The sequence below is a fragment of the Tamaricihabitans halophyticus genome, assembly GCF_004340875.1.
Taxonomy (GTDB): Bacteria; Actinomycetota; Actinomycetes; order Mycobacteriales; family Pseudonocardiaceae; genus Tamaricihabitans; species Tamaricihabitans halophyticus.
On record NZ_SLXQ01000010.1, the window covers coordinates 115,344 to 172,807 of the forward strand.

Genomic DNA, 57,464 nt, shown 5'->3' on the forward strand with positions numbered 1-57,464 from the left:
ACTGCCCTTCGAAGTTGGAGTCGATCACCCGAGACCGGTTCGCTGGATCCCGCTGCCGAGAATGGCGCCCAGCACCGGTCAGGACTGGCGGCCTCGGTGCCGTGGGCGCGGCGCAGGGTGCTGCTACTCAATGCGACGTTCGAACCACTCACCGCCTTGCCGATGCGCCGCGCGATCGTGCTCCTTGTCTGTGGCAAGGCCGAGATCGTGCATGGCGATCCGACCGGCATGGTGCTGCATTCGGCGAGGTCGAACGTGCTCGTGCCGTCGGTGATCAAGTTGAGCAGCTATGTGCGCGTGCCGTATCGCGGTCAGGCTCCGCTGACCCGCGCCGGGCTGATGCATCGCGACCGGTACCGTTGTGTGTACTGCGGGGCCCGCGCGGAAACCATCGATCACGTGGTGCCGCGTAGCCGGGGTGGCGCGCACAGCTGGCAGAACTGTGTTGCCTCCTGCGCCAAGTGCAACCACCGCAAGGCCGACAAACTGCTCACCGAACTCGGTTGGCGGTTGTGCACGACGCCCAGCGCCCCGCGCGGGATGCATTGGCGACTTCTCGCCGATGTACCGGACGCGGACCCGTTGTGGCGGCCGTATCTGGGTGCGCCGGCTGCCTGATCCGGACGTTTGCGCCGCGTCATCCGGACCCTCGACGCCGGACTGATGTTCAGGCGGCGGCGCTGGCGGTGATCCGCGTGCCTTCGGCATGACCGGTGATGCGGGTTCCGCTGGTCTTGCTGGTGATGCGGGTGCCTTCGGCGTGGTTGGTGATGCGGGTTCCGCTGGTGATGCGGGTTCCGCTGGTCTTGCTGGTGATGCGGGTGCCTTCGGCGTGGTTGGTGATGCGGGTGCCGCTGGCCTTGCTGGTGATCCGAGTGCCCTCGGTGCGGTTGGTGATGCGGGTGCCGCTGGCCTTGCTGGTGATCCGAGTGCCCTCGGTGCGGTTGGTGATACGCGTGCCACTGGTGATGCGGGTCCCACGAAGAGCCGAATCGAACGGGAGGGATTGGGTACCCGACGTGACCACTCGGTCGGCCGCGGCCGTGCTACCAACAGCAGAGCCAGAAGCGATCAGTAGCTCCTTGTTCATCTTTTGGGGGAGCGGGCTCGCCTGAATGGGTGGGAAGGTGATGTACATGGCGTATCCTCTCCGCGATGCTGACTGGTCAATCTGGGGGATTGGCCAGGTTGCAAGGTCCGTCTAGGTGAAAAGCTAGAAGTGTTCCGCGGTGTCGACAAGCGGCAAACGATGAGTGGGTCCGCCTGTACGGTGAGTTGCCAACCTTCGCGCGCCGATACTGCGCTTAACGACCGAGGTCAAGCGGCGACAGTCGGGGGAGAATGCGAGGTTTGTGACATGGTCCACCTGGATGTCACGTATTGCGTTCGCGTACGCGAGATTGTGTGTTCCTGGGCGCTTCTCGCGGCACCGGTGCGCTGGAAACCGCCGTTGTCCGCTACGGTACGAGCGTGAGCGTGATGGAGACGATCCTTGTCTTTGCGGTGGCTCCGCTCGCCATCTATGGCGTGCTCAGCCTCATGACGTTGCGGCGCAAGTCCGCAGGTGCGGGCCGTTATCGTCCTGGTCAGGAATGGGACTACCCGGCACAGTGGTGGACCGCGAATCCCGCGGGGATCAGCGCCGACCACCCCAGCCGGGTCGCGGCGGGCGCGGCGGACGAGGCCGCCCCGCAGATGGAAACCGGAGGTGCACGTGGCAGCTGGTAAATTGGCTACTGTCCCCGCCGATTATCAGCCGGCCCACGGCGAAGCGGTGACGGCGAGCGGCCGACTGTCGGCCGCGCAAAAGGTCGACCTCGATGAGCCAAGTGGACCATTCACCCCGGTCCAACTGACGCATATCGATGAAGCGTTGACATTGTCCAGTCGCACCACCGGGCTCGATTTCAGCGTTTATCTCGGTGACCTCGGTGAGGACTCCCGGCACAACGCCGAACTGCTGCTTCGGTCCACCGCGGATGGTGGCGCCGAGTCCGTACTCGTCGCGATCTCGCCGAACCAGCGCGTGCTGGAGATCGTGACCGGCCCCGAGGCGCGGCGCCGGCTGCCCGATCGCGGCTGCAAGCTCGCGGTGATGAGCATGGTCGCCTCCTTCAAGGAAGGCGATCTGGCCGGCGGGCTCGTCAGCGGGCTCCGGATGCTCACCGACGCGGCCGGAACCCCGCCCAACGACTAGGTCCCAACGACTCGCTCCCCAAGACCAGCGGGATGAGTGGACTGGTGCCCCGACCCACGGAGGATTCGGGGCACCAGAACACCGCACCTGAGCAGCCGGGCATGCTGGCCCTTCGTCAGGACTGGTCGAATTCACGTGCTGCCAGTGCCCGCACGATCCCTGCCCGCCCCTCGGAGACGAGCCTGCGCAGCGCCGGCGGATGATCGCCGGCCAGCCACTCGTCCGCCACGCGCACCGTCTGCTGGTCCACCGCCCAGGCGGGGAACAGCCCAAGGACGACCGGTTGCGCCCGCTCACTTGACCTGCGCGCCCACACCTCCGCCACCTCGGCGAAATAGTGCTCAACGTAGTCCGCGATCAGCTGCTTCTGCGCCGGATGCGCGAAGCCCGCGATGATCGACTCGTTCACCGCGTTCGGCAGTTCGTCGTCGTGCACCGCACGCCGCCATGCCTCGGCCTTCGCCGTCGCGGTCGGCCGCAGCGCCCGAGCCCGCTCCGCATGCCGCTGGCCGGTCGCGGTCGGATCACGGTCCAACTCGGCCGCGATCTCGGCTTCGCCGGCAGCGCCGTGCGCCACCAGCGCGAACAACAACCGCCAGCGCAGATCCGTGTCCACGACCAGCCCCTCGAGCGGGGCGCTGCCGTCCAGCCAGCCAGCGAGTACCGACACCTTGTCCGCCGTCAGTACCGAGGCGGTCAGGGCGTTCACGAAGGCGAGCTGGTGATCCGAGCCGGCTTCACCGGAGCGCGCGAGATCGAGCAAGCGATCGGTGAACCGCGCCCACCCTTCGGGAGCCCACCGCGGGTCGGCGTACGAGGACAGCGCGGCCTGCGTCTGCATCAGCAGCCGCTGCACCACGCCCACCTCGCTTTCCGCGTGCAGCCCTCGGCACACCAGCGTGACGAAATCGCGCGCTTTCAGCTCGGCTTCCCTGGTCATCTCCCAGGCCGCGGACCAACACAGCGTCCGGGGCAATGGATCGGTGATATCCGCGATCCGATCCACCAGCGTGGTCAGCGAATCCACGTCCAGCCGCATCGCGCAGTAGGTCAGGTCATCATCATTGACCAGCACCAGCTTGCCGCGATCCACGCCGACCAGCTCGGGCACCTCGGTGCGCTCGCCGGAGACATCGAGTTCAACGCGGTGCGTACGGACCAGCCGGCCGCTGCCGTCCTCGTCGTAGATCCCGATCGCGGTGCGGTGCGTACGCAGCTCGCCAGCACCGGGCTTGGCCCCAGTCTGCAGCACCGCGAACTCCTGGAAGGTGCCGTCGGTGGCCACGCTGAACTTCGGGCGCAGCGCGTTCAGCCCGGTCGTTTCCAGCCACTGCGCGCTCCACCAGGACAGGTCGCGGCCGGATGCCTCTTCAAGCGCCGCGAGTAGATCGGCAAGGGTGGCGTTCTGCCAGGCGTGCTTGCCGAAATACACCTTCAGCCCGGAAAGGAAGTTCTCCTGGCCGACGTAGGCAACCAGTTGCTTGAGCACGCTCGCGCCCTTGGCGTAGGTGATCCCGTCAAAGTTCACCTCAACGGCCTGCAGGTCCGGGATATCCGCGGCGACCGGATGGGTGGACGGCAGCTGATCCTGGCGGTACGCCCAGGACTTCTCGATATTCGCGAAACTCGTCCAGGCATGCCGGTATTCGGTTGCCTCGGACTGCGCGAGCACGCTAGCGAAGGTAGCGAACGACTCGTTCAACCACAGGTCGTTCCACCAGCGCATGGTGACGAGATCGCCGAACCACATATGCGCCATCTCGTGCAGCAGTGTCTCGCAGCGCCGCTCGTAGGCGTAGCGGGTAACCCGGCTGCGGAACACGTAATCCTCGAGAAAGGTGACGCAGCCGGCGTTTTCCATCGCGCCCGCGTTGAACTCGGGCACGAACAGCTGGTCGTACTTGCTGAACGGGTAGGTGACGCCGAAGTTCTTGTGGTAGAAGCCAAAGCCCTGCTTGGTTTCGGTAAACAGCCGCTCGGCGTCCATGTACTCGGCAAGGGAGGACCGGCAGTAGATGCCGAGCGGAATCGTGCCGTGCTCGTCGGTGAAGCTGTCCCGCCACTGCGCGTACGGCCCGGCGACAAGTGCGACCAGATAGGTCGAGATGCGCTCGGTGGTGGCGAATACGGTGCGCACGGCACCTTCGGGGGTGCGCTCGGTGGATTCGACCAGCGCGTTGGACACCACATGCCAATCGGCTGGGGCGAGCACCGTCAGCTGGTAGGTCGCCTTGAGATCCGGCTGATCGAAGCAGGCGAACATGCGCTTGGCGTCCGCCGTCTCGAACTGGGTGTAGAGGTACACCCCGCCGTCCACCGGGTCGACGAACCGGTGGAGTCCCTCGCCGGTGTTCATGTACTGGCAGTCGGCCCGCACGGTCAGCGTGTTCTGCGTGTTCAGCGCCGGCAACACGATCCCGGTGTCCTCGGCGTAGTCGCCGAGTTCGACCGGCGCACCGTTGAGCTCGGCCGCGTGCACGGTCGGGGCGATCAGGTCCACCCAGCTGTCAATGCCTTGGGTAGCGGTGAAGTTGATCGTGGTCACCGAAGAGAAGGTCTGCTCGCCCGGCCCGCCACGACCGTCGGTCAGATCGAGCTCGATGGTGTACGAGTCGACGTCCAGCGTTTCGGCACGCTGCTCGGCTTGTTGTCGGGTCAGATTGGGCGGGGCCACTGCGCTCCTCAGGTCACGTCGTTGCTGGTTTCCGCGGCAATCCAACCACGTGCGTCGAGTACTTCGCGCGGCATGGAAGAACTGCGGCGATCCGCGGGTTGACGGGGGTAGTGAACCCGCGTTTTGGCGGTTGCGCGGTTACCGCCATCCAGTCCGAGATATGGAGTGTTTGATGAGTCCTTCCCAGCAGGAGTCCACCCGGCCGACCAAGGTCGACTTCTACTTCGACCCGCTCTGCCCGTTCGCCTGGATCACCTCGCGCTGGATTCTGGAGGTGGAACAACACCGCGAGATCGACCTGCGGTTTCGGGTGATGAGCCTGTCCGTGCTCAATGAGGGTCGGGACGACCTGCCCGAGCAGTACCGGGAACTGATGACGGCCGGTTGGGGACCGGTGCGCGTCGCGATCGCCGCCGCGCAGCTCAAGGGCGAGGAGGTGCTGCGCGACCTGTACACGGCGATGGGTCGGCGCCTGCACAACGAGGGCGTCCAGGACTACCTGCGGGTCATCGACGAGGCACTTGCCGAGGTTGGTCTACCGGCCGAACTGGCCAACGCGGCGACATCGACCGAGTACGACGAAGCGCTGCGGAAGAGCCATCACGAGGGCATGGACCCGGTGGGAATGGATGTGGGTACGCCCACCATTCACGTGGACGGCGTGGCCTACTTCGGCCCGGTGCTCACCAAGATCCCCCGCGGCGAGGATGCCGTGCGGATCTTCGACGGCGCCCGGCTGCTTGCCGGCTACGAGCACTTCTTTGAGCTCAAGCGCACTCGCACCGGGGAACTCGACTTCAACTGAGTCGGTCGCGCGAGGTTCGGCGAGATTGTCCGTCGCGATGGGTATGGCAAGGTGACGGGTAGACGTGTGGCGCCTGATACGCCTACGACGCCGAACGAACCCAGACGATGCCTCGAGGAGGGATCCATGACGGCTCCGGTGACGACCCGCAATACGCATGTGATCGACGGCGAGCAACTTGCTGGCGGCAGCGAACGGATTGAGGTCGTCAACCCGGCGACCGAGGACGTGATCGCGAGTATCCCTGCCGGCTCGGCCGCCGAGGTGGATGCCGCGGTCACCGCGGCGCGTAAGGCCTTCCCATCCTGGGCCAGCACCCCGCTCGCCGAGCGCGCCGCGCTGGTTCGCCGTATCTCTGAAGGGCTCGCCGCCCGACACGCGGAAATCGCGGCGACGATCACCGCGGAAATGGGTTCACCGATCTCGTTCGCGCAGAAGGTACAGGCGAGTATCCCCGTCGCTACCTCGAAGGGGCTCGCCGACCTGCTGGAAGGTGGTTACTCCTTCAGCCAGGAGATCGGCAACTCACTGGTGCTGCGCGAGCCGATCGGCGTGGTGGGGTGCATCACGCCATGGAACTATCCGCTGCACCAGATCGTGAACAAGGTCGTGCCCGCGCTGGCAGCCGGCTGCACGGTCGTGCTCAAGCCGAGCGAGATCGCACCGCTCAACGCGGGCATCCTGATGGAAGTGCTTGCCGAGGCAGGCGTGCCGGCTGGCGTGGTGAACCTGGTGCACGGCACCGGTCCGGTGGTGGGTGAGGAGATCGCCGGCCACCCGGACATCGACATGGTGTCGTTCACCGGTTCGACACGGGCAGGGCGCCGCGTTTCCGCCGTCGCCGCGGATACCGTCAAGCGGGTAGCCCTCGAACTGGGCGGGAAATCGGCCAACATCGTGCTGGACGACGCCGACCTCACCAAGGCGGTCAAGCTTGGGCTGGCGAACACCTACATCAACGGTGGGCAGACCTGTACGGCCTGGACCCGGATGCTGGTTCCGGCGGACCAGCACGACGAGGTGGTCGAGCTGGCAGGAGCGGCCGCCGCGAAATACACCGTTGGCGACCCAACCGACGAGTCGACCAGGGTCGGGCCGATGTCGTCGGCGACGCAGCGGGAGCGCGTGCTCGGCTATATCGAACGAGGCGTGGCCGAAGGTGCCACGGTCGCCTTCGGTGGCGCCGATACCTCAGCGTTGCCGGCTACCGGGGCCTATGTGGCGCCGACCGTATTCGCCAATGTGCGGCCGGAGATGACCATCGCGCAGGAGGAGATCTTCGGGCCGGTGCTGTCCATCTTGCCGTACCGGGATGAGGACGAAGCGGTGGAGATCGCCAACTCGACGATCTACGGCCTGGCCGGTGCGGTGTTCTCGGCTGACGACGAGCGGGCCATGTCGGTGGCAAGGCGGATGCGGACCGGACAGGTCGACGTGAACGGCGGCGGCTTCAACCCGCTCGCCCCGTTCGGTGGGTACAAGCAGTCCGGCAACGGCAGGGAGCTAGGGCAGTTCGGACTCGAGGAGTTCACCGAACTCAAGTCGATCCAGCGCTGAGCGCCGCGGTGCGGGCGAGCGCCGTACGCGTGGTCTCCGCGGGATAGGGCGACCGCGCGATGGCGCTGTCCGCATCGCGCGTACCAGCCTGTACCTCGTGGCACAGCGCGGCAAGGATCGCGATATCGCCACGCTGCGCGGTGGCGAAGGCGGGGCTGGCCGGATCGCCGTGCCCTGGTTGCAGGACGGCGGGTTCCAGCGCCAGCATCGTGTCCAATGTGGTCGGCCACTCGTTCGGGTAGGCCTCGTCGAACTGTGGCGGTGCGCCGTGTTCGAGTAGATCCCCGGCGAACACGATCCGCTCCTGTGGCAGGTGTACCACGACATCGTGATCGGTGTGCCCTCGTCCCGGGTGTAGCAATTGGACAGTTCGGTCACCGAGATCCAGTTCGACGGAGACTTCCAGGAAAGTATCCGGCGGGACGAGGCGGGCGTGTGCGAGCGCGCCCGCGATATCCGGTCGGTTTTCCTCGCGGTAGCGCTCGACCCAGTGAGCTCGGCCTGCCTCGGCGTACTGGCGAAGCCAGTCCGCGCAGCGCCGGTGTGCCCATACCTTGGTCGGGGTGAGCGCGGCGGTGCCGAAGGTGTGGTCGAAATGACCGTGCGTGTAGACCACCGCATACGGCAGCGTCGTGATCTCGCTGATCGCGGTGGCCAGCTCCGCGCCCTGGGTCTCGTCCCCTCGGGTATCGACGACCAGTGCGGACCGTGTTCCGACGATCAGACCGATCGACAGATCCAGTTCCGGGTAGCGGCGGACCAGCACGCCATCGCTGAGCGTGAGCCATCGTCCATCAGTCATCGCTGAGCACCGGTTTTCCGTTGGTTGGGTTTCGCGCTACTGGGTTTGTACTGATGGGACCGTATCGCTTCAGCGGGCACCTGGATCAATCGAAGGGCATGCCTCCGCACGGCGGCCGATATCGCGTTTGGCAGACTTCCCGATGTGCGCGTCTACATTGGTTCCGATCATGCGGGCTTCGAACTGAAGTCCTACCTGGTTGCTCATCTGACCGAGGCAGGCCACGAGGTCGTCGACGTCGGCCCCGCCGAATACGACGCCCTCGACGACTACCCGCCGTTCTGCGTGGCGACCGCGCGTCGAGTGGTAGCCGACGAAGGCAGCCTCGGCGTGGTGCTCGGTGGCTCCGGCAACGGTGAACAGATCGCCGCGAACAAGGTGCCAGGCGCGCGCGCCGCGCTCGCCTGGAGTGCCGAGATCGCCCAGCTGGCGCGGGAGCACAACGACGCCCAGATCATCGGGGTGGGCGCGCGGATGCACTCGCCCGAGGAGGCGGCGCGGATCGTGGATACCTTCGTTGCCACCCCGTTCTCCGGTGATGAACGGCATATCCGGCGGATCGAGATGCTGCGCGACTACGAGCGCACCGGAGAGCCACCCGCGCTGCCGACCGCCTGACGGCATGCCGGAAGGGCATACGCTGCACCGGCTGGCGCGGCTGCACCAGCGAAGGTACGCGGGTGAACCGGTGGCGGTATCCAGCCCGCAGGGCCGGTTCGCGGAAAGCGCCGCGCGGATCGACGGTCGGGTACTGCGGGCCGCCGAAGCACACGGCAAACACCTGTTCCACGAGTACGGGCCGGATGCCGTGGTGCATGTACATCTGGGGCTGTACGGGAAGTTCAGCGAGGCGAAGGTGCCGGCTGGCCCACCGATCGGCCAGGTGCGGATGCGGATGGTCGGCCAGCGCTACTGGACGGACCTGCGTGGGCCGAACGCCTGCCGGCTGATCACCGAGGACGAGGTGGCGGCTGTTCGCGCGCGGCTGGGTCCGGACCCGATCCGCGGGGACGCCGACCCGGACCGCGCCTGGCAGCGCATTTCGCGGTCGCGGACGTCAATCGCCACATTGCTGATGGACCAGTCGGTGCTCGCCGGCGTCGGCAATGTGTACCGGGCCGAGGTGTTGTTCCGGCATGGCTTGCCGCCGCTGTTGCCCGGCAGGGAACTGGACTCGCCGGACTGGCAGGCGATCTGGACGGATCTGGTGCGCCTGATGCGGTTGGGGGTACGCACCGGGCGCATTGACACCGTCCGTCCCGAGCACCTGCCCGAGGTGACTGGACGGGCGCCCCGCGAGGATCCGCACGGTGGCGAGGTGTACGTCTACCGGCGGGCTGGGCAGCCGTGCCTGATCTGTGGCACGGAGGTGCGCATTCAGGAGCTGGCCGGCCGCAAGCTCTACTGGTGCCCGACCTGCCAGCCAGCCTGACCTCGCTAACCCTAAAGAACGCGATCACAGCGGGTGCACAAGAGCCCCGATGCCCGCAAGATCCCTAGAGATTGCGGGCACCGAGGGTGTGCCTGCTCAGAAGCCGAAGTCGCCGAAGCCGCCCATGTCGCCGAAGTCTCCACCACCGAAGTCGCCACCCATGTCGCCGCCCATGTCACCGCCGTCGCCCATATCGCCTTCGCCGCCCATGTCGCCGCCGCCGTCCATATCGCCGCCCATGTCACCCGCGGCGTAAGGCACTCCGGCCATCCCGGCGAACATCGTGCTGAAGAGCATCATCGAGCCGACACCCCAGGCGCCAGCTACCAGCGCGGGCTTCCACCACGGCTGGCTGTACCAACCCTGTGGCACCGGCCGACCGGCGACCCGACCACCGGGGTAGTAGTGCGGCGTGTTCGCGCCCGGCTCCGGCGAGGCCTCGTAGTCCTCGCCCTCCACGGTGACCTTGCGGTGCTCGCTGACCTTGCCGGCGTCCCGCTGACCGTTCAGCATCGGCGGCTCCGGTCCGGGGTCCATGCCCATCGCAACCCGCGCGGCGCGCACGTAGTACAGACCCTCCGCGGCGGTCTCGGTGACCAGGCGACACTGCTCGACGCTGGTTGCCTGCTCCATCTGGGAACCCGCCGCGGTGTAGCGCTCGGCGGCATCCGCGATCGCCTGCTGGGACGCGGTGTCCGTCCCGGTGAGGTTCATGACCTGGCCGCCGAGGCGCTCGACCCAACGGCGGGACTCGGCCTTGGCGTCTTCCAGGCGTTGCTGGCGAGCCGCTGCGTTCTTGCGCACGGTGACCACGCCGAGCCCGATGATCACGATCACGAGCGCGAGCAGGATCAGGGGTGTCTCCACTCCTACCTCCCAGGGGTGATTCTGAACGGGACAACGCGGACACCGGTCCGGAAGTTCCCGGGAACGTTTAGCCGGGTGGCCACGTCATCGGTCGGCCGGCCAACACATGACAGTGCACATGGAAGACGGTCTGATTGGCGTCGCGTCCAGTATTGAACACGAGTCGGTAGCCGGACTCGACAACCCGGTCGATTCGGGCGACCTCCGCGGCCGCGGCGAGCACGGCGCCGGCCAGTGGCGGATCGGCCTCGGTCATCGCCGCCACGTCTGTGTGGTGCGTTTTCGGGATCACCAGCACGTGGGTGGCGGCCTGTGGGCTGAGATCGCGGAAGGCGAGCACCGAATCGGTTTCGTGTATCACCGTGGCCGGTAGCTCACCGTGGACGATCCGGCAGAACACGCACTGCATAGCGCTTCCTAACGCAGAGTTTTGCTGGCCGGGGTCAGGCATGATCAGCAGCCAGACCGTAGCAGGCGAACTATTGTCAACTCGGCTGCTATATAAGAAAGTGCTTATATAAAGCCTGAGTTGGTTAACTGGAACAGCGGCGAGGAACTGGAGACGACCATGACCGTGGCGGCACCGAAGATCACCACTTTCCTGATGTTTGAAGGCAAGCAGGCGGAAGCGGCGATGAACTTCTACGTTTCGCTGTTCGCCGACGGAGCGATCCTGTCGATGACCCACTACGGACCGGAAAGCGGTCCGCTGGCCCGTCAGGTTCAGCATGCGACGTTCACCATCGCGGGGCAGCGGTTGATGTGTATCGACAGCAGCATGCCGCACGACTTCGGGTTCACCCCGGCCGTGTCGCTGTACGTGCAGTGCGATACGGCCGAGGAGATCGATCGGTTGTATGCCGCGCTTTCCGAAGGTGGCGGCGAGTTGATGCCGCTGGATTCCTACGGCTTCAGCGCCAAGTTTGGCTGGCTGACCGACCGGTTCGGTGTCTCCTGGCAACTGAACCTGGCGTAATCGTCCACAGTGCACGAAACACGCCGTCACCGGCTGATCGTGGTCGATTGCTCCACACGAGACAGTTTCGCCGGGTTGCGCACATAGAACAGTCCGGTGATCAGCCCAGCTTCCATGCGGACTGTGAATACGCCGTCGAGTTCCCCGTTGACGCGGCTGAGCAGCGCCGGGTTTCCGTTGATCAGCACGGGTTCGAAGGAAAGTAGTCCACCCGCGTCGATCCCGGCGCTGAGCAACCTGGCGACCTTGTCCGCGCCGACGATCGGGCGCGGCATCACCCGGCGAGCACCCCCGCCATCGCCCATCGCGACGACGCCCGGTGCCAGGATGTCGACCAGATCCTGTACCTCGCCCGTGGTGATCGCCCGTTGAAACGCCGCAAGCGCCGCCTTGGTTTCGGCTGAGGTGGTGCCGGTGCGTGGCCGGCGAGCGGCGACGTGTTCCCGGGCGCGATGCGCGATCTGCCGGACCGTCGCCGCGCTCTTGTCGACCGCGTCCGCGATCTCGCGATAGCTCACGTCGAACACCTCACGCAGCACGAACACGGCGCGCTCGGTGGGGGTGAGGGTTTCCAGTACCAGCAGCATCGCGATCGAAACGCTTTCCGCCAGCTCGACGTCTTCGGCTACGTCGGGGGCGGTCAGCAGCGGTTCGGGTAGCCAGGGGCCGACATAGGACTCCTTGCGCCGGCTGAGCGTGCGCAGCCGGGTGAGCGCCTGGCGGGTGGTGATCCTGATCAGGTACGCGCGGGCGTCCCTGATCGCGGCGTGCTCGACATCGGCCCACCGCAGCCAGGTTTCCTGCAGCACATCCTCCGCGTCCGCCGCCGAGCCGAGCATTTCGTAGGCAACCGTGAACAGCAGGTTCCGGTGGGTGAGAAACGCATCGGTCGCGGAGTGCTGCTGGTCTTCCGTCGCGCCGGGTCGCGCCGCGCTGGCCATAGTGGTCTCCGTTCGCTCGCTGCTGCTTCCCCAGAGGACCCCGGACCGCGTGGGTTTGTGACAGGCCCGCCAGTGTCCTGTACTCAGCTGTGTCCTACGCCACTTTAGGTGCTTGAGGTCCGCGCCGGTTGTCACGCGAACCGGGGCGCCGGCATCTCCATGTCGACTAGTTGAGCCGATCAGGAGGTCACCATGAGGATCGTGGTTGTGGGCGCCGGCTACGCGGGTACGTTCGCGGCGAACCGGCTGGCAAGGAAGCTACCGGCGGCCGAGGTCACGGTGCTCAACGCGCGGCCCGAGTTCGTCGAGCGAGTTCGGCTGCACCAGCGGATCGTGGGATCGCACGAGGCGAGTACGCCGCTGAGCGCGATGCTGCGGGATGGCATTACCGCGCGGGTGGGCGTGGTGGACAAGCTCGGGGCGGGCGCGGCGCATCTCGCCGATGGTGCGAGCCTCGAATTCGACTACGCGTTTCTCGCGGTCGGTAGTGCCTCCCGGCCCATGCCTGGCACTGTGCCGGTGGACAGCTGGGAAGGTGCGCAGCGTGCCCGCGCGGCGCTGGCCGCTCTAGGCGCGGGCGACACCGTGACGGTGGTCGGGGGAGGTTCGACGGGCATCGAGACGGCGACCGAGGTTGCCGAGGCGCGACCGGATCTCCGGGTGCGGCTGGTGGGTGCGGCGATCGCGGACTACTTCGCGCATTCGGCGCGTGACCGCGTGCTCGCCGGACTGGCACGGCTGAACGTCGAGGTTGTCGCCGACACCGTGGTCGATATTGCCGAGCGCGGTACGGGCGCTGGTCCAACCGCTGGGCTGCTGCGGCTCTCCTCCGGGGCGAGATTGTCCAGCGAACTGACCCTGTGGGCCGTGGTGGCCGAGGTGCCCGCGCTGGCGGCGCGAAGCGGGCTCGAAGTCGATGCGAGCGGCCGGGCGGTCGTGGATCACTACTTGCGCAGTGTGAGCGATGGGCGGATCTTCGCGATCGGGGACTGTGCGGGCGTGCCGGGCGCCAGGTTCGCCTGTCAGGTGGCCCTGCCACAGGCCTCGCACGCGGTCGATACGTTGGCGCGGCTGGTCGCCGGGCGGGTGCCCAGGCCGTACTCCTGGCGCTATTTCGGTCAGGGTGTCAGCCTCGGCCGCAAGGACGCGGTGAACCAGTTCGCGTACCGCGACGACACGCCCCGGCGGGCGTATTTCGCTGGCGGTGCCGCGGCGCTGACGAAAGAGGCGGCCAGCCGAGGTATTCGGGCGGTCACCCGAGCCGGCATTGGTATCTGACCACTGGGTTAACCGTTCGCGGCGAGGGTTGGCGGTCCACAAAGGATTACGGCTCGTGCGGTACCGCCGATATGGCCGGTCAGGCCTTGTCAAGTGGTCGGGGTGACAGGATTTGAACCTGCGACCCTCCGCTCCCAAAGCGGATGCGCTACCAAGCTGCGCTACACCCCGTACGTCACCCGACTCGCACCGAGGCCGGTGCGATGGTGTCGAATCGACGTGGGCTAGACTAACCTGCGTCGCACGGCGACCCCATGCGGGTGTAGCTCAATGGTAGAGCCCCAGCCTTCCAAGCTGGCTACGCGGGTTCGATTCCCGTCACCCGCTCTCGGTTGAAGGAGTGCCCCGGCCGCCGGGGCACTCCTTCTTTTCGGTTCCGGCCCGTATCTCGGTCTGGCCGGCATCGTGGAGCGACGGTGTTACCAAACACCCGGCGGTGCTCCGCACGGCATTTGTCCCACCCAAATCCGGTGCTCCAGGCTGCTCGAATAGACTCGGCCAGCATCCCGCGGTGAACTATGCCCGGGGTATCTAGTCCTGCATGCGCCCAAGGAGATCACGTTGAAAAGCACCGTCGAGCAGCTGAGCCCGACGCGGGTCAAGATCAACGTCGAGGTGCCGTTCGACGAGCTCAAGCCCAACTTTGACCGCGCCTACCGCAAGCTTGCCAAGCAGGTGCGCATTCCCGGTTTCCGGCCGGGCAAGGCGCCCGCGCGAGTGCTGGAAAGCCGGCTCGGCCGCGGGGCAGTGCTCGAAGAGGTCGTCAATGAGGCCATTCCCGCGAAGTACATGGAAGCCGTGAACAGCGGGGAAGTGCGCACCCTCGGCCGTCCGGACCTCGAGGTCACGCAGATCGAGGACGGTGACACGCTCGCGTTCACCGCCGAGGTCGATATCCGCCCGCAGATCACCATCCCCGCCTTCGGCGAGTTGGCCATCACCGTCGACGACATCGAGCTCGACGAGTCCGAGGTCGAGGAGCAGCTTGACCAGCTGCGTGCTCGGTTCGGCACGTTGTCCGGAGTGGATCGCCCCGCCGAGTCCGGCGATTTCGTTTCCATCGACCTTTCGGCCACTGTGGACGGCGAGCCGGTCGAGGACGCCACCACGTCCGGTCTGTCCTACGAGATCGGTTCCGGTGAACTCGTCGAGGGCATCGACGAGGCGTTGATCGGCGCCAACGAGGGCGAAACGAAGACGTTCACCACCAAGCTGGTCGCCGGCGAGTACGCCGACCGGGACGCCGACGTCGAGGTCACCGTCCAATCGATCAAGCACCGCGAACTCCCCGAAGCCGACGACGAGTTCGCCCAGCTGGCCAGTGAGTTCGACACCATCCAGGAACTGCGCGACGACCTGCGGCAGCGGGTCGAGCGGGTCAAGCGGATGCAGCAGGGCGTGCAGGCCAGGGACAAGGTGCTGGACGCGCTGCTGGAGAGCACCGAGATACCGGTGCCGGACAGCGTCGTCGAGTCCGAGGTGGACGTACGCAAGCACGACGCGATCCACGCCTTCGACCACGACGACGCCGCCTTCCAGAACTGGCTGCAGGAGCAGGGCCAGTCCCAGGAAGAGTTCGACGCGGAACAGCGGGTCGAGGCCGAGAAGTCCGTCCGCAGCCAGCTGCTGCTGGACACCATCGCGGACGAGCAGAACCTCCAGGTTTCGGACAACGAACTCACCGAACGCATCGTCTACCAGGCGCAGCGGTTCGGGGTGAGCCCTGATGAGTACGTCCAGCGTGCGCAGCAGTCCGGCCAGCTCGGTTCGATCTTCGCCGACGTCCGGCGGGGCAAGGCCCTTGGCACCGTGGTTCGCTCGGCCACGGTGACCGATGCCAGCGGTAACGCGATCGACCTCGACGAGCTGTTCGGGCCTGCGGAGGACGCCTCCGCGGAGGCGTCGACTGACGAGACAGCCGCGGTGGAAAGCTCAGATGAAGCGGTGCCGGCGGACGAGACCTCGACGGTTGAGGCCTCGGACGCGGCCGGGGACAGCGAGCAATCGGATCAGCGCGATAAGTGATTTCGCACGCTCTGGGCGAACGTGGGCGGTGTCGGGAAGTCGGCGCCGCCCACGTTCGTTAGGGTCGATTGCATAGAGATCAGCTCACCCGAATCTCTGAAAGAAAGCAGGCAGACGTGACGCAGCACCCCACGCCCGAGATGCGGACGGCGACCGCTGGGCTCAACCTGAACGACTCGGTGTACGAGCGGCTGCTCCGGGAACGGATTATCGTCCTCGGCTCGGAGGTCAAGGACGATATCGCCAATCAGATCACCGCGCAGCTGCTGCTCTTGTCCGCGGAAGACCCCGAGTCGGACATCAAGTTCTACATCAACTCGCCGGGCGGTTCGGTCACCGCGGGCATGGCGATCTACGACACGATGCACTTGATCGAGTGTGACGTGGTGACCGTCGGAATGGGCCTGGCGGCTTCGATGGGGCAGTTCCTGCTCTCCGCCGGCACCCCTGGCAAGCGCTACGCGCTGCCGCACGCGCGCATCCTGATGCACCAGCCTTCGGCCGGCGTTGGTGGCACCGCGGCCGACATCGCGATTCAGGCCGAGATGCTGGTCAAGCACAAGCAGGAGATGGCCGAGCTCATCGCGCAGCACACCGGGCAGTCCGTGGAACGGATCGTGTCCGACTCGGACCGCGACCGGTGGTTTACCGCGCAGGAAGCGCAGGAGTACGGCTTCATCGACCACGTGCTTTCCCGTGAGAACCAGCTCCCCAGGTCGGGCAGCTGAGGCACGTACCCCACGAGGAGATATTTCAGATGAGCGAGTTGCATCTTCCGCAAGCCCGGTACGTGCTGCCGTCGTACATCGAGCGGACCAGCTACGGGGTCAAGGAATCCAATCCCTATAACAAGCTCTACGAGGAACGGATCATCTTCCTCGGTGTGCAGGTCGACGACGCCTCCGCGAACGACGTGATGGCGCAGCTGCTGCACCTCGAGCACGACGATCCGGACCGCGACATCACGATGTACATCAACTCGCCGGGTGGTTCGTTCACCTCGCTGATGGCCATCTACGACACCATGCAGTACGTCCGCCCGGACATTTCCACCGCTTGCCTCGGCCAGGCTGCCTCGGCCGCGGCCGTACTACTCGCGGCCGGTACCCCCGGCAAGCGGATGGCATTGCCGAACACCCGCGTGTTGATCCACCAGCCGGCTACCGAGGGTGTTTACGGTCAGGTGTCGGACCTGGAGATCCAGAACAACGAGATTCAGCGGGTGCGCAGGCTGATGGAGTCCACCCTGGCCAAGCACGCGAACAAGTCGGCGGAGGAGATCCGGCAGGACATCGACCGGGACAAGATTCTCACCGCCGAGGAGGCGAAGGAGTACGGCATTGTCGACGAGGTGCTGCCGTACCGCAAGATGTCCGCGTCGTAAGACACCTGGGCTAGCGGCGGCCGGACCGGTAAATTGGCGACACGCTCGACCGGTCCGGCCTATGCTGAAAGGTGGGCGCGGGGCGTTGGTGGGCTGGTCCTCCCGCAAACCGGGGTCCGGCGGGTACCGTCAGCAGCAACCGCGACCTGCATGTCGGGTCGGTCAGCGATAGATACCGAGAAGTGCTGGCACATAGTGTGGTCTACCGGTCACACTGGCCAGTGGAATCGAGCCCGGAGACGTAACCAGGGGCATCTCTCGAGGTGCACCGGAGGGGACGAGGTCAGCGGTCATGGCACGAATCGGCGACGGCGGGGACCTGCTCAAGTGCTCATTTTGTGGCAAGAGCCAGAAGCAGGTAAAGAAACTGATCGCCGGACCGGGCGTGTACATCTGCGATGAATGTATCGACCTGTGTAACGAGATCATCGAGGAGGAGCTGGCTGAGGCCGGCGACGTCAAACTCGACGAGCTGCCCAAGCCCGCGGATATCCACGAGTTCCTCGAGCAGTACATCATCGGACAGGACGACGCGAAACGCAGCCTCGCCGTCGCGGTGTACAACCACTACAAGCGCATTCAGGCTGGTGAGAAAGGCGCGGCGAACCAGAGCAAGAACTCTGGCGAAGAGTCTGTCGAGGTCGCCAAGTCGAACATTCTGATGCTCGGGCCGACCGGCTGCGGCAAGACCTATCTCGCGCAGACACTCGCCAAGCTGCTCAACGTGCCGTTCGCGATCGCGGATGCCACCGCCCTCACCGAAGCCGGGTACGTCGGCGAGGATGTGGAGAACATCCTGCTCAAGCTGATCCAAGCGGCCGACTACGACGTGAAGCGCGCCGAGACCGGGATCATCTACATCGATGAAGTCGACAAGATCGCGCGCAAGTCCGAGAATCCCTCGATAACCAGGGACGTATCCGGTGAAGGCGTCCAGCAGGCCCTGTTGAAGATCCTGGAGGGTACGACGGCCAGCGTGCCGCCGCAGGGCGGGCGCAAGCACCCGCACCAGGAGTTCATCCAGATCGACACCTCGAACGTGCTGTTCATCGTGGCCGGCGCGTTCGCCGGGCTCGAGAAGATCGTCAACGAGCGGATCGGCAAGCGGGGCATCGGTTTCGGCGCCGACATCCAGTCCAAGATCGATGTGGACACCTCGGACTTCTTCGCGGACACGATGCCCGAGGACCTGATCAAGTTTGGCCTGATCCCCGAGTTCATCGGCCGGCTGCCGGTCGTGGCCAGTGTGACCAACTTGGACAAGCCGTCGCTGGTGCGCATCCTCACCGAACCACGCAACGCGCTGGTGAAGCAGTACAAGCGGCTGTTCGAGATGGACAACGTGGAGCTGGAGTTCACCGAAACCGCCCTTGAAGCGGTGGCGGATCAGGCGATCCTGCGCGGCACGGGCGCGCGCGGACTCCGCGCGATCATGGAGGAAGTCCTGCAGCAGGTGATGTACGACATCCCGAGCAGGGATGACGTGGCCAAGGTCGTGATCACCGAGCAGACCGTCAAGGAGAACGTGAACCCGACGATCGTCGCTCGGCAGCCTTCCCGGCGCCAGCGCAGCGAGAAGTCCGCGTAGCCCGCGTCGGTCAGTTAGCTAGTCAGGGGATTCGCGCTCGAGCGACCGCGAGGTGGTGCCGAGTGAATCGGTCACGGAACTCGGGTCCGTTTCGACTGTCTGGCCGCCACAGTGTCGCCCCAGAAACGCCAGCGTATCCGGCACTACGGAACTGAAATACGGCCCGGTGTGCCCGCCTGGGCGAATATCGGCGACCTCGGGCTCGACCGTCGTGATGAACCGGCGCGCGCCCTCGATGAACCGGTCACGGTCACCGCACCACACGCCGAGCGGGGTAGTGCCAGTGGCTCGCGGATGCCGAAGCGGGTCAAGCGAAGCCCACTCCCGCCGGCTCCGGAACGCCTCGCGTTTCCGCATCTCCCGCCACGAGGTGAGCAACGCGGGCGCGACAACGGCGATCGCGCCGAGCGGGGAGCCACGTTCCACCCGCCGCCGGCCGTAGAGCAGTGCGCCGAACCCGCCCATGGAAGTGCCGAGACACATTTCCGGCATGCCGTCCTCGCGTAGCCCCAAGCCCCGCTCCCGCAACCACCCGGGTAGCTCATCGAGCAGCATGGCGAGCGGATCATCTCCGTCGGGCTGCTCGTGCCAGTAGTGGTTTCCGCCGTCCACCGCGACCAGTGCGAACGGCTGCTGGCCAGGCTTCGACACCTGAGCGCGGAGCTGGTCGCCGAGTTCGGGAAGCCCGGTCGCGGCGGCGCGGCCGTTCAGTCCGTGCAGGACGAGCGCTACCGGTAGTTGCTCGGGCGGGTCCCGATCGGGGAGATGGGTCACCAGATTGACCGTGCGGCCCCGCGCCGCGGAATAGACTTGCTCGCGGACCGTCATACCGATCCGCTGCGGCGCGCCGATCGTCGCGGATAACCGTTGGTGCCCGAAGCGGAACTCCTCCAGCGCGGTGACGGCGAAGCCTGTCGCGGCCAACACCGCCGAGCCTGCGATAGCGAGGTAGCGGCGGCGGCCAAGGACCGCGTGCCGATGCGATTCGTCGCCTTGTTCCGTGCTGTCTGTGTTGTCGGAGCTCGGCATGCACCCCGCCTCCCGGTCGACTGGCACCGAGATCCATCCTGCCACGGTCGCGCCAGCCAGCCAGGCTTCCGAACGCAAGGACGCTCGGATGATCTAATCCGCGTCCCGCTCGACTCGGCCGGTTTTGTCCGTAATGGTGCGCTGTTCGGGGCTGACGACGCTTTCTCGGACTGTCGCATGTGGATGCTATCCGGGCTTGGGGACGTAGTCAGTGAGAAACCCGAGAACGTCGCCGACCACCGACTGGAAGAAGTCCGGCCCGTGTGGACCAGGGCGCAGATCAGCGTGCGTCGGATCGGCTTTCGCGATGAACTGCCGAGTGCCTTCGATGAACCGGTCGTCCTCGGTGCCGCACCACACTCCTAACGGGACGTCACCGTGCGCGCCGGGATTCCGTAGCGGGTCGATCGCCGCCCATTGCGCCTCGTCCGTGAAGGCGTCTCGGCTGCGCAACTCCGACCACTCGGTGAACAGTGCGGGGGAGACCACGGCAAGGGCACCGGGCGAGTTACCGCGCTCGCGGCGTCGACGAGCGTAGACGAGCGAACCAAAGCCGCCCATGGACACCCCGGTGGCCGCCCATGGCTGGCCATCCCCGCCGCCGAGCCCGCGTTCGCGCAGCCAGCGCGGGATTTCGTCAAGCAGCATGCCCAGCGCGTCATCGCCGTCCGGGTATTCGTGCCAGTAGTTGTCCCCGCCGTCCACCGAGACGAAGGCGAACGGGCGGGTTTTGCCCTCGGCGACCGCGTCCCGCAGCTGGCCGCCCCAGCCGTGCCAGGTGACCTCCTCCGCACTGCCGCCCCTGCCGTGTAGCAGCAGGGACACCGGCAGCCCAGCTGGCGGCTGCTCCTTCGGCAGGATGGTTACCAGGTTGACGTCCTGCCCTCGGGCACGGGAATACACCCGTTCGGTATGGGTGATGCCGGTATCCGCCGGTGGTCCGGGGTCGAACGTGCCACCCGTGGCCGAGGGCATGCTCTGGCAACCGGCGCTCAGCGCGCCAGCTCCGGCCAGTGCCACCGCGGAGGCGCTGGCCCGGAGCAGGGTTCGGCGGCTTGTACGGGTGTTCGAGTGTGGAGCTTCGCGCATAGCTGGTCGCTTATCCCGCATGCCGCGCGTAGCTGGGTGCCGTCGATTCTGGTGTATCGGTTTCGGGTATCCGGTGCCCTCCGGTGTAGACGTTCATCGAGGAACCGCGTAGGAATCCCACCAGGGTGATGCCGTTCTCCTCGGCCAGTTCCACGGCCAGCGAGGAGGGCGCGGACACCGCGGCCAGCATCGGAATACCCGCCATCGCCGCCTTCTGCACCAGCTCGAACGATGCCCTGCCGGAAACCAGCAGGATCTGCTCGCGCAGCGGCACCCGACCCTCCAGCACGCCCCAGCCGAGCACCTTGTCCACGGCGTTGTGCCGGCCAACGTCTTCGCGGACGGCGAGCGCCTCGCCGGCGGTGGTGAACAACCCGGCCGCGTGTAATCCACCGGTGGAGGCGAAAACTCGCTGTCGCTCGCGCAACGTGCCGGGCAACTCGGCCAGCAGTTCGGGCGGCACGCGCAGCGCCGCCGACCCCGGGTCGAACCGGGTCCGCAACCGCACCGCGTCCAAGGCGGCCTTGCCGCACACCCCGCAGGAGGACGTGGTGTAGAAGTTGCGCTCCACGCCGACATCCGGCGGATCAACACCGGCTGCGAGCGAGACATCGAGCACGTTGTAGGTGTTCTTGCCATCCGGCCCCTTGCCGTCGCAGTACCTGGCTACCGCGATATCGGCCTTGCCGCCGATCACGCCCTCGCTGAGCAGGAAACCGTGCGCGAGTTCCACATCGTGGCCGGGCGTGCGCATGGTGACCGCGAGTGCCTTGCCGTTCACCCGCAGTTCGAGGGGCTCCTCCGCGGCAAGGGCGTCCGGCCGTTGCCGTTCACCCCGTGGACCAATCATCCGTACTGGACGACGAACGGTCACCCGTCCCATGGTCAGCCTCCTCTCGCACGGCTGAATCCATCGTCTCACCTTGCCGAGGGAGTAGGCCCGCCCGATCAAATCAAGACTCTTTTATCAAGATGTCTTGCTAAATAAGTCTTGATAAAGATATCTTGAGCACATGACCGATGGCGCACCGGAGCGAATCAGCGATCCGAAGAAGTTGCGGGCCCTGGCGCATCCGTTGCGCTGGCGGTTGATCGAACTGTTGGGGGTGGCGGATCAGGCGACCGCGACCTATTGCGCCAGTGAGCTCGGCGAGAGCGTGGCGAGTTGCTCGTATCACCTCAACCAGCTCGGCAAGTACGGATTTGTCGAAGTGGTCGAATCCGAGGGCAGGGAAAAGCCGTGGCGGTTGACGAACTATGACCAGAGCTGGTCGGCCGAAGGGCTGGACCTGGAAGGTCAGCTGGCTGCCGAAGCGGTCTCCGAGGCGTTCCTCGAGCACACCTTCGATCAGTTCCGTCGACTTCAAGTCCAGCGGTCCCAGCAGCCGAAGGAGTGGCGCGAGGCCGCCGGCATGTCCGCTGGCACCACGTTCCTGACCGCCGAGGAGCTGGCCGAGGTCAAGGGCCAGCTACGTGCGGTCATCGATCGCTATTTCGACCGGCTTGCCGATCCCGGCTCGCGACCGGCGGGTGCTCGTCCGGTGCATCTGTTCGTCAGCGCACTCGGCGCCTGGGCGCCGGAACCGGATGAGGCCCGCGAATGAGCGCCCTCGGCTTAACCGTCGGACTCGGCAGGCACCTCGTCGAGACCGAGCCGGAGCCACTCGCCGGTGTTCAGTACGACGTGGAGATCCGCGCCCCTGCCGATCACCTGTGCGCGAAACGGCATTGGCTCCCCGCCGGGCAGGACGAGCCGGTACTCGCCCGTCACTCGCAGGCCTTCCGTCTCGAGCACACCAGTGGCCAGGCGGTCATGGGCGGCCTTGCCCCCGCCATACAGCGCGACCCGCGACCCGTCCACGGCAAGGGCCTTGGCGCCCCGAATATCGTTGTGCCACCAGGTGAGGGTGTCGTCCTGGATCCGCACGACGGGAAATCGCCGGTAGTAGCAGGTCCACGTCGCATCGTCGGTGACATTGAGCGCGTAGCAGTCGCTGATCGCGCCCCAGGGGTGCAGCGAATGCGAAGGGTAGTGCCAGCGGGCGGTGAGTTCGGTGTCGTAGCGGACCAGACCAGCCGCGCCGAGCGGCGAAGGGCCCGTGGTGCCGCTCCAGCCGAGGTTGCCGAAGACGCCTTCGTCGAAGTACCCAACCCAGACGTCCCCCTGGCGAGTGCTCAGCACGTGCTCGATGCCATCGCCGAGTGTCTGCTCGGCGCATACCTGCCCGGTCGAGTCGTAGGTGACCGCGTTTTGTTCCGGGCCGGCGTGGCGCCACTGGCAGCGCGCGGCGACGACGAGCACTCGGCCATCGGGCAACGGCTGGATCATCGGATGCGCACTCGGTCGCCAGTCGATCGGGGTACTGCTGGTCGTTGCCGCGGTGTGCGTGCTGATCCGAGCCCGCACCGGCAGCGAACTCTGGGTGGCTGCCTCGGGGTTTGCCGCCCACAACGCCAATGCTTCACCGGAAGGGCCGATCGAGGCGCATACCCGTACGTCGCCCGGATCCGGTGGCAGCAGCTGGGCGTGGTGGCCAACCGGGAGCGTCGGCAACGCGAGCATCGCCGCGCGCTGCTCGGCTTCCCGCTGCTGCCAACGACTCGTCGAAGCATTCACCGAACTATTGGAACACGCTCCTGGCTGGAGCCAGGACTTCGCTAAGTGGGTGATCTTGATGCTGGTTGACCCGACACAGGCAGCGGCCGTAGCCAAGTATCGCGCGGCGGACCCGCGCACGGTCGCGGCGCGCCAACGGAAGGCGCTGGCGGTATTGCGTTCCGGCCGCGCGGTGTGCACTAGTTGTGGTCAGCGCGCCACGCGGCGCTCGTTGCGGCCGGTCACGATCTGAACGCGCCGGCCGTAGGGCTTTCCTCTGGCAACGGGTAGTGCCATGCTGTGCAGCCGGAAATGGTTGCGCCTTCAATGAGACGCCCCGGAACGACCTGCCACGGAGGGCAATGCATGGCCGAAGGATTCCTCAGCAGATCGCGCATCGTCGCACCGAATGACTGGAACCGGTGGCTGATTCCACCCGCGGCGCTGTCCGTGCATCTGGCGATCGGTCAGGCCTACGCGTGGAGCGTGTTCAAATCACCGCTCGAGGGCACGCTGAACCTGTCCGGGACGCAGAGCGCGCTGCCGTTTCAGCTCGGCATCGTCATGCTCGGGCTATCCGCGGCGTTCGGCGGCACCCTGGTGGAACGTAACGGCCCGCGCTGGGCAATGTTCGTGTCGCTGGTGTGCTTTTCCGGCGGGTTCCTGATTTCCGCGCTCGGCGTGGCGACGGGCCAGTACTGGCTGGTGGTGCTCGGTTACGGCGGCGTCGGCGGGATCGGGCTGGGCATCGGCTATATCTCACCAGTGTCCACACTCATCAAGTGGTTCCCGGACCGTCCGGGGATGGCGACCGGAATCGCAATCATGGGTTTCGGTGGTGGCGCGCTGATCGCTTCGCCGTGGTCGAACCAGATGCTGGATTCGTTCGGCACGGACAGCTCGGGGATCGCGACGACGTTCGCGGTGCACGGCGTGGTGTACGCGATCTTCATGTCGCTGGGTGTGCTGCTGGTGCGGGTTCCGGCCGATGGCTGGCGCCCCAAGGGGTGGCGGCCGGAGCAGGCGAAGTCCGGAAAGCTCATCGCCACGGGCCATGTCTCCGCGAACACGGCGCTGCGTACCCCGCAGTTCTGGCTACTGTGGATAGTGCTGTGCTTCAACGTCACCGCGGGTATCGGGATCCTGGAGAAGGCGGCGCCGATGATCGTCGACTTCTTCGCGAACACCGAAGCGCCGCTCACGGTCGCCTCGGCAGCCGGTTTCGTCGCGTTGCTCTCGCTGACGAACATGCTCGGCCGGTTCGTCTGGTCGTCCACATCGGATATCGTCGGGCGCAAGAACATCTACCGGCTCTATCTGGGTGGTGGGGCGCTGCTCTACCTCGGGATCGTGCTCAGCGGCGACTCCTCGAAGGTGGTGTTCATCCTCGCCGCGCTGGTGATCCTTTCGTTCTATGGGGCCGGATTCGCCACCATCCCGGCATACCTGCGCGATCTGTTCGGCACCTACCAGGTCGGCGCGATCCACGGCCGGCTGCTCACCGCCTGGTCCACCGCAGGAATCCTCGGGCCGCTGATCGTCAACGCGGTGGCCGACAGTCAGGCTGCCGCGGGCAAGAGCGGGCCGGCGCTGTACACGGTCTCGCTGTACATCATGATCGGCCTACTCGTGGTTGGCTTTGCTGCCAACGAGTTCGTCCGGCCGGTCAACCCGAAGCACCACGAGCGGTTCGCGGACAGCGAAGCGGAAGGGGCCAACCGATGAACGACAGCGTGCGCACACGGCCCCGTGCGGGCCTGCTGACCTTCGTGTGGTTGTGGGTCGGCATACCGTTCGGTTACGGCGTTTACCAGCTGGCCACCCAGGTCGTGCAGTTGTTCACTGGCTAGCCGGTCATCCGGTTAGGGTGTGCGGATGGCTGCAGGCGCCGAAGCGTATGACGTTGTCGTAGTCGGTGGCGGGCACAACGCGCTCGTCGCCGCCGCATACCTGGCCAAGGCCGGCCGTTCGGTACTGGTCGTGGAACGCCGCGCCGAGGTGGGCGGCGCGGCGGTCAGCACCGAACCGTTCGCCGGCGTTCCGGCACGACTTTCCCGTTACTCGTATCTGGTGAGCCTGCTGCCGGACCAGATCGTGGCTGATCTCGGGTTGCGGCTGACGCTTCGCTCGCGCGCGGTGTCCTCGTACACCCCGCGGCGGGACGGCACCGGGCTGCTGGTGACCGGCGGCGACGAGGATGCCGCCACCTTCCGCGCGGTCACCGGCTCGGAGCGCGATTACCAGAACTGGCAAGCGTTCTACGCCGATCTTGGCGCGCTGGCGAAGGTACTGGCGCCGAGTCTGCTCGAGCCGCTGCCGAGGCGCGCACGGCTGCGCGCGGCGGTCGTCGGCGCGGCGGGGGAGCGCACCTGGACGCGGGTGTTCGAGCAACCGCTTGGCGCCACGCTCGAGGAGCTGTTCACCGACGACCTGGTGCGTGGGGTGGTCGCCACGGACGGGCTGATCGGTACACATACCTCGCTGCGCGACCCCGGTCTGCTCGCGAACCGTTGCTTTCTTTACCACGTGGTGGGCAACGGAACTGGGGACTGGCGGGTGCCGGTCGGTGGCATGGGGGCGGTGACCGCGGAGCTGGCGCGGGTCGCGCGGGACTCCGGCGCGCGGATCGTCACCGGTGCGGAGGTGACCAGTGTCGAAGTCGATGGTCGGGATGCCGAGGTGCACTATCGAGTAGGCGATACGGCCCATCGAGTCGGCGCGCGACGGGTACTCAGTGGTGTCGCGCCCGCCGAGCTCGATCGGTTGCGCGGTAGGCAGTCCGCCATTCCCGCAGGGGCGCAGCTGAAGGTCAATATGCTGCTGCGCAAGCTGCCTGAGCTTGCCGACGGCACCGACCCGCGAGCGGCGTTCGCCGGTACCTGCCATCTGAACGAGTCGTACCGCCAGCTGGAGAACGCCTACGCGCGGAGCGCGGCGGGGCAACTGCCAGATGAGCTGCCGGGCGAGATGTACTGTCACTCGCTGACCGATCCGTCGATTCTCGGCCCGGAGTTGGCCGAGCGCGGTTGGCAGACCCTCACCCTGTTCGGGCTCCACCTGCCGGCTGGGCTGTTCGAGGCGGACAACGCAGGGCTGCGGGATCGACTGGTCGCCGGGTACTTCGCGGCGCTGAACGAGTACCTTGCCGAACCGATCGAGGACTGCCTTGCCCGCGATACGCGGGGGCGGCCGTATGTGGAGGCCCGCAGCCCGCTCGACCTTGCCGAGGAGCTGCGGATGCCCGGTGGGCACATCTTCCACGGTGACCTGGGGTGGCCCTATGCGGCCGAGACGGAGGTCGCGGATCCCTGGGGTGTGCGCACTGATACCGACAACCTGTTGCTGTGCGGTAGCGGTGCCCAGCGCGGCGGCGGGGTCAGTGGTATCGCCGGCCACAACGCCGCGATGGCCGTACTGCACGACTCCCGTTAACCCACCAAACCGCGTTCCTGAGGGATCTTGCGGTTGCGGTTATTCCAGGCGGATCACGATGGACTTGGAGGTCGGCGTGTTCGACTTGTCCGCCACCGAGTTCAGCGGCACCAGCGCGTTCGCTTCCGGGAAATAGGCGGCCGCGCAGCCCTGCGCGGTCGGATAGTGCACCACCCGGAAACCCTTGGCGCGCCGCTCGTGGTCCTCCCACTCGCTGATCAGATCGACCAGCTGGCCATCGGCAACACCCTGCGCGGCCGCGTCGTCCGGATTGACCAGTACGACCCTGCGGCCGTCCTCGATGCCACGGTAGCGATCGGACAACCCGTAGATTGTGGTGTTGTACTGATCATGGCTGCGTAGTGTCTGCAACAGCAGCCTGCCTTCGGGGATCTCCGGCGCGGTGAACTCGTTGACCACGAAGTTCGCCTTGCCGGTCGAGGTTCCGGTGAACTCCCGCGAATCCCTCGGCGGATGCGGCAGCACGAAGCCATCCGGCTGGCGCACCTTCGCGTTGTAATCGGTGCAACCCGGAACCACCTTGGCGATCCGATCCCGGATCCGGTCATAGTCGGCTTCGAACTCACCCCACGGAACCGCGTGATCCGCGCCGAGCAACTCCCTGGCAAGTCCACAAAGGATGGAAACCTCGGACCGCAGTTGCTCGCTTGCCGGATCCAGCCGGCCGCGTGAGGCGTGCACCGCGGACATCGAATCCTCCACGGTCACGAACTGCTCGCCGCCGGCCTGCTGGTCACGTTCGGTGCGCCCGAGCGTCGGCAGGATCAGCGCCTCGGTGCCATGCACGACATGCGAGCGGTTCAACTTCGTCGAGACATGCGCGGTCAGCTGGCAGGACCGCAGCGCGGCGGAACTCGCGTCAGTGTCCGGGGTCGCGGACACGAAGTTACCGCCCATGCCGAGGAACACCTTGCCCTCGCCCGCGCGCATCGCGTTGATCGCCTGCACCGTGTCATACCCGTGCTTGCGAGGTACCGGGATACCGAACTCCGTCTCAAGCGCGGAAAGGAAGGTCTCCGGCATCTTCTCCCAGATGCCCATCGTGCGGTCACCCTGCACATTGGAATGCCCGCGCACCGGGCACAACCCCGCGCCCGGTTTGCCGATCATGCCACGCAGCAGCGCGAGATTGGAGATCTCGGTAATCGTCGGCACCGAATGCTTGTGCTGGGTAAGCCCCATCGCCCAGCAGTAGATCGTCCGCTCGGAGTCAGCGATCATGCGCGCCACCCGGACGATCTGTTCCTTGCTCATCCCGGTTGCCGCGAGTACCCGGTCCCAGTCCAGCTCGCGTACTGATTCGGCGTATTCCGCGAAGCCGTGCGTGCGCTCGGCGACGAATTCCTCGTCCACGATGGTGCCCGGCGCCGCCTGCTCCCAGGACACCAGCAAATGCCCGATGGCCTGGAACAGCGCGAGGTCGCCGCCCAGCTTGATCTGGCAGAACTCGTCAGCCAACTGGGTGCCCTTGCCGACCACGCCGCGTACGTTCTGCGGGTTCTTGAACCGCAGCAGCCCAGCTTCGGGCAGCGGGTTGACCGCGATGATCCGCGCGCCATCGCGCTTGGCTTCCTCGAGCGCGGAGAGCATCCGGGGATGGTTCGTGCCGGGGTTCTGCCCGATGACGATGATCAGATCCGCCTCGCCAATATCGGCGAGGCTGACCGAGCCCTTGCCGATACCGGTCGTCTGGGACAGCGCGGCGCCGGAGGACTCGTGGCACATGTTGGAACAGTCCGGCAGGTTGTTCGTGCCGAACGAGCGCACCAGGAGTTGGTAGAGGAACGCGGCCTCGTTGCTGGTGCGACCGGAGGTATAGAAGATCGCGTCGTCCGGGCTCGGCAAGGCGCGCATCCGACTGGCCAGCAGTTCCAGCGCACCGTCCCAGGAGATTGGCTCGTAATGGCTCGCACCGGCCCGCAGCACCATCGGCTCGGTCAGCCTGCCCTGCTGGCCGAGCCAGTAGTCGGTTTTGTCGGCGAGCTCGGCCACACTGTGCGTGGCGAAGAACTCCCTGGTCACACGGCGCTTGGTGGCTTCCTCGGCCACCGCTTTCGCGCCGTTTTCACAGAACTCGGCGAGCTTGCGGTGCCCCTGCGCTTCCGGCCAGGCGCAGCCAGGGCAGTCGAACCCCTCGCGCTGGTTCAGCAGCCGCAGCGTGCGCACGGTGCGGCCGGGCCCCATCTGTTCGAGTCCCCGGCGAAGCGACACCGTGACACCGGTGACGCCCGCCGCCCAGTCTTTCGGCTTGCCGACTTCGAGTTCGGTCTCATCGATGTCGTGCCGCGGTGCCTTACGAGCCATAAGCCAATCTTGCGTCCTATAGCGAGTGTTGACCAGTGTCAGGTTGAGCTGAACCGGTACCCGTCTCGCGGTGTGGACGCTCAGGCAGCGGCAGCCGCGCGTTTCGTGTGGCCAGTCAAGGTCTTTCGGGACAGTGAGCGGTCCAGTGCGATCACCAACACCAGCAGCGCACTGGCGCCGATCAGCAGCCAGGCGAGCTGGTGCAGCCCCGCCGAACTGGCCTCGGCCCCGTAGGCGAAGGCGATCAGCGTGGATGCGCCGATCGCGCCGACATACTGCGCGGAACGGAACAGCCCGCTGAGCGTGCCGAGCTGCTCGGTCGGCGCCTGCGCCTGCAACACGGTCTGGTTGGTGACACTGGTCAGTCCCTGCGCGATCCCGAAGACCAGCGCGATGCCGAGTAGCAACAGCAGGGGGCTAGCCGTGTGGGTGAACAGCAACATACCGGCGCCCGCACCCAGAACGATCCCGCTGACCAGCAGCTTCGCCCGGACTCCTCGTCCGCGTGCGGCGAGTGCCGCCGTACCGATAGCCATCCCGGACATCGGCAGCAGCAGGATGCCGGCCACCGACTCGCTCAACCCCCTGCCCTGTTCCAGCCATTGCACGTAGCCGAACATGATCGCGTAGATGATCAGGAACGCGAGTGCCTGCCGGAGATAGGTACGCAGGATCGGCCGGTTCGCGCGCAGCGTGCGCAGATCCACGAACGGGGTACGGACGCGAAGTTCCACGAGTATGAACGCGCCGCCCACGACTATCCCGATCAGCAGGAGGTAAGCCGACCGCGGCGCGGGATCCATCACGAACAGCAGTACCGCGAACATCGCGAGGGAAAACAGCAGAATGCCGCCGAGGTCGACCTTGGTCAGCGGGGTGCGGTTGGCGGTGCGGTCGTCCTTGGGCAGCCAGCGCAGCGCGAGCACAATCGCGACGACACCGAGCGGTACGTTCACCGCGAAGATCGACGGCCAGCCGAAAAGCATGATCAACACGCCGCCGAAGGCCGGTCCGATGGCCATCGTGGTCTGCGCCGCGATCGCCAGGGTGGCAAGCGAACGCCGGGGCACTTCGGTCGCGGCGTCCTCGGCCCGGTACCGCAGAATCGTCATGGCGGCGGGAAACGCGGCGCAGGTACCGATTCCCAGTAGCGCGCGAACCCCAACCAGCCATTCGAGGGACAGCGCCAGCAGGCCGCCGGCGCCGGCCAGCACCACGATGCCGGCGCCGACCAGCAGTACCCTGCGCGGTCCGAACCGGTCGACGAGCAAGCCCATCAGGGGTTGGCCGATCGCGGTAGCGAGATAGAGCGCGGAGATCAGCCACGCCGTTTCCGCGGGGCTAGCGCCAAGGCTGTGTCCGATGGGGATCAGCGCCACCGCGATCAGCGTTGAGTTGATCGGGTTGAGCAGGGCGCTGGCCACAAGTGGGGCCATCAGCCGGGCACCGAATCCGGGTGTGCGCGTGGTGGTGGTCGCTTTCGTGGTCCTCGCCTCCTGGTCGGCGGTCGGGGTGGCTGGGATTACCTGGGCAGTGGGCTCGCTGCGGGCGGATCGGCTGGTTCGGCCGGCGAGGCGCCGGCGGCTGCCTGGGGCGCAGCCGTTGCCGCTGCTTCGGTTGCCCGTACGGCGGCAAGGCGTTCCAGTAGCGGTAGCGCGGTGACCAGCGTCTGGCGCTCGGCCGGCGTGAACTGGTTGGCCAGCGCGGCGGCCAGCCACTCGTCTCGGGTGCGCCGTAGCCCGCTCATCGTCTGCCGGCCGTGTTCGGTGAGCGAGATCAGCGACCGTCGCCCGTCGTGCGGATCGGCGGTGCGTTGCAGGTGGCCAAGCTGTTCCAGTGCCGTGACGTTCGAGGCCATGGATTGCTGGCGCACCTGCTGGACCTGTGCCAGCTGGGCCTGACTGGCCGGGCCGTTGCGATACAGCTCGCTGAGTACCGCCGTCTGCGAAGGCGTGAGCACACCGGCGTGATCGACCTGGCGGAGCCGGCGGTGGAGCTGGCCGATCGTGCCGCGCAGCCGGCTTGCGGCGCGGGCGACGCTCGGCGATACGGTAGCCATATACACAGTCTAGACTGTGCAGTTTGAGCTGTGTATATGAGTCGCGTCGCACCAGCCAGAACGGGGTTCGTAGACTTCCGGTGTGACAACCACCCAGCCCGCAGCAGACGTGTCGGACCTCCCTACGCACTGGGTTCCAGCCGAGGTAGAGGAGCAGCTGTACCGCCGCTGGGTCGACGCGGGGTATTTCACCGCGGACCCGGCGAGTGACAAGCCGGCGTTCTCGGTAGTAATCCCGCCGCCGAATGTCACCGGCTCGCTGCACCTTGGCCATGCGCTGAACAACACGCTGATCGACGTACTGGTGCGCCGGAAGCGAATGCAGGGCTTCGAGGCGCTGTGGGTACTCGGGATGGACCACGCGGGTATCGCCACCCAGACGCGGGTCGAGCGGCACCTGGAGGCGACCGAGGGCAAGTCCCGCACGGACTACTCGCGCGAGGAGTTCCTGGACAAGGTCTGGCAGTGGAAGCACGAGTACGGCGGCAAGATCCTCGGCCAGATGCGCAGGCTGGGCAACAGCGTCGACTGGTCCCGCGAGCGGTTCACAATGGACCCCGGGCTGTCCCGCGCGGTGCAGACGATCTTCAAGATGCTGTACGACCAGGGGCTGATCTACCGCGCTGAGCGGTTGGTGAACTGGTCGCCGGCGCTGCGCAGCGCGATCAGCGATATCGAGGTGGACTACCAGGACGTCCAGGGCGAGCTGGTTTCCATGCGCTACGGCGAGGGCGACAAATCGGTGGTGGTCGCCACGACCCGGGTGGAGACCATGCTCGGGGACACCGCGGTCGCGGTGCATCCGGACGATTCGCGGTACGCGCATCTGGTTGGTACCCAGATCGAGCACCCACTCACCGGGCGGTTGATCCCGATCGTCGCGGATTCCTATGTGGATCCGGAGTTCGGTTCGGGGGCCGTGAAGATCACCCCGGCACACGACCCGAACGACTTCGAGATCGGTCGCCGGCACGAGCTGCCGATGCTGACGATCATGGACGAGGCCGGCACGATCACCGGTACCGGCACCGAATTCGACGGCATGGACCGCTTCGAAGCTCGGGTCGCGGTGCGCGAGCGGCTCGCCGAACAGGGGCGGATCGTCGCCGAGAAGCGGCCGTATGAGCACAGCGTTGGGCATTGTTCGCGGACCGGCGTGCCGATCGAGCCGCGGCTGAGCCTGCAGTGGTGGGTCAAGGTGGAGCCGCTTGCCAAGGCTTCCGGTGACGCGGTTCGCGACGGCCGGGTGCGCATTCACCCGCCGGAGCAGGAGCCACGCTGGTTCGGCTGGGTCGACGACATGCACGACTGGTGCATTTCCCGGCAGCTGTGGTGGGGGCACCGGATCCCGATCTACTACGGCCCGGACGGCGAGATCGCGTGCGTTGGCCCGGATGACGAGGTTCCCGGCGAGGGCTGGACGCAGGATCCGGATGTGCTGGACACCTGGTTCTCCTCCGCACTGTGGCCGTTTTCCACCCTTGGCTGGCCGGAGCGGACCCCGGAACTCGAGCGGTTCTATCCGACCAGCGTGATGGTGACCGGCTACGACATCCTGTTTTTCTGGGTGGCCAGGATGATGATGTTCGGGTTGTACGCGATGGACGGTGTCCAGCCGTTCCAGCATGTGTTGCTGCACGGACTGATCCGGGACCAGTTCGGCAAGAAGATGACCAAGTCCAAGGGCAACGTGGTCAACCCGCTGGAGTGGGTGGACGACTACGGCGCCGATGCCACCCGGTTCACCCTCGCCCGCGGTTCGGTACCCGGCGCCGATCAGGCGATCTCCGAGGAGTGGGTTGCCGGCTCGCGGAACTTCTGCACCAAGTTGTGGAACGCCAGCAGGTACGCGCTCAGCAACGGGGCGAATATCGCCGGCGAGTTGCCGCCGCACGACGAGCTGACCGACGCCGACCGCTGGATCATCGATCGGGCGGATGCGGTGATCGTCGAGGCGGACGAGCTGTACGAGCGGTTCCAGTTTGGCAAGGCCTGCGAAGCCCTCTACCACTTCGTCTGGGACGAGTACTGCGACTGGTACGTGGAGCTGGCGAAGGTGCAGATCGCCGAGGGCGGGCAGCGCGCGGAGCGCACCCGGCTGGTGCTCGGGCACGTACTCGACACGATGCTGCGCGTGCTGCATCCGGTGATCCCGTTCGTCACCGAACGGCTGTGGATCGCGCTGACCGGCGGCGAATCGCTCGTGGTCGCGCAGTGGCCGCAGCGGCGTGGCCGGGAGCGCGATGTTGCCGCCGATGAGCGGATCCAGGATGTCCGCAAGCTGGTGACCGAGATTCGCCGCTTCCGGTCCGAGCAGGGCCTCAAGCCGGGGCAGCGGGTGGCCGCCCGGCTGTCCGGCCCGGCGGCGGTCGGGTTGGCGGCGCACGACAGGGCGGTCCGCGTACTGGCGAAGCTGGACGAGCCGAGCGAAGCGTTCACCCCGAGCGCGAGCCTGGAGGTGCTGCTCGGCGCCGGCTCGCTCACCGTGGAACTCGACCTGTCCGGGGCTATCGATGTGGCCGCGGAACGTAAGCGGTTGACCAAGGATCTGGCCGCGGCGGAGAAGGAGCTCGCCGGCTGCGTGGCGAAGCTGGAGAACCCCAACTTCACCGACAAGGCGCCGGCCGACGTGGTCGCGAGGATCAGCGAACGGCGGGACACGGCCGCGGCCGAGGTCACTCGGCTGACCGAACGGCTAGCCGCCCTGCCACAGGCGTAACCCTCCGCCCGGTGACCGCGGCCTTGAGGGATCTTGCGGCCACCGGGCGGTCTGATCAGTGGGTTGGGGCGTATGCGTTGTTGATGACGTCGGCCATCCCCGCCATACCCAGTTTGGTGGGGTGATAGCGCGCGGCGTCCGGCTGGTCGTGCTGGCCGTTCACCCACGCCGCATCCGCGGGCGCGCAGATGTCGTGCCCGGTAGATGGTTCGTAGACATCCACGAAGCGCACGCGCTCGCCACCGGTGGCCGCGCCATCGGCCAGCGCGGTACCGATCGCCCGCTCGACCTCATCGGCCCAGGCGTAATCGCCCTCGGCGAAGGGCAGGCGCTCCGGACAGAAGCCCTCCTCGGGCGCCAGCCGCGGGTAGTTGATCACCAGCACCTCGGCCTCCGGCGCTCGCTCGGTGATCCCACGCACCACCGCGCTGATCCGCTCGGTCAGCTCTGGCATCCGCGCGAGCAGTGTGTCCTGCCCGTCCTCGGTGAAATGCGCCTGGCATGGCGCACCGGTCGGGTCGCTTTCCCTGAGTTCAGGGCACACCCCGACGAGGTTGCCGAACAGCCCGAAGTCATTACCCCCAATACCCACCGTGACCAGGTCGGTGTCCGCGCGCAGCGCGTCGAACTGTGGCGCGTTCTGCTCCCCGCCCTCCAGCGGCTGCGGCCGGGTCATATCCGCGGTTTGTGCCCCGCCGCAGCTCACGTCGGTGAACTCGACCACGTCCAGCCGCTCGGCGAGTATCGATGGGTAGTTGTTCGTCGAGCGGGCGCAACCAGCGGGGTCCGGCCGCTGCTCGGGAATCAATGGGCCGGAGGTGAACGAATCTCCCAGGGCCACATAGTGATCAACCGGCGGCGCTGGGTCCGTCGACGGCGCGGCGAACGCCTGGCTCGCCCCGACGACCAACAGCGATACCGCTGCGCTGATACCGATGAGATTGCTCTTGCGCACTCGCGCTCCCCCAAGACGTTGTCGCATGCCTCGAACCGTGGACACCCTATGTGGCCGGGCCGGAACGGGTGCACGCAGGCATCCGCGACGGCCGTAGACTCGATGCGGGATATGTCGTTATCGGAAAGGCCGAGTACGTGAATGGCATCGAGCCGATCGATCTGGACGAGCTACGGGCCGTCGAGGCCGAGCTGAACACCCGCTGGCCGGAAACCAAGATCGCTCCGTCCACCGACCGGATCGCCGCGCTGCTCAGCATGCTCGGGGACCCGCACCACTCGCTGCACACCGTGCATATCGGCGGGACGAACGGGAAGACCTCGGTTGCCAGGATGGTCGACGCGTTGCTGACCCGCCTCGGTCTCCGGGTCGGCCGCTACGTCAGCCCCCACCTGCAGCTGGCGACCGAGCGCATCAGCATCGATGGCGCCCCGATCAGCGCCGATGGTTACGTCGAGGCTTTCCGCGACGTCGGGCCCTATGTGTCCATGGTGGACGGGCGAAGCGATGTTGCGATGACCAAATTCGAGGTGCTCACCGGGATGGCCTTTGCCGCCTTCGCGGACGCGCCGGTCGAGGCGGCCGTGCTCGAGGTCGGCATGGGGGGCACCTGGGACGCGACCAATGTGGCCGACGCGCAGGTCGCGGTGATCGGACCGATCGGACTGGACCACGTCGAACACCTCGGCAACGACCTCGCCGGGATCGCGAAGGAGAAGGCCGGCATCATCAAGCCCGGCTCGGTCGCGCTGCTCGCCGAGCAGGAGCCGGAGGTCATGCGGGTGCTGCTGGAACGCTGCGTTGAGGTGGACGCGACCGTCGCCCGCCAGGGCCAGGAGTTCGGCGTACTGCAGCGCGAGGTGGCGGTGGGTGGTCAGCGCCTCAAACTGCAGGGGCTCGGTGGTGTCTACGACGAGATCTTCCTGCCCCTGCATGGTGCGCATCAGGCGGACAACGCGGTGCGCGCGCTGGCCGCGGCCGAAGCTTTCTTCGGCGCGGGCTCGGACAAACGGCTCAACCAGGAAGCCGTGGCGGAGGCGTTCGCCGAGGTGCGTACGCCCGGCCGGATGGAGCGGGTGCGCTCGGCACCGACGGTTTTCGTGGACGCCGCGCACAACCCGCACGGCGCCCGCGCCCTGGCCGCGACCATCACCGAAGAGTTCGCGTTCCGCCGGCTGAACGGGGTGCTCGCGGTACTCGAGGACAAGGACGTGTCGGGCATCCTTGCCGAGCTGGAACCGGTGCTCTCCGAAGTGGTGATCACCCGTAATTCCTCGCCGCGCTGTATGGACGTGGATGAGCTCGCTGGCTTGGCGACCCAGGTGTTCGGCGAGGAACGGGTGGTCGTGGAGCCCACTATGGACGACGCGGTGACCAGGGCCATCCAGCTCGCGGAAGAAATGCAGGATCCGGAGGAACCCCTTGCCGGCAGCGGTGTGCTGATCACCGGTTCGGTGGTTACCGCTGGCGAGGCGCGTGCGCTGTTCGGAAAGGAGCCGGCGTGAGTGAGTCAGCTACCGAGGAAGGCCGCAAGCAGGCTGAACCGGCGCCGCAGCGACCCCAGAAAGATCCGCTGCGGTCGTTCCGGGGCGTGATGGCTGGTGCCCTCCTGCTGGAAGCCATCGTCGTTGGCCTGGCACTGCCGCTGGTGGACACCCTCGGTGACGGAGTCGGCACCGCGCAGGGTGCGCTGGTGATCGGCGTCGTGGTGGCGCTGGTGCTCTGCTGCGCGTTCCTGCGGTTCGACTGGATCCGGATCGTGATCGGGCTGATCCAGCTGGTGTTGCTTGCCGGGTTCTTCTCGCTGGTCGCGATCGGCATCATCGGCCTGGTGTTCTGCTGCGTCTGGGCCGGCTTGTTCTGGATGCGGTGGGATGTGGCGCGGCGGATGGCTGCCGGTCAACTACCGAGCCAGCAGCCGACCCCGGAGCAGGCCTAGCTACCGAAGTCGGTCCGCATCGCTACGAGGAACAGCGTCACGTTGAACGCGGCGATCCCGAGGCACGCCGGCACCTGTATCCGTAGCGGCTTCTGACGCCGGAACAGGTAAATGGACAAGACGAAGCCGACGATCCCGGCGGCGATCATCGCGATCTTCGCGGGTAGCCAGACCACGTGGAAGATCCCGATCCAGAAGCAGCCCAAACTACTGAACACCGCTGCGGCGATCAGGTAGGCGCGCAGCAAGACTTCGAGAACCAGCAGCGTGACCTTCGCGGTTTTCCGCGACTTCGAGTCCGACGGCTGCGGTTCACGGGCCATTGCTGGACGGTAGCCCGACCCAACGGGAAACGGTGCCTAGTTGCGGCGATTCTGTTCGGTCCGACACCCGACTAGTCCAATCGCAACACTCGCAAATCGGGCGAACTGCGGATATCGCGTTCGCAGAACCGGCCAGCCACCCATTTGCTAGCAGAGAATAACTCGGTCTGGTCCGCGAAATGCGGTGAGCTCGGATCACTGGATTGCGAGTAGGTCAGCAGGGTGGACACATCCGGGCAGCGGTCCCCGGTGAAGGCCACGGACTGGATGTAGCTTGACCCGTGCACCACCTCGGTGTTGCCGCGTTCGGGATCCCAGGTGGGCACCAGCATGTTCAGTACGCCGAGCTCTTCGGGCGCGCCATGGACCGGGATTCGCCGTTCTCCGCGCTCCACGAACTGATTCTCGCCAAGCGGGGCATCCAGGGCGATCCCCGCCGACCGCAGTTCCGCCGCGGCGTTCCCGAAGGCCGCCCGCACCTCGGGATGATCGGTACGCAGTGTGTTCGGTGTCCCGAGTGGATCGTTCGGATCGAACGGCACCCGCCACGGGCTCACCGAGAAGTCCTCGAGCGCGAGCACGAACCGTTCGAACAGCAGTGCGCCCCGCGCGTCCAGTCGATAGTCGTGTCCCCATCCGGCCAGGGCGGCGCACCCTTCCGCGACGGGGACCGGGCCGGCGGCGGACGGCGCCTGTCCATCCGGGAAGGACGCGCACATCCGCGCCGTATCCGCCGCGGCCAGTTCGGCGACCGAACTGCGATTGGCGAACAGCATTCGCTGCATCGATTCGCGGTCGAACCCCTTGCCTGGTCGCCCATCGGTGCCCGCGAGCCGCTCGGTGACGGTACGCAACGCCTCCCTGGTGCGTGGCGAGCGTTCGGTGTATTTGTCGCCGACGACGCGTGGATAGTCAGTGATCGGTTCGGTCGCGTTCGTCAGCCAGGCGCTATCATTCGAGTTCAGGACATAATCGTCCCGCTGCTGGCTGGGTAACGCATCCGGGCCGAACAAGCCGGGTTCGATCGCATCCGGATCGCTACCCCAAGCGCATCCGGAACGCGAACCGTCGAGCACCGAAAGGCCGGTGTCCGGGAAAAGCTGCTGGCCGAGCGGGGTTCCGCAGCGCTTCGCAAGCTCGTCGGTGACGTGCGGGACCACCTGGATATCGCTGTACAGCGCAGTTCCTTCGTTGTCCGACGCGATGGTGTTAACCCATGGCACGCCCTGCGTTTCGCGCAATGCGTGGTGCAGATCCGCGGTGCTCTGCGCTCTGTTGAACTCGAACCAGGTGTTCAACCCGCGCATGTTCGTCATATTGGCGTCCCGGATGGCGTACGCGGACTCCGCGGTCCAGGGCAGCGGTACCCCCGCGCCGGAGGTCACTACCGGACCGTATTCGGTGGAGTACAGGGTGCGGGACACCGGCCGCACCGAGCCGTCCGGCTGCTTCGCTTGCACCGTCACGGTTCGACTGGTCATTCGTTTCGGCTTGCCGTCAACCAGGTAGCTGGTCGGGTCGTCCTGCGCGAGCTGGACCTCGTACAGGCCAAAGGTTCGCGGGGTAGCGACGGTATGCGTCCACGCGACACCGTTAGTATGTCCTATTTGGATTAACGGGAGGCCGAGCAAGCTGCCGCCGGCCACGTTCAGCTCGCCGGGAATGGTGAGCTGTGCCTGCCAGAACCTACGGCCGCCCTGCCACGGATAGTGCGGGTTGCCGAGCAGTACGCTCCGCTCCTTGCCCGTGGTGCCCGCCGAGCCGATGGCGATTCCGTTACTTCCCATATCGGGAGTACGCAGCGCGGCGCCCAACCGTTGCGCGGTGGGCTGCTCGGCCGGGCTCGTGCCGGCCGATGGTGGCTGGGCGCGGGAGATGCCGTCGACCACCAGGCCCTGCCCGCTGATCGTGGCGATCGCGTAGAAGTGCCGGTACACATCGGTCACGGTGATCGGCCGAAGCCACTCGGCGCCACGGCAGGTGGGGTCGGTGATCCCGTCCGGACCGCGTTCGGCGAGGTACCGGTTGTAGCCCCGCGTGTAGCCGTCGAGCAGTTGACGCACCTCCGTGCGTGGACCGAGCGGCGCTGGGCGTTGCGCGAGTCGTTCCACGATCCCGGAATCGTTGATCTGCTTGAAGTGCAGATCGCTGTCCAGGTTGGTGCTCGCCGAACCGAGCGCCGGATCCGCTGGCTGGTCCGCGCCGAGGAAGCGGGAGCGTTCCGCGCTGACGGTGAGGTAGCCGTTGGCGATCTCGCAGATGTTGTCGGTCGCGGCGGCGTAGCCGTACCCGTAGCCGAGATCGCGGTAGTTGTTCGCGCGAATATGCGGGACGCCGTATTCGGTGTAGCGGATCGTGCTGCGTGCCTCGCCGGCGTCTGCTGATTCGGCCGTTGCGGACGGTGCTACCAGCGGCAGCAGAGCGCAGGCGAATCCGATGATGAGCAGCCGAGTGGCGTGGCCGTATCGACGATGGCGCATCGGGTCTCCTCGCCGTAGTCGCATCCTCGCGAACAACTGGCAATCTAGCGATCGCGCAGCGTGCTGGCCAAGTGGCGGTCACCCATAACCGCAAGATCCCTAAAGATTGCGGTTACGGGGCGTGGGGTTACCTGCCGGACAGTCAGCGTTCGTCCCGCGTACGGCTTGCTCGGCTAGAACTTGCACCATGACCGAACAGAACGCGTTCCCCACGATCAGCCGCCGCACCGCTCTGCGGGCGGGTTTCGTCGGTGCTGGCGCGCTCGCCACCGGCCTGTTGACCGCCGGCACGTCGAACGCCGCTCCCGCGCTGGTGCGTAGCGACCGCCCGGTGCTCACCCACGGCGTCCAGTCCGGCGATGTCACGGCACGGTCCGCGATCGTCTGGACCCGCGCGGACCGGCCGAGTCGGATGTATGTGGAGATCTCGCCGGACGAGAGTTTCCGTGCCGCGCGCCGCGTACGCGGGCCGCTGCTGACTCCGGACACCGGCGGCACCGGCCAGTTGCGCCTGCCCGGCCTGACTCCCGGAAAACCGCTGCATTACCGGGTGACCGCCGAAGAGATCACCTCCGGCGCGCGCAGTGAACCGGTGACCGGAGTACTCCGCACCGCGCCCGTGACGCCGACCGATATCCGGCTGCTGTGGGCCGGTGACGTCGCCGGCCAGGGCTGGGGGATCAACCCGGACATCGGCGGTATGCCGATCTTTCGCGCGATGCTCGCCCGGGAACCCGATCTGTTCCTGCACAGCGGCGACACCGTGTACGCGGATCACCCACTTGCCGAACGGGTCACCCTGCCGGACGGGCGGGTCTGGCGCAATCTGCTGACCCCGGAGAAGGAGAAGGTCGCCGAAACCCTGGACGAGTATCGCGGGCAGTGGGCCTACAACCTGCTCGACGAACCGTTCCGGGAGTTCCTCGCCGCCGTACCCAGCTACGTACAGTGGGACGACCACGAGGTCGTGAACAATTGGTATCCAGGTGAGATACTGGATCTGCCGGAATACACCGAGAAAAACGTCGACGTGCTTGCCGCGCGGGCGCTGCGCGCCTTCCATGAATGGCAGCCGATCGACCGCAAGGCCACTGTGGACGGCAGGGTGTACCGCAGCTTTCGATACGGCCCGCAGGTCGAGGTCTTCGTCCTCGATATGCGCAGCCACCGGGACGCGAACACCGCGGATCCGCGCGGCGATGGTCGTATTCTTGGCGAGAAGCAGACGAACTGGCTGATCAACGCCCTCAACAAGAGCACCGCGACCTGGAAGATCGTGCAGTCGGACATGCCGATCGGGTTGATCATCCCGGACGACGAGGACATGGAAGGCGTGTCCAACGGTCTGCCAGGCGAGCCGGGCGGGCGCGAAGTGGAACTCGCCAAGGTGCTCAAGGAGATCGCGCGCCGGCAGGTGCGCAATGTGGTGTGGGTGACCGCCGATGTGCATTACACCGCCGCGCATCACTACGCGCCCGAGCGCGCGGCCTTCCGTGATTTCGCGCCGTTCTGGGAATTCGTCAGCGGCCCCCTGCACGCGGGTTCGTCGGGCACCAGGGAGCTGGACCCGACGTTCGGGCCACGTGTGGAGTTCCAGCATGCGCCCGACTACGACGCCTCACCGCTGGACAACTTCCGGCACTTCGGCGAACTGGAAGTCAGCGCCGGCAGTGGTGAGCTGACCGTCCACCTGCGGGATGCGGCCGGAGCGGCACTGTGGTCGAAGACCCTGCGGCCGGAGTAGCGCGGCCAACGCCTTAAGCTGCGCGAACGAGTGTCAACATCGATAAAGGAGAAGCACCGTCGTGAGTGAGCGCACGCTGGTACTGGTCAAACCCGATGGCGTAAGCAGGGGCCTGGTCGGCGAGGTGATCTCGCGGATCGAGCGTAAGGGGCTGCGGCTGGTCGCGCTGGAACTGCGCAACGTCGCGCGTTCGGTCGCCGAAGAGCACTACGCGGAGCACAAGGACAAGCCGTTCTTCGGCGATCTTCTCGAGTTCATCACCTCGGGTCCGCTGGTCGCGGCAATCGTGGAGGGTCCGCGGGCGGTGGCCGCGTTCCGGCAGCTCGCCGGCGGCACCGATCCGGTAGAGAAGGCCACGCCGGGCACCCTGCGTGGCGACTATGCGCTGGAGACCCAGTTCAACCTGGTACACGGGTCGGACTCGGTGGAATCCGCGGAGCGCGAGCTCAAGCTCTGGTTCCCGGACAACTGAGCGGTTGCTGGCTAGGTCCCGGCAGGGTTACCCGTGCCGGGACTTATTCGGTTTTTTATCGTCGGTGCCGCCATCTACAGTGCAGTCGGTTGACTTCCAGTCCGGTCGAGGTTGCACGGTGGAGACATGACGACGGTGGGGGATGGCGTACTCGTCCAAGCCAACGGCTTGGTCAAACGCTTTGGCGAGTTCACCGCGGTCGGCGGGATCGACGTCGCGGTGCGCAAAGGTGAGGCGTTCGGTTTTCTCGGGCCGAACGGCGCGGGCAAATCGTCCACGATGCGGATGGTGGCCTGTGTCTCCCCGCGCACCGAGGGTGAGCTCTCGGTACTCGGTATGGACCCGGACCGCGATGGCCCGCGGATCCGTGCCCGACTCGGTGTCGTCCCGCAGCTGGACAATCTGGATACCGAGCTGACGGTTCGGCAGAACCTGCAGGTCTACGGTCGCTACTTCGGTCTTTCCCGGGCAACGGTCCGGGCGAAGGCGACCGAGCTGATGGAGTTCGCGCAACTGTCCGAACGGGCCGATGACGAGGTCGAGCCGCTCTCCGGCGGGATGAAGCGGCGGCTGACCATCGCCCGCTCGCTGGTCAACGACCCCGAACTGCTGCTGTTGGACGAACCGACCACCGGCCTCGATCCACAGGCACGACACCTGCTCTGGGACAAGCTCTACCGGCTCAAGCAGCAGGGCGTCACCCTGATCATCACTACGCATTTCATGGACGAGGCCGAGCAGTTGTGCGACCGGCTGGTGGTCATGGACCACAGTCGAATCGTCGCGGAAGGCGCCCCGAGCGCGCTGATCAAGCAGTACTCCACACGGGAAGTACTCGAACTGCGCTTCAACCCTGGCGAGCAGCAGGACGCGCTGGACAACGGCGTCGCCGACCTCGTCGAGCGGATCGAGGTGCTGCCGGACCGGTTGCTGCTCTACACCGAGAACGGCGAGTCGACGCTGGAAACCGCGCATGCGAAAGGCATCCGCCCGTTGTCCAGCCTGGTCCGGCGAAGCACCCTCGAAGACGTCTTCCTGCGGTTGACCGGCCGAAGCTTGGTGGACTGACCGTGCCACAGGTGAGCGCCCCGACGACCCAGGCGACCGGCAGAGTGGTGCGTAGTCCACACGCGGCCTGGCTGCGCGTGGAGGGTCACTGGCAGTGGTACCGACGGCACTGGCATTCCACCCTGTTCAGCAGCATCGCGCAGCCGATCCTCTTCCTCGTCGCGATGGGCATGGGTTTCGGTTCGCAGGTGGAGCCAAGCGAAGCGACCAGGAACCTGCCGTACCTGGTCTATCTGGCGCCGGCGATGCTGGTGGTTGGCGCGCTGCAGAACGCGGTCGGGGAGTCCTCCTACCCGGTGCTTTCCGGGTTCAAATGGCAAAAGGACTACTGGGCGGTCACCGCCACGCCGATTACCCCCGGCCAGCTGCTCGCCGGTCAACAGATCTGGATCGCGCTCGTCATCGGCTTCAACGGCTGCGCCTTCGTGCTGATCGCCACGCTGCTCGGCGCCGTGCAGAGCCCGGGCATCCTGCTCTCGCTGCTGGCAATGGTGCTGACCGGGATGGCGTGTAGCGCGCCGGTCGTGGCGCTGGCCGCCACGGTGACCAACGACGGCAACGCGTTCAACGGCATCTTCCGGTTCGTCGTGATGCCGATGACGCTGTTCTCCGGGACCTTCTTCCCGGTTTCGCAGTTGCCCGAATGGGCCCAGCCGGTCGTCTGGCTGAGCCCGCTCTGGCACGGCACCGAGCTGTCCAGGGCCGCGGCCTTCGGCGGCGCCGAGTTCGGGCCCGTGTTCGGCCACGTCGCCTATCTGGTTGGCCTGTTCGCGCTGGGGATATGGCTAGCCCGGTGGCGGTTTCGGCGAAGGTTGGTGGTCTGAGCGATGTCCACGACCCAGACCGATACCAGGGTGGTCAGTCCGCTGCTGCGGATCGCGCCGACCGGCATGTACGCACGCCGCGCCCGGATGCTGGTCGAGCGTTCGGTGCTGGTCAGCCGCAAGATGTGGCTGATCATCCTTTCCGGGTTCTTCGAGCCGCTGTTCTACCTGCTCGCCTTCCAGGTCGGCTTCGGCAAACTGGTGGAAACCGTGCAGGGCCCCGGCGGTCAGACAATGAGCTACGTGGCCTTCGTCGCGCCCGCGCTGCTCGCCTCGTCCGCGATGAATGGCGCGGTATACGACTCCACGTTCAACATCTTCTTCAAGATGAGATACCAGCGGCTCTACGAAGGGGTGCTGGCCACCCCGCTCGGCCCGCTCGATATCGCGATGGGGGAGATCAGCTGGGCCCTGGTGCGCGGTGTGCTCTATGCCGTTGCCTTCTTTGCCGTGGTGTCCGGGATGGGCTTGGTGACCTCGCCGTGGGCGCTGCTGATGGTGCCGGTGGCGATTCTGATCGCGTTCGCCTTCGCCGCGATCGGGATGGCCGCGACCACGTGGATCCGGTCCACCACGGACTTCGGCTTGATCCAGTTGGTGCTGATCCCGATGTTCCTGTTCTCCACCACGTTCTTCCCGTTGAGCGTGTTCCCCGGCGCGGTGCAGGTCATCATTCAGATCTTCCCGCTGTATCACGGGGTCGAGCTGATGCGTGGATTGGCGACCGGGGTGCTCGATCCGAGCATGCTCGGACACCTTGCCTATCTCGTGGTGCTCGCCGTCGTCGGCATGCTGGTCGCCGCCCGCAGGTTGCGTGTCCTGCTGCTGCGCTGAGTTATCCGGGCTACTGGACCCACCGCCACCGCCGGAGCCCGCTGGGCTCGTTTACCCTGGACAACCGTGAGCGTCGAGTCCGTTTTCCCCAGGTTGGAACCGCTGCTGCCGAAGGTGGCCAAACCTGTGCAGTACGTCGGCGGTGAACTCAACGCGACCACCAAGGAGTGGGACGCGGTCGCCGTGCGTTGGGCGCTGATGTATCCGGACGCCTACGAGGTCGGCGTGGCCAACCAGGGCGTCATGATCCTCTACGAGGTGCTCAACGAGCGGCCCGATGCGCTCGCCGAACGCACCTACTCGGTGTGGCCGGATCTGGAAGAGCTGATGCGTGCGCACGGCGTGCCACAGTTCACCGTCGATGCGCACCGACCGGTCGGTGCCTTCGACGTGTTCGGGATCAGCTTCGCCACCGAACTCGGCTACACCAATATGCTCACCGCGCTTGACCTCGCCGGAATCCCGCTGCACGCGAGCGAGCGCGGGTTGGACGATCCGATCGTGCTCGGTGGCGGGCACGCCGCGTTCAACCCGGAGCCGATCGCCGAGTTCCTGGACGCAGCCGTGCTCGGCGACGGTGAGGAAGCGGTCGGCGAGATCACCGACATCCTGCGCGACTGGAAAGCGGCCGGTCGGCCCGGTGGCAGGGACGAGCTGCTCACCCGGCTGGCCGAAACGGGCAACGTGTACGTGCCGAAGTTCTACGACGTGCGCTACCTGGCCAGCGGCGGTATCGACACGGTCCTGCCGAACCGGGAACGGGTTCCGGAACGGGTCGGCAAGCGCACCACGATGGACCTGGACGAGTGGCCGTACCCGAAACAACCGCTGGTGCCGCTCGCGGAGAGCGTGCACGAGCGGATGAGCGTCGAGATCTTCCGCGGCTGCACCCGTGGCTGCCGGTTCTGCCAGGCCGGCATGATCACCCGCCCGGTGCGGGAACGGTCCATTCAGGGCATCGGCGACATGGTGCACAATGGACTGGAGGCGAGCGGGTTCCAGGAAGTCGGTCTGCTCAGCCTGTCCAGTGCGGATCACTCGGAGATCGGGGAGATCGCCAAAGGGCTCGCCGATCGCTACGAGGGAACCAACACCGGGCTGAGCCTGCCGAGCACCAGGGTCGATGCGTTCAATGTGGACCTCGCGAACGAGCTGTCCCGCAACGGCAGGCGATCCGGGCTGACGTTCGCGCCGGAGGGTGGTAGTGAGCGGATCCGGCGGGTCATCAACAAGATCGCGTCTGAGGAAGATCTGATTAGGACGGTCAGTACCGCGTATGCCAGCGGCTGGCGGCAAGTGAAGCTGTACTTCATGTGCGGGCTACCGACCGAGACAGATGAGGATGTCCTGCAGATCGCGCATATGGCGCACGAGGTCATCCGCGCCGGGCGCGAAGCGAGTGGGCGCAAGGACATTCGCTGCACCATCTCGATCGGCGGGTTCGTGCCGAAGCCACACACGCCGTTCCAGTGGGCCGCACAGTCTGATCCGGCCACGGTGGACAACAGGTTGCGCAAACTGCGAGCCGAGGTCAACTCGGACCGCAAGCTCGGTCGCAATATTGGAATGCGTTACCACGACGGGGAGCCGAGCTTTATCGAAGGACTGCTCTCCAGGGGCGACCGGCGCATCGGCAAGGTCATCGAGCGGGTATGGCGCGAAGGCGGCCGGTTCGATGGCTGGCAGGAGCGCTTCTCGTACCAGCGGTGGGTGGACGCCGCGGATGCCGAATTGGAGCCGCTCGGGGTCAGCCTCGCCTGGTTCACCACCAGGGAGCGTGATGAGCTCGAGGTGTTGCCATGGGACCACCTGGACTCCGGGCTGGAGAAGGAATGGCTGTGGGCGGACTGGCAGGACGCGCTGAACGGCGAGGAGCAGGACGACTGTCGCTGGACGCCGTGCTTTGACTGCGGGGTATGCCCGACGATGGGCACCTCGATCCAGGTGGGACCGAGCGGACAACCACTGCTACCGATCTCCCCGGTATGACCCCGCCCGACACACCCCGTCACCGCAACCTTTAGGGATCTTGCGGTGACTTTCCGTGGTCGGTTCTTTAAGGGTCGCGTTCTTTAAGGTTAGCGAGCTTGGTTGGTGACGGCGGCCAGGGCGTCGACGAGACCGTTGCCGTAAAAGCCGTTGTACTCGGAATAGCCCGAGCAGTAGGCATCCTGCTGCCCATCGCCACTCAGGTCGTAATCGGTCGGGCAGGACACCGGCCGGGCCTGGTCGCCAAGCATGCCGCGCAACTCCTCCGGCCCACTGTCCGGATTCGCGGCGGCGAGCAGCGCGGCTACCCCGGCCACATGGGGCGCGGCCATCGATGTCCCGCAGTTCGTCGCATAACCCCGCGGCACCGTGGACAGTACGCAGCTGTCGGCGTCGGCGCGGCCCTGTTCCCTGGCACCGCCTGGGGCAGTGACGTCGATCGTGCCCAGCCCGTACGAGCTGTAGCCGGCCTTCACCCGCTCTGGTCCCACCGAGGACACGGCGACCACCTCGGACAACCCGGCCGGCAGTACATCGCAGCCCTTGCTCGGCGTCGTCGCCTTACGGTCCAGGTAGTCCCCGGGGGCCGTGCCAAGGTCGGCGGCCTCGTTGGTCGCCGCGGCGATGTTCAGCGTGCCGCGGTCGTCCGCGTACCGCACCGCCCGTCGTAGCGCCTCATACACCACCTGCTGACCGGCCCCGTCCTGGCAGGTGAACAACCACGGTTCAACGTAGAAGCTGCTGTTGGTGATGTCCATCTCGTTCTTGGCTGCCCACATGAACCCACAGACCGCTGCTTCCGGGGTCACCTGGCCGGCGTCGTCCACGACCCGTACCGAAGCCAGCCGGGTGTCTGGGGCGACCCCGGTGATGCCCTTGCCGTCATCGGCCGCGGCGAGAATGCCAGCGACATGCGTGCCATGCGCCGAGCTCCGTGGTGCCCACGCCGTCCGGCTGGTGTCTGGTTTGCCCGTGACACAGCTGGCTGAGGTCGTCGGATCCACGGCGGCCGCGAGGTCCGGGTGGCGCGCGTCGATGCCGGAATCCAGCACGCCGACGGTTACCTCCTGGCTGCCCTGCTGGTACTGCCGAGCCCGATCCGCGCCGATCATGCGCATATCCCATTGATCGCCGGTGCGGTCCGCGCTCGGCACCGCGGCAGGGTCGGTTGGTGCGAACTCGGTATCCGTGCTGGTGCCCTGCGTGTCGGCCGCGTCACGCTGGTTTGCCGAGTCGTCGCTGAGCTCGCTGGCCGCGCTGAACGCACGGTGGGTGCCGATCCGTTGGGTGAACTTCGCGTCGGCTGAGGTCGCCACGGCAACGGCGATCTCCGGGTAATACACGGTCGTGTCGCCGCAGGCACGGGTGATGGCCGAGCGCGCTTCGGTTTCCGGCGTGTCCTCGTCGAAGACCACGATGTACCGCGGCGCGGGGCCGGAAGCCGCGCAACCGGCGGGGCGCTCGGCTGGACTGCCGCTCGCGGGCATAGCAACGGCAAGCGCGCTCGCCGCGATGACGAACGTGACTACCGCCGCCGCCCTGATGCGGCCGCGCAGAGGCACAGCTGACCTCCAGGTATGGGTGTCGACCGGGTCGGGGTACCGGCCGAGCAACTGATGCGGACGGTAGTCAGCCACGCCGGCGCAGACAAGTGAATCCGGCAAAGTCCCCCAGTCGATACGGTGATACCCACGCTGGCCAACCCGGGTTACGGTGTGCCGGTTGGGCAGTCCACGGGCTGGCCAGCTCGTGGAAGTGCAGGCCAGCGAGTCAACAAGGGGGTAACTGCTGAACCGGCAAGATCAGCCCAACCCGTCACCCGCGCCGGTGGCAAAACTGCGGCTGCGTTATGCGAAACGCGGCAAGCTGCGGTTCACCTCACATCGAGATATCGCGCGCGCCGTGGAACGCGCCGTGCGCAAGGCGCATCTGCCCGTAGCGTTCTCCCAGGGTTTTAGCCCGCACCCGAAGCTGTCCTGGATCGGCGCGGCGCCCACCGGAGTGGCCAGCGAGGCGGAGTACGTGGAGATCCAATTGGTGGAACGCCGTGCGCCGGATGTCGTACGCACGGCCTTGAACGCGGCATTACCCAACGGTCTGACCGTGCTCGATGTGGTAGATGCCACAGGCGGCTCGCTCGCCGAGCGGATCGAGGCAAGCGAATGGCTGCTCGAGCTGCCGGGTATCGCCGACGACACCCTGCAAGCCGCGGCCGCCGCGTTGCTGGCCGTGCCGCATGTCGAGGTGGACCGCCTGACCAAGAACGGCATGCGCAAGCTGGACGTGCGGCCAGCGGTGCTGAGCCTGCGGACCGTGCGCCCCGAGGAATCCGGTTTGCCAGAAACTCCGCCGGAGGCCACGACCGGAGTTGGTCCGTATGGGATACTTGCGATGGTGGTACGGCAGACGACACCTACCGTGCGACCCGACGACGTACTGAGTGCGCTTGGTGTCGTCGCTGGTCTTGCGCCTCTGGTGCCCGTGAAGGCGACCCGGGTGGCGCAGGGTCGGCTCGACGACGCCGGTGGCCTCGTCGACCCGTTGCTCGAGGATCGGGGAGCGGGCGCCGCCGAAGTGGTCCATACGGGCCAACCGGTTCAGCACGTAGTCGACTGACCTGCCGTCACGCAAGCCGGGGGAGATATCCGGGGCGCGGGCGGCGCGAGGCAAGGATTCCCGCTTACCGGGTGCCACCCGAAGCGGAACAGAACAGAACAGGGCCCCTGCGCGGCCGCGTTTACGCCACTCGGTGCGATAAGCATCGGTGGCCGAGAACGCGCCCGGGGGCGGAGGAGCTACATGTCGAAGATCGACCAACCTGCCGGCGCGGACGGCGGGGATACCGGCACATCCAACTCAGCGCGATCGCCGGAGTTGCCGGAACGTATCCGAGTGCACGCACTCGCCAAACTACTCGGGATCACGAGCCGTGAGCTCGTCACCGAACTCGGCGAGTTGGGTGAACATCCGCGTAGCGCGCAGTCCAGCGTGTCGCGCGCCGTGGCGCAAGCCGTTTTCGACCGACGCGCCTCGGCCGCGGAGCCGGAACCAGCGGCCGAGCCGGCGGAACCGGTAGCCGCGGAACCAGCGGCGGCCGAGCCAGAGTCGGTAAGCCCGGAACCGGTAAGCCCAGAACCGGCCAGCCCGGAACCGGCCAGCGCCGAGGCGGCGCCCTCGGGTGCCCTGGCGCCCGTGTTCACTCCGCCGTCCCCGGTGTTCCTGCCGCCACGGCAGGAGGCGAGCACGCCAGCGCCGTCGGCCACCGATGAGCAGGAGTCCGCCGCCGAGGTTGAGGACACCCCGGACGATGACGGTTCCGCGGCGGACGAGGACCTGAACGGCCGTCGCCGGCGGCGTCGTGGCCGGCGTGGTCGCGGTCGTGGCAAGGGTGGCGCCGATGACGTCGAAGGCGCCGTAGCGGACAAAGAGGCCGGTAAGGACGGCGATGCCAGCCGGGCCAAGGCGGAGGACGCTGAGCGGGACAAGGCTGGCCAGTCGGACGGCGAATCAACCAAAAAGGGCAAATCCGCCAAATCAAACAAGTCTGCCAAGTCGGGTAAGTCCGATGATTCGAGCCAGGTGACCGATGGTGGTACCGCCGCGGAGGATGGCGCCACCAAGGACGAACCGGCAGAAGTCGACGGTGCGGAGGACGCCGACGGCGGTTCGCGGCGGCGACGCCGTCGCCGGCGGCGCAAGGGTAACGGCGATGACGATGGCACAACGAGTTCGGCCGACGATCCGCCGAACACGGTCACCCACGTCCGCGAAGCACGCGAAGAAAAGTCCGATGCCCGCAACGAGGTACGCAGCGTGCGTGGCTCGACGAGGCTGGAAGCCAAACGGCAGCGCCGTAGGGACGGCAGGGAAGCGGGACGGCGGCGCGCGCCGATCGTCTCCGAGGCGGAGTTCCTGGCCCGGCGCGAGTCGGTGGCGCGGTCCATGGTGGTTCGCGAGTCGGGGGACAGCACCCAGATTGGTGTGCTCGAGGACGGCGTGCTTGTCGAGCACTTCGTGACCTCGTCCGGCACCGGTTCGCTCGTCGGCAACGTGTACCTGGGCAGGGTGCAGAACGTGCTGCCGAGCATGGAAGCCGCGTTCGTGGATATCGGCCGAGGGCGTAATGCCGTGCTCTACGCGGGCGAAGTCGACTGGGACGCGGCCGGACTGGAAGGTAAATCCCGGCGGATCGAGCAGGCGCTGGCCACCGGCGACAGCGTGCTCGTTCAGGTGACAAAGGATCCGGCCGGACACAAGGGTGCCCGGTTGACCACGCAGATCAGCCTGCCTGGTCGGTTCCTGGTGTACGTGCCGAGCGGGGGCGCCACCGGGATCAGCCGGAAGCTGCCGGAAAACGAGCGCAAGCGGCTCAAGGACATCCTCAAACGGATCGTGCCGGACGACGCGGGCGTGATCATTCGCACCGCCTCCGAGGGGATCAGCGAGGACGAGCTGGCCCGCGACGTGCGCCGGCTACAGGCCCAGTGGCAGGTGATCAAGGACAAGGCCGAGGGCGGCGACAACGTCAAGAAGGCGAGCGCTCCGGCGCTGCTCTATGAAGAGCCGGATCTGCTGATCAAGGTCGTCCGTGACCTGTTCACCGAGGACTTCACCTCGTTGACGGTGGAAGGTGCCACCGCGTGGGAAACCATCGAGGCCTACGTGCAGCATGTCGCGCCGGACCTGACGGACCGGTTGAAGCGTCATGTCGGCGGCCCCGATGTGTTCAGCGTGCACCGGATCGACGAGCAGATCACCAAGGCGCTGGACCGCAAGGTCTGGCTGCCGTCGGGTGGCTACCTGGTGATCGATCGCACCGAAGCGATGACCGTGATCGATGTGAACACCGGTAAGTTCACTGGCTCCGGTGGAAACCTTGAGGAGACGGTGACCAGGAACAACCTGGAGGCCGCCGAGGAGATCGTGCGTCAGCTACGGCTGCGGGACATCGGCGGGATCATCGTGATCGACTTCATCGACATGGTGTTGGAGTCGAACCGCGATCTGGTGTTGCGCCGGCTCACCGAATGCCTTGGCCGGGACCGCACCCGCCATCAGGTCGCCGAGGTGACCTCGCTGGGACTGGTGCAGATGACGCGTAAGCGAGTGGGCACCGGATTGCTCGAGGCCTACAGCACGACGTGTGAACACTGCCGGGGTCGTGGCGTGGTGGTGTCCACCGAGCCAACCAAATCCGGGAACGGCAACGGTAACGGCGGGGGGAACGGGAACCAGCAGTCGCAAGGTGGTTCGCGGCGTTCCCGGCAGCGTGGGCGTGGTGATGACCGCGCGAAGGGCGAGGACCGCGCGAAGGGCACTGACGACAAGACTGAGGACAAGTCCGGCCCAGATAAATCCGGCCCAGATAAAACCGGCCCAGATAAATCGGGTCCAGATACGTCCGGCCCAGATGCCTCTGGCGCAGAGCAGTCGGATTCCGCGAAACCCGCCGCCGACGTGCCGGTCAAGCCGGCCGAGCCGGTTGTGGAGCAGTCCGGGGCGGTGATCGAGCCACCCGCGGCGGAACCGTCCGGGCCCGCTGTGGAGCAGGCGACGGAGCCAGCCGAGCCCGGTAAGCCAGCCGAGCCCGCCAAGACTGCCGAGCCCGCGGTCAACGTGAGCTCCGGGAGCAAACCGAGGGGGCGTGGGCAGCGCCCCGCGGGACCGCCGGCCACCGCGACCGTGGTCGAACCGGTTCGGGTCCCGGCGAGTACGACCACCGGCGATCCGGCGGCTTCCGGGCGGCCAGCGTCCAACGGAGCGGCATCGGCGGAGCAGGCTGCCTCGACCGGGCACGGTAGCGCTGCGGTGCGGGAATCGGGCGAGTCGGGCGCCGCTCGGCCCCGGCCCCGTGCGCCGCGCCGCGCCGCATCGCGGCCGGCAGGGCCACCGCCCGGGGCGCAGCAAGACAGCTAAGGAGTACCCCGGTGTCACATCGGCTAGCTCCGCCCCGTAACCTATAGGGCGGCCCGCTAGTCGGTGGGCCCGCGTCAGATGCCTAACCGCGTTTCCGGGTTCCCGGATGGTCGCGAGTCCGAGCGCATCGGGGCGCACCTGAGATTTGCGAACCAGTAGGCACTACGACCAGCAGGAGACTTCCGTGTCGGCGTACGCGATCGTCAAGACCGGCGGCAAGCAGTACAAGGTGGCTGTCGGCGACGTCGTCCAGGTCGAGAAGCTCGAGGGCGAGCCGGGCACCGAGCACACTTTCCCGGCACTGCTCGTCGTCGACGGCAGCGACGTCACGACGGATGCCGAAGCGCTCGGCAAGGTCTCGGTGACCGGCAAGGTCCTCGAGCAGACCAAGGGTCGTAAGATCCGCATCCACAAGTTCAAGAACAAGACCGGTTACCACAAGCGCCAGGGTCATCGCCAGCGGCTGACCCGCGTTGAGGTCACTGGCATCAACAAGTAAGGGACCTGACCAGCCATGGCACATAAGAAGGGCGCATCCAGCTCTCGTAACGGCCGTGACTCGAACGCGAAGCGTCTTGGCGTGAAGCGGTTCGGCGGTCAGGTCGTGAACGCTGGCGAGATCATCATCCGGCAGCGCGGCACGAAGTTCCACCCCGGGGTGAACGTCGGTCGCGGCGGCGACGACACACTGTTCGCGCTGGCGGCCGGTTCCGTGCAGTTCGGCGAGAAGCGCGGCCGTAAGCTCGTGAACATCGTTCCGGCGGACGGCTGAGGCTAGATTCTCCGCGACCAAGCGGCGTGTGTCCCCCTGGTGACGGGTGTGGACCGCGCCGCTTGTTCGCGTTCTGGGCGCGACTGCCGGGTGTCTTCGTATGCTGGTGGCAGGCCGCCGGCTCACCTTCGGAAAGGAACAACCCGTGTCCCGCTTTGTCGACCGTGCGGTGATCCACGCTGTGGCCGGCGGGGGCGGCAACGGATGCGCGTCCGTGCATCGGGAGAAGTTCAAGCCGCTCGGCGGACCGGATGGCGGTAACGGCGGTAACGGCGGCGATGTCGTGCTTGTCGTCGACGCTGGCGTACATACCCTGCTCGACTTCCATTTCCGCCCGCATGCCAAGGCCACGAATGGCAAGCAGGGGCAGGGCAGCAACCGCAACGGCGCCGCGGGCGAAGACCTGGAGCTGCGGGTACCAGATGGAACCGTGGTGCTCGACGAGGACGGCGAGATCCTTGCCGACCTGGTCGGTGCGGGCACCCGTTACATCGCCGCGCAGGGCGGTCGCGGCGGGCTCGGCAATGCCGCGCTTGCCTCCAAATCACGGAAGGCGCCCGGTTTCGCGTTGCTCGGCGAGCCCGGAACGGCACGAGATCTCACGCTCGAGCTGCGTTCAGTCGCCGATGTTGGGCTGGTTGGCTTTCCGTCAGCAGGTAAGTCCTCGCTGATCGCGGTGCTTTCCGCGGCGCGGCCCAAGATCGCCGACTATCCGTTCACCACCCTGGTGCCGAACCTGGGCGTGGTCACCGCGGGCGACGAGGTGTTCACCATCGCCGATGTGCCGGGGCTCATTCCTGGCGCCAGCGAAGGCAAGGGGCTCGGGCTGGATTTCCTCCGGCATATCGAGCGGTGCGCCGTGCTGGTGCACGTTGTGGACTGTGCCACCTTCGAATCCGGCAGGGACCCGATCTCCGATGTGGACGCGTTGGAAGCCGAGCTGGCCAAGTACACGCCGTCGCTTGGTGGTGATCTCGACTCCCGGCCACGCCTGATCGTCCTGAACAAAGTGGACGTTCCTGATGCGGCCGAGCTCGCCGAACTGGTCCGCCCTGAGTTGACCGCGCGCGGTTTCCGGGTGTTCGAAGTGTCCACGGCAAGCAGGGATGGCTTGCGCGAGTTGGGTTTCGCGATGGCCGAGGCGGTCGCCAGCGACCGCCTCGCGCGGCCAAAGGTGAGCGCGCCGCGACAGGTGGTTCGCCCGGTCGCGGTGGACGATCGAGGATTCACCGTGCACCGCGATCCGGAGAATCCCGAGGGTTTCCTGGTACGGGGGCAGCGCCCGGAACGGTGGGTGCGGCAGACCGATTTCGCGAACAACGAGGCGGTCGGGTATCTCGGCGATCGCCTCGCGCGCCTTGGCGTCGAGGAAGAACTGGCCAGCCAGGGCGCGCAGCCCGGCGCACCGGTCACGATCGCCGGCTATACCTTCGACTGGGAGCCGACCACGCCTGCCGGCGTCGCGGTCGTGCGTTCCGGTCGTGGTTCCGACCCGCGCTTGGATGAGGACAACCGGATCAGCGCGGCCGAACGTAAACAGGCGCGCCGGATCCGCCGGACCGGGGAGCCGGACCCGGATGGCGAGCGGGCGGCGCGCCCGCACGAGGAATCCGAATGACCGAGCCGAATACCCGGGCGGCCGTGGCTGCGGCGCGCCGGTTGGTGGTCAAGGTCGGTTCCTCCGCACTGACCACCGCGCACGACGGGCTCGACGCGGACCGGCTGGACACGCTGGTGGACGGCATCGCCGGCCGGGTCAGCAGGGATAGCCAGGTTGTGCTGGTCTCCTCGGGCGCGATCGGGGCCGGTATCGCGCCGCTCGGGCTTCGCGCGCGCCCGCGTGATCTCGTCACGCAGCAGGCGGCGGCAAGCGTGGGGCAACTCAGCCTGGCGCACGCCTACAGCGAATCGTTTCGCCGGCACGGTTTACGGGTTGGCCAGGTGCTGCTCACCGCCGACGACGTGGTGCGTCGCGCGCATTACCGCAACGCGCAGCGCACCCTGTCCCGGCTACTGATGCTCGGTGTGGTGCCGGTGATCAACGAGAACGACACCGTGGCGACCGAAGAGATCCGGTTCGGCGACAACGACCGGCTCGCCGCGCTCGTCGCGCATCTGGTCGGCGCCGACGCGCTCATCTTGCTGTCCGATGTGGATGCGCTTTACGACGGCGATCCTCGGCAGGGCGCGACGCGGCGGATCAGCGAGGTCACCGCGGAGTCGGAGTTGGCCGGTTTGCGAGTCGGGAAATCCAGTTCGGGGCTCGGCACCGGCGGCATGCTGTCCAAGGTCTCCGCCGCGAGCACCGCGGCGGCCGCCGGCATTCCGGTATTGCTCGCGGCGGCCGCGCACGCCGAGGACGCGCTCGGCGCCGCGGAGGTGGGGACGGCTTTCCAGGCCGCGAAGTCCCGGTTGTCCGCGCGCCGGTTCTGGCTCGGTTATGCCGCGGGCCCTGTTGGTCGGCTGCACCTCGATGACGGGGCGGTCGCCGCGGTGGTGCGCCGCCGCCGCTCTTTGCTCGCCGCCGGCATTACCGGCGTTGAGGGCGAGTTCGAGGCTGGAGACGTGGTCGATCTGGTCGATCCCGCCGAACAGCTCGTCGCGCGTGGCGTGGTCGCCTTCGACGCGGTCGAGTTGCCCTCGCTGATCGGCTACTCCAGCCGGGATCTGGCGCCGGAACAGCGCCGCGAGGTGGTGCACGCGGATGATCTGGTTCCGCTGCGCTAACACCCCTTCGACTGTGTGACTCAGATCACATCAATGTAGGTGGCTTTTGCCGTCACGATCCTCGCCCTCGGTACTCGATTAGGTATGCGGGTCTCCGCGGGGGAGTGACCCGCAGGTCCGGTGGTCCGCCCCCAGAACTACCGGACCCGTCGGTGCGGCGTGTGGTATGACCCGCAGCCGGGGCCATAACGGTCGACCCACACGCCGCACCGGCGATCGACGCACGTAGGCTGACCTGCTATGTCCGAGGGGCGGCGGATCGGTGTCATGGGCGGCACGTTTGATCCCATTCATCACGGTCACCTGGTTGCGGCCAGCGAGGTACAGGTCCGGTTCGAGTTGGACGAAGTGCTTTTCGTGCCGACCGGGCAACCGTGGCAGAAGGCCAGTAGGTCGGTCAGCGCGGCCGAGGACCGGTACCTGATGACGGTGATCGCGACCGCGTCCAACCCGCGGTTCTCCGTGCTGCGCATCGAGGTTGACCGGGATCGGCCCACCTATACCGTGGATACCCTGCATGAACTGCGCGAGTTGTATCCGGGCGACGAGCTGTACTTCATTACCGGCGCGGACGCGTTGGGGCAGATCCTGTCCTGGCGCAACGCCGAGGAGCTGTTCACCCTCGCGCATTTCGTCGGCGTCACCCGCCCTGGCTACCAGCTGCACGACCGGCATTTGCCGGGCGGCGCGGTGAGCCTGATCGAGGTGCCGGCGATGGCGATCTCGTCCAGCGATTGCCGTGCGCGGGTCTGTGCTGGTCAGCCGGTCTGGTATCTGGTGCCGGACGGGGTTGTGCAGTACATCACTAAGCGCGGCCTGTATCACTGCGACTAACCAGCCGCGTTTCGCGGGCTAACCGTGTTTTTTGCCGACGCTTCCCGGCATTGGGGGACCGTGCCGAGCCCGTTTTGCCTGTTTGCGGTGCAGGTAGGGCGGATATACGCTCACTGACACTGTTTCGAATCGGGCCAGCGCGGTCCGGGTGATCACACCGGATCAGCGCGGGATGGGGGCCACCCCGCTGCCGGCCACCACCCGTGCACCCAGCCTGACCGATGCGGCCGGCGATGTGCTGGACATGCTTGACCGGCTTGGGCTGCCGCAAGTGGTGATCGGCGGCTGCGAGATGGGCGGCTACGTTGCCATGGCGGTGCTGCGTGCCGCGCCGCACCGGGTGGCGGGCTTGCTGCTCAGCGACTGCACACCGAAGGGTGATTCGGTATCGCGGTGCGTCGAGCGGCTGAGTATCGCCGAGCGAGCGGAAACCGAGGGCACGGCCGGTTGGCTCGCGGAGCACACGCTGCCGAGCCTGTTCGGCCGAACGAGTCTGGAAACGCGTTCGGCGATGGTGCGCTGGACGCGTCAGCTGATTGAACTGCAATCCCCTGGTGGGGTTTCCTGGGCTCAGCGTGCCATGGCCGCTCGCCGGGATGTCACCGAGATCCTGCGGGATTCGACCATCCCCGCGCTGGTGCTTGTCGGGGAGCAGAACCAGCTCTTCTCGCCGGCGGAGGCGAAGCAGACCGTCGAGTTGCTGCCCTACGGCGAACTGACCGTGCTCCCCGGGGTTGGCCAGCTGTCCGCCTTGGAAGACTCCGGTACGTTCGCCGAGCTCGTACGCGGCTGGCTCGCCCGCTTTTAACCGC

At 66.7% G+C, this 57,464-nt stretch carries 51 protein-coding genes, 2 tRNA genes and 1 pseudogene (1 of these 54 only partly in view); 36 read left to right on the plus strand and 18 right to left on the minus strand.

Going from position 1 to position 57,464, the window contains the following annotated elements:
* A protein-coding gene (locus EV191_RS20850) for an HNH endonuclease (protein WP_165913036.1) crosses the window boundary here: on the plus strand, positions 1–618 show its 3' portion. Its footprint begins 45 nt before the window's first position; the window shows 618 of its 663 coding nt (coding positions 46–663); its start codon lies off the left edge, out of view; the stop codon is at positions 616–618.
* A gap of 49 nt (positions 619–667) precedes the next feature.
* On the opposite strand, the gene EV191_RS30615 is transcribed toward EV191_RS20850, so the two are convergent.
* Entirely contained in the window at positions 668–1,138 is a 471-nt protein-coding gene (locus EV191_RS30615; protein WP_243659119.1) for a YdhT family protein, read from the minus strand.
* A gap of 332 nt (positions 1,139–1,470) precedes the next feature.
* Between EV191_RS30615 and ctaJ the strand changes: the two genes are divergently transcribed.
* Together ctaJ and EV191_RS20865 are read left to right on the plus strand one after the other, a co-directional pair.
* The gene (ctaJ, locus tag EV191_RS20860) at positions 1,471–1,728 is read left to right on the plus strand and encodes an aa3-type cytochrome oxidase subunit CtaJ (RefSeq protein ID WP_132878824.1); all 258 of its coding nucleotides are present in this window, start codon (positions 1,471–1,473) and stop codon (positions 1,726–1,728) included.
* Positions 1,715–2,197, plus strand: a complete 483-nt coding sequence (locus tag EV191_RS20865) for a DUF5130 family protein (RefSeq protein WP_132878825.1) — start codon at positions 1,715–1,717, stop codon at positions 2,195–2,197. Before ctaJ ends, EV191_RS20865 begins: the two co-directional genes overlap by 14 nt.
* Positions 2,198–2,312: 115 nt before the next feature.
* On the opposite strand, the gene pepN is transcribed toward EV191_RS20865, so the two are convergent.
* Positions 2,313–4,871: an aminopeptidase N gene (pepN, locus tag EV191_RS20870; protein WP_132878826.1), complete on the minus strand. Its 2,559-nt coding sequence runs from the start codon at positions 4,869–4,871 to the stop codon at positions 2,313–2,315.
* 172 nt (positions 4,872–5,043) lie between these two features.
* Here pepN and EV191_RS20875 point away from each other — a divergent pair, with 172 nt between their 5' ends.
* Both EV191_RS20875 and EV191_RS20880 read left to right on the plus strand, forming a co-directional pair.
* A complete protein-coding gene (locus tag EV191_RS20875; protein WP_132878827.1) occupies positions 5,044–5,676 on the plus strand; it encodes a mycothiol-dependent nitroreductase Rv2466c family protein in 633 nt (210 codons plus the stop codon).
* A 126-nt stretch (positions 5,677–5,802) separates the two neighbouring features.
* Positions 5,803–7,233 carry an aldehyde dehydrogenase family protein gene (locus tag EV191_RS20880; RefSeq protein ID WP_132878828.1) on the plus strand — a complete coding sequence of 477 codons (1,431 nt, stop codon included), beginning with the start codon at positions 5,803–5,805 and terminating at the stop codon, positions 7,231–7,233.
* Here EV191_RS20880 and EV191_RS20885 read toward each other — a convergent pair.
* Positions 7,214–8,035, minus strand: a complete 822-nt coding sequence (locus EV191_RS20885; protein ID WP_132878829.1) for an MBL fold metallo-hydrolase — start codon at positions 8,033–8,035, stop codon at positions 7,214–7,216. The genes EV191_RS20880 and EV191_RS20885 overlap by 20 nt on opposite strands.
* Before the next feature lie 144 nt (positions 8,036–8,179).
* Between EV191_RS20885 and EV191_RS20890 the strand changes: the two genes are divergently transcribed.
* Both EV191_RS20890 and EV191_RS20895 read left to right on the plus strand, forming a co-directional pair.
* The gene (locus EV191_RS20890) at positions 8,180–8,653 is read left to right on the plus strand and encodes a ribose-5-phosphate isomerase (protein ID WP_132878830.1); all 474 of its coding nucleotides are present in this window, start codon (positions 8,180–8,182) and stop codon (positions 8,651–8,653) included.
* A 4-nt stretch (positions 8,654–8,657) separates the two neighbouring features.
* The gene (locus tag EV191_RS20895; protein ID WP_132878831.1) at positions 8,658–9,467 is read left to right on the plus strand and encodes an Fpg/Nei family DNA glycosylase; all 810 of its coding nucleotides are present in this window, start codon (positions 8,658–8,660) and stop codon (positions 9,465–9,467) included.
* A gap of 96 nt (positions 9,468–9,563) precedes the next feature.
* On the opposite strand, the gene EV191_RS20900 is transcribed toward EV191_RS20895, so the two are convergent.
* Complete coding sequence (locus tag EV191_RS20900) at positions 9,564–10,334, minus strand: hypothetical protein (RefSeq protein ID WP_132878832.1); 771 nt, start codon at positions 10,332–10,334, stop codon at positions 9,564–9,566.
* A gap of 67 nt (positions 10,335–10,401) precedes the next feature.
* The gene (locus EV191_RS20905) at positions 10,402–10,743 is read right to left on the minus strand and encodes an HIT domain-containing protein (RefSeq protein WP_132878833.1); all 342 of its coding nucleotides are present in this window, start codon (positions 10,741–10,743) and stop codon (positions 10,402–10,404) included.
* A 159-nt stretch (positions 10,744–10,902) separates the two neighbouring features.
* Here EV191_RS20905 and EV191_RS20910 point away from each other — a divergent pair, with 159 nt between their 5' ends.
* Positions 10,903–11,310: a VOC family protein gene (locus tag EV191_RS20910; protein WP_132878834.1), complete on the plus strand. Its 408-nt coding sequence runs from the start codon at positions 10,903–10,905 to the stop codon at positions 11,308–11,310.
* 26 nt (positions 11,311–11,336) lie between these two features.
* Here the strand turns inward: EV191_RS20910 and EV191_RS20915 are convergent, their stop codons facing one another.
* Complete coding sequence (locus EV191_RS20915) at positions 11,337–12,251, minus strand: RNA polymerase sigma-70 factor (RefSeq protein WP_132878835.1); 915 nt, start codon at positions 12,249–12,251, stop codon at positions 11,337–11,339.
* 192 nt (positions 12,252–12,443) lie between these two features.
* Between EV191_RS20915 and EV191_RS20920 the strand changes: the two genes are divergently transcribed.
* A complete protein-coding gene (locus tag EV191_RS20920) occupies positions 12,444–13,529 on the plus strand; it encodes an NAD(P)/FAD-dependent oxidoreductase (RefSeq protein ID WP_132878836.1) in 1,086 nt (361 codons plus the stop codon).
* A gap of 94 nt (positions 13,530–13,623) precedes the next feature.
* Here EV191_RS20920 and EV191_RS20925 read toward each other — a convergent pair.
* A tRNA-Pro gene (locus tag EV191_RS20925) sits at positions 13,624–13,700 on the minus strand.
* Positions 13,701–13,785: 85 nt separating this feature from the next.
* Here EV191_RS20925 and EV191_RS20930 point away from each other — a divergent pair.
* The 5 genes from EV191_RS20930 to clpX all read left to right on the plus strand — a co-directional run bounded on the left by EV191_RS20930 (position 13,786) and on the right by clpX (position 18,526).
* Positions 13,786–13,856 (plus strand) — tRNA-Gly (locus EV191_RS20930).
* A 234-nt stretch (positions 13,857–14,090) separates the two neighbouring features.
* A complete protein-coding gene (gene tig / locus EV191_RS20935; RefSeq protein ID WP_132878837.1) occupies positions 14,091–15,554 on the plus strand; it encodes a trigger factor in 1,464 nt (487 codons plus the stop codon).
* Between the two features lie 116 nt (positions 15,555–15,670).
* Entirely contained in the window at positions 15,671–16,282 is a 612-nt protein-coding gene (locus EV191_RS20940; RefSeq protein WP_132878838.1) for a ClpP family protease, read from the plus strand.
* Between the two features lie 29 nt (positions 16,283–16,311).
* Positions 16,312–16,938, plus strand: coding sequence for an ATP-dependent Clp protease proteolytic subunit (locus tag EV191_RS20945; RefSeq protein ID WP_132878839.1), 627 nt, complete (start codon positions 16,312–16,314; stop codon positions 16,936–16,938).
* Between the two features lie 292 nt (positions 16,939–17,230).
* Positions 17,231–18,526 carry an ATP-dependent Clp protease ATP-binding subunit ClpX gene (clpX, locus tag EV191_RS20950; protein ID WP_132878840.1) on the plus strand — a complete coding sequence of 432 codons (1,296 nt, stop codon included), beginning with the start codon at positions 17,231–17,233 and terminating at the stop codon, positions 18,524–18,526.
* Positions 18,527–18,544: 18 nt separating this feature from the next.
* Here the strand turns inward: clpX and EV191_RS20955 are convergent, their stop codons facing one another.
* From EV191_RS20955 to fdhD, 3 genes are all read right to left on the minus strand, one after another.
* The gene (locus tag EV191_RS20955) at positions 18,545–19,555 is read right to left on the minus strand and encodes an alpha/beta hydrolase (RefSeq protein ID WP_132878841.1); all 1,011 of its coding nucleotides are present in this window, start codon (positions 19,553–19,555) and stop codon (positions 18,545–18,547) included.
* A gap of 186 nt (positions 19,556–19,741) precedes the next feature.
* Positions 19,742–20,644 (minus strand): alpha/beta hydrolase, encoded by a 903-nt coding sequence (locus tag EV191_RS20960; RefSeq protein WP_132878842.1) that lies wholly within the window; start codon positions 20,642–20,644, stop codon positions 19,742–19,744.
* Between the two features lie 10 nt (positions 20,645–20,654).
* Entirely contained in the window at positions 20,655–21,527 is an 873-nt protein-coding gene (gene fdhD, locus EV191_RS20965; RefSeq protein ID WP_132878843.1) for a formate dehydrogenase accessory sulfurtransferase FdhD, read from the minus strand.
* Positions 21,528–21,657: 130 nt separating this feature from the next.
* On the opposite strand from fdhD, the gene EV191_RS20970 reads away from it, so the two are divergent.
* Positions 21,658–22,248: a winged helix-turn-helix domain-containing protein gene (locus EV191_RS20970; RefSeq protein ID WP_132878844.1), complete on the plus strand. Its 591-nt coding sequence runs from the start codon at positions 21,658–21,660 to the stop codon at positions 22,246–22,248.
* A gap of 11 nt (positions 22,249–22,259) precedes the next feature.
* Here the strand turns inward: EV191_RS20970 and EV191_RS30150 are convergent, their stop codons facing one another.
* Complete coding sequence (locus tag EV191_RS30150; RefSeq protein ID WP_165913037.1) at positions 22,260–23,261, minus strand: hypothetical protein; 1,002 nt, start codon at positions 23,259–23,261, stop codon at positions 22,260–22,262.
* A 58-nt stretch (positions 23,262–23,319) separates the two neighbouring features.
* Between EV191_RS30150 and EV191_RS30155 the strand changes: the two genes are divergently transcribed.
* The 4 genes from EV191_RS30155 (at position 23,320) to EV191_RS20985 (ending at position 26,672) form a co-directional block, all read left to right on the plus strand.
* Complete coding sequence (locus tag EV191_RS30155) at positions 23,320–23,493, plus strand: hypothetical protein (RefSeq protein WP_165913038.1); 174 nt, start codon at positions 23,320–23,322, stop codon at positions 23,491–23,493.
* 113 nt (positions 23,494–23,606) lie between these two features.
* Entirely contained in the window at positions 23,607–24,965 is a 1,359-nt protein-coding gene (locus EV191_RS20980) for an OFA family MFS transporter (protein ID WP_132878845.1), read from the plus strand.
* A complete protein-coding gene (locus tag EV191_RS30845) occupies positions 24,962–25,090 on the plus strand; it encodes an MFS transporter small subunit (protein ID WP_279388447.1) in 129 nt (42 codons plus the stop codon). The genes EV191_RS20980 and EV191_RS30845 overlap by 4 nt, the downstream gene beginning before the upstream one ends.
* A gap of 25 nt (positions 25,091–25,115) precedes the next feature.
* A complete protein-coding gene (locus EV191_RS20985) occupies positions 25,116–26,672 on the plus strand; it encodes a phytoene desaturase family protein (RefSeq protein ID WP_132878846.1) in 1,557 nt (518 codons plus the stop codon).
* A gap of 39 nt (positions 26,673–26,711) precedes the next feature.
* Here the strand turns inward: EV191_RS20985 and EV191_RS20990 are convergent, their stop codons facing one another.
* From EV191_RS20990 to EV191_RS21000, 3 genes are all read right to left on the minus strand, one after another.
* Entirely contained in the window at positions 26,712–28,997 is a 2,286-nt protein-coding gene (locus EV191_RS20990; RefSeq protein ID WP_132878847.1) for an FdhF/YdeP family oxidoreductase, read from the minus strand.
* Positions 28,998–29,077: 80 nt separating this feature from the next.
* Complete coding sequence (locus EV191_RS20995) at positions 29,078–30,433, minus strand: MFS transporter (protein ID WP_132878848.1); 1,356 nt, start codon at positions 30,431–30,433, stop codon at positions 29,078–29,080.
* 86 nt (positions 30,434–30,519) lie between these two features.
* A complete protein-coding gene (locus EV191_RS21000; RefSeq protein WP_132878849.1) occupies positions 30,520–31,056 on the minus strand; it encodes a MarR family winged helix-turn-helix transcriptional regulator in 537 nt (178 codons plus the stop codon).
* 82 nt (positions 31,057–31,138) lie between these two features.
* Here EV191_RS21000 and EV191_RS21005 point away from each other — a divergent pair, with 82 nt between their 5' ends.
* Positions 31,139–33,775 (plus strand): valine--tRNA ligase, encoded by a 2,637-nt coding sequence (locus tag EV191_RS21005; protein WP_207894598.1) that lies wholly within the window; start codon positions 31,139–31,141, stop codon positions 33,773–33,775.
* Between the two features lie 55 nt (positions 33,776–33,830).
* On the opposite strand, the gene EV191_RS21010 is transcribed toward EV191_RS21005, so the two are convergent.
* Entirely contained in the window at positions 33,831–34,757 is a 927-nt protein-coding gene (locus EV191_RS21010; RefSeq protein ID WP_132878850.1) for an SGNH/GDSL hydrolase family protein, read from the minus strand.
* 110 nt (positions 34,758–34,867) lie between these two features.
* On the opposite strand from EV191_RS21010, the gene folC reads away from it, so the two are divergent.
* Positions 34,868–36,235, plus strand: a complete 1,368-nt coding sequence (gene folC / locus EV191_RS21015; RefSeq protein ID WP_132878851.1) for a bifunctional tetrahydrofolate synthase/dihydrofolate synthase — start codon at positions 34,868–34,870, stop codon at positions 36,233–36,235.
* Entirely contained in the window at positions 36,232–36,669 is a 438-nt protein-coding gene (locus EV191_RS21020) for a DUF4233 domain-containing protein (RefSeq protein ID WP_243659101.1), read from the plus strand. The genes folC and EV191_RS21020 overlap by 4 nt, the downstream gene beginning before the upstream one ends.
* Here the strand turns inward: EV191_RS21020 and EV191_RS21025 are convergent.
* Together EV191_RS21025 and EV191_RS21030 are read right to left on the minus strand one after the other, a co-directional pair.
* Positions 36,666–36,992 (minus strand): hypothetical protein, encoded by a 327-nt coding sequence (locus tag EV191_RS21025; protein ID WP_132878852.1) that lies wholly within the window; start codon positions 36,990–36,992, stop codon positions 36,666–36,668. The genes EV191_RS21020 and EV191_RS21025 overlap by 4 nt on opposite strands.
* Positions 36,993–37,063: 71 nt before the next feature.
* The gene (locus EV191_RS21030) at positions 37,064–39,472 is read right to left on the minus strand and encodes a penicillin acylase family protein (RefSeq protein ID WP_132878853.1); all 2,409 of its coding nucleotides are present in this window, start codon (positions 39,470–39,472) and stop codon (positions 37,064–37,066) included.
* Positions 39,473–39,659: 187 nt separating this feature from the next.
* Between EV191_RS21030 and EV191_RS21035 the strand changes: the two genes are divergently transcribed.
* From EV191_RS21035 to EV191_RS21060, 6 genes are all read left to right on the plus strand, one after another.
* Positions 39,660–41,216: an alkaline phosphatase D family protein gene (locus tag EV191_RS21035; RefSeq protein ID WP_132878854.1), complete on the plus strand. Its 1,557-nt coding sequence runs from the start codon at positions 39,660–39,662 to the stop codon at positions 41,214–41,216.
* Positions 41,217–41,277: 61 nt separating this feature from the next.
* Positions 41,278–41,688, plus strand: a complete 411-nt coding sequence (gene ndk, locus EV191_RS21040; protein ID WP_132878855.1) for a nucleoside-diphosphate kinase — start codon at positions 41,278–41,280, stop codon at positions 41,686–41,688.
* Between the two features lie 126 nt (positions 41,689–41,814).
* Positions 41,815–42,756, plus strand: coding sequence for an ABC transporter ATP-binding protein (locus tag EV191_RS21045; protein ID WP_132878856.1), 942 nt, complete (start codon positions 41,815–41,817; stop codon positions 42,754–42,756).
* Between the two features lie 11 nt (positions 42,757–42,767).
* Entirely contained in the window at positions 42,768–43,580 is an 813-nt protein-coding gene (locus tag EV191_RS21050) for an ABC transporter permease (RefSeq protein WP_132878857.1), read from the plus strand.
* Positions 43,581–43,583: 3 nt separating this feature from the next.
* Positions 43,584–44,414 carry an ABC transporter permease gene (locus tag EV191_RS21055; RefSeq protein ID WP_132878858.1) on the plus strand — a complete coding sequence of 277 codons (831 nt, stop codon included), beginning with the start codon at positions 43,584–43,586 and terminating at the stop codon, positions 44,412–44,414.
* A 66-nt stretch (positions 44,415–44,480) separates the two neighbouring features.
* Positions 44,481–46,403, plus strand: coding sequence for a TIGR03960 family B12-binding radical SAM protein (locus EV191_RS21060; RefSeq protein WP_132878859.1), 1,923 nt, complete (start codon positions 44,481–44,483; stop codon positions 46,401–46,403).
* An 89-nt stretch (positions 46,404–46,492) separates the two neighbouring features.
* Here the strand turns inward: EV191_RS21060 and EV191_RS21065 are convergent, their stop codons facing one another.
* On the minus strand, positions 46,493–47,965 hold the full coding sequence (locus tag EV191_RS21065) for a S8 family serine peptidase (protein ID WP_243659102.1): 1,473 nt from the start codon (positions 47,963–47,965) through the stop codon (positions 46,493–46,495).
* Between the two features lie 265 nt (positions 47,966–48,230).
* Here EV191_RS21065 and EV191_RS21070 point away from each other — a divergent pair, with 265 nt between their 5' ends.
* From EV191_RS21070 to EV191_RS21105, 8 genes and pseudogenes are all read left to right on the plus strand, one after another.
* The gene (locus tag EV191_RS21070; protein WP_132878860.1) at positions 48,231–49,019 is read left to right on the plus strand and encodes a TIGR03936 family radical SAM-associated protein; all 789 of its coding nucleotides are present in this window, start codon (positions 48,231–48,233) and stop codon (positions 49,017–49,019) included.
* A gap of 183 nt (positions 49,020–49,202) precedes the next feature.
* Complete coding sequence (locus tag EV191_RS21075; protein WP_132878861.1) at positions 49,203–52,319, plus strand: translation initiation factor IF-2 N-terminal domain-containing protein; 3,117 nt, start codon at positions 49,203–49,205, stop codon at positions 52,317–52,319.
* A gap of 184 nt (positions 52,320–52,503) precedes the next feature.
* On the plus strand, positions 52,504–52,818 hold the full coding sequence (gene rplU, locus EV191_RS21080; RefSeq protein ID WP_132878862.1) for a 50S ribosomal protein L21: 315 nt from the start codon (positions 52,504–52,506) through the stop codon (positions 52,816–52,818).
* A 15-nt stretch (positions 52,819–52,833) separates the two neighbouring features.
* Positions 52,834–53,091: a 50S ribosomal protein L27 gene (rpmA, locus tag EV191_RS21085; protein ID WP_132878863.1), complete on the plus strand. Its 258-nt coding sequence runs from the start codon at positions 52,834–52,836 to the stop codon at positions 53,089–53,091.
* Positions 53,092–53,236: 145 nt separating this feature from the next.
* The gene (gene obgE, locus EV191_RS21090) at positions 53,237–54,709 is read left to right on the plus strand and encodes a GTPase ObgE (protein WP_243659103.1); all 1,473 of its coding nucleotides are present in this window, start codon (positions 53,237–53,239) and stop codon (positions 54,707–54,709) included.
* Positions 54,706–55,818: a glutamate 5-kinase gene (gene proB, locus EV191_RS21095; protein WP_132878865.1), complete on the plus strand. Its 1,113-nt coding sequence runs from the start codon at positions 54,706–54,708 to the stop codon at positions 55,816–55,818. The genes obgE and proB overlap by 4 nt, the downstream gene beginning before the upstream one ends.
* Before the next feature lie 240 nt (positions 55,819–56,058).
* The gene (gene nadD / locus EV191_RS21100) at positions 56,059–56,652 is read left to right on the plus strand and encodes a nicotinate-nucleotide adenylyltransferase (protein WP_132878866.1); all 594 of its coding nucleotides are present in this window, start codon (positions 56,059–56,061) and stop codon (positions 56,650–56,652) included.
* 133 nt (positions 56,653–56,785) lie between these two features.
* Positions 56,786–57,460, plus strand: a pseudogene (locus EV191_RS21105) (alpha/beta fold hydrolase); the annotation flags it as partial.
* Positions 57,461–57,464: the final 4 nt, after the last annotated feature.

Coding starts and splice junctions, on each gene's coding strand:
- EV191_RS30615 (WP_243659119.1), bottom strand. CDS start 1,138: ATGTACATCACCTTCCCACCCATTCAGGCGAGCCCGCTCCCCCAAAAG.
- EV191_RS20875 (WP_132878827.1), top strand. CDS start 5,044: ATGAGTCCTTCCCAGCAGGAGTCCACCCGGCCGACCAAGGTCGACTTC.
- EV191_RS20880 (WP_132878828.1), top strand. CDS start 5,803: ATGACGGCTCCGGTGACGACCCGCAATACGCATGTGATCGACGGCGAG.
- EV191_RS20885 (WP_132878829.1), bottom strand. CDS start 8,035: ATGACTGATGGACGATGGCTCACGCTCAGCGATGGCGTGCTGGTCCGC.
- EV191_RS20895 (WP_132878831.1), top strand. CDS start 8,658: ATGCCGGAAGGGCATACGCTGCACCGGCTGGCGCGGCTGCACCAGCGA.
- EV191_RS20905 (WP_132878833.1), bottom strand. CDS start 10,743: ATGCAGTGCGTGTTCTGCCGGATCGTCCACGGTGAGCTACCGGCCACG.
- EV191_RS20910 (WP_132878834.1), top strand. CDS start 10,903: ATGACCGTGGCGGCACCGAAGATCACCACTTTCCTGATGTTTGAAGGC.
- EV191_RS20915 (WP_132878835.1), bottom strand. CDS start 12,251: ATGGCCAGCGCGGCGCGACCCGGCGCGACGGAAGACCAGCAGCACTCC.
- EV191_RS20920 (WP_132878836.1), top strand. CDS start 12,444: ATGAGGATCGTGGTTGTGGGCGCCGGCTACGCGGGTACGTTCGCGGCG.
- EV191_RS20945 (WP_132878839.1), top strand. CDS start 16,312: ATGAGCGAGTTGCATCTTCCGCAAGCCCGGTACGTGCTGCCGTCGTAC.
- clpX (WP_132878840.1), top strand. CDS start 17,231: ATGGCACGAATCGGCGACGGCGGGGACCTGCTCAAGTGCTCATTTTGT.
- EV191_RS20955 (WP_132878841.1), bottom strand. CDS start 19,555: ATGCCGAGCTCCGACAACACAGACAGCACGGAACAAGGCGACGAATCG.
- EV191_RS20960 (WP_132878842.1), bottom strand. CDS start 20,644: ATGCGCGAAGCTCCACACTCGAACACCCGTACAAGCCGCCGAACCCTG.
- fdhD (WP_132878843.1), bottom strand. CDS start 21,527: ATGGGACGGGTGACCGTTCGTCGTCCAGTACGGATGATTGGTCCACGG.
- EV191_RS20970 (WP_132878844.1), top strand. CDS start 21,658: ATGACCGATGGCGCACCGGAGCGAATCAGCGATCCGAAGAAGTTGCGG.
- EV191_RS30155 (WP_165913038.1), top strand. CDS start 23,320: ATGCTGGTTGACCCGACACAGGCAGCGGCCGTAGCCAAGTATCGCGCG.
- EV191_RS20980 (WP_132878845.1), top strand. CDS start 23,607: ATGGCCGAAGGATTCCTCAGCAGATCGCGCATCGTCGCACCGAATGAC.
- EV191_RS30845 (WP_279388447.1), top strand. CDS start 24,962: ATGAACGACAGCGTGCGCACACGGCCCCGTGCGGGCCTGCTGACCTTC.
- EV191_RS20985 (WP_132878846.1), top strand. CDS start 25,116: ATGGCTGCAGGCGCCGAAGCGTATGACGTTGTCGTAGTCGGTGGCGGG.
- EV191_RS20990 (WP_132878847.1), bottom strand. CDS start 28,997: ATGGCTCGTAAGGCACCGCGGCACGACATCGATGAGACCGAACTCGAA.
- EV191_RS20995 (WP_132878848.1), bottom strand. CDS start 30,433: ATGGCCCCACTTGTGGCCAGCGCCCTGCTCAACCCGATCAACTCAACG.
- EV191_RS21000 (WP_132878849.1), bottom strand. CDS start 31,056: ATGGCTACCGTATCGCCGAGCGTCGCCCGCGCCGCAAGCCGGCTGCGC.
- EV191_RS21010 (WP_132878850.1), bottom strand. CDS start 34,757: ATGCGACAACGTCTTGGGGGAGCGCGAGTGCGCAAGAGCAATCTCATC.
- EV191_RS21025 (WP_132878852.1), bottom strand. CDS start 36,992: ATGGCCCGTGAACCGCAGCCGTCGGACTCGAAGTCGCGGAAAACCGCG.
- EV191_RS21030 (WP_132878853.1), bottom strand. CDS start 39,472: ATGCGCCATCGTCGATACGGCCACGCCACTCGGCTGCTCATCATCGGA.
- EV191_RS21035 (WP_132878854.1), top strand. CDS start 39,660: ATGACCGAACAGAACGCGTTCCCCACGATCAGCCGCCGCACCGCTCTG.
- EV191_RS21045 (WP_132878856.1), top strand. CDS start 41,815: ATGACGACGGTGGGGGATGGCGTACTCGTCCAAGCCAACGGCTTGGTC.
- EV191_RS21055 (WP_132878858.1), top strand. CDS start 43,584: ATGTCCACGACCCAGACCGATACCAGGGTGGTCAGTCCGCTGCTGCGG.
- EV191_RS21075 (WP_132878861.1), top strand. CDS start 49,203: ATGTCGAAGATCGACCAACCTGCCGGCGCGGACGGCGGGGATACCGGC.
- rpmA (WP_132878863.1), top strand. CDS start 52,834: ATGGCACATAAGAAGGGCGCATCCAGCTCTCGTAACGGCCGTGACTCG.
- proB (WP_132878865.1), top strand. CDS start 54,706: ATGACCGAGCCGAATACCCGGGCGGCCGTGGCTGCGGCGCGCCGGTTG.
- nadD (WP_132878866.1), top strand. CDS start 56,059: ATGTCCGAGGGGCGGCGGATCGGTGTCATGGGCGGCACGTTTGATCCC.